At 65.5% G+C, this 53,685-nt stretch carries 57 protein-coding genes, 1 tRNA gene, 3 pseudogenes and 1 riboswitch; of the genes and pseudogenes, 25 read left to right on the top strand and 36 right to left on the bottom strand.

Annotation, left to right across the window (positions count from 1 at the left end):
• Both KDJ86_RS13090 and KDJ86_RS13085 read left to right on the top strand, forming a co-directional pair.
• The coding region (locus tag KDJ86_RS13090; RefSeq protein ID WP_291746471.1) for an SET domain-containing protein-lysine N-methyltransferase at positions 1-245 on the top strand (245 nt) is incomplete at its 5' end.
• A gap of 112 nt (positions 246-357) precedes the next feature.
• Positions 358-1,080 (top strand): ion transporter, encoded by a 723-nt coding sequence (locus KDJ86_RS13085; protein ID WP_291746466.1) that lies wholly within the window; start codon positions 358-360, stop codon positions 1,078-1,080.
• 12 nt (positions 1,081-1,092) lie between these two features.
• Here the strand turns inward: KDJ86_RS13085 and KDJ86_RS13080 are convergent, their stop codons facing one another.
• Positions 1,093-2,193 (bottom strand): 2'-deoxycytidine 5'-triphosphate deaminase, encoded by a 1,101-nt coding sequence (locus KDJ86_RS13080; RefSeq protein ID WP_291746462.1) that lies wholly within the window; start codon positions 2,191-2,193, stop codon positions 1,093-1,095.
• A gap of 76 nt (positions 2,194-2,269) precedes the next feature.
• A riboswitch (SAM riboswitch) is annotated at positions 2,270-2,348 on the top strand.
• Between the two features lie 40 nt (positions 2,349-2,388).
• Between KDJ86_RS13080 and metZ the strand changes: the two genes are divergently transcribed.
• The 3 genes from metZ (at position 2,389) to KDJ86_RS13065 (ending at position 5,029) form a co-directional block, all read left to right on the top strand.
• Complete coding sequence (gene metZ, locus KDJ86_RS13075; RefSeq protein ID WP_291746459.1) at positions 2,389-3,591, top strand: O-succinylhomoserine sulfhydrylase; 1,203 nt, start codon at positions 2,389-2,391, stop codon at positions 3,589-3,591.
• A 71-nt stretch (positions 3,592-3,662) separates the two neighbouring features.
• Complete coding sequence (apaG, locus tag KDJ86_RS13070; RefSeq protein WP_291746456.1) at positions 3,663-4,055, top strand: Co2+/Mg2+ efflux facilitator ApaG/CorD; 393 nt, start codon at positions 3,663-3,665, stop codon at positions 4,053-4,055.
• Positions 4,052-5,029 (top strand): phosphotransferase family protein, encoded by a 978-nt coding sequence (locus KDJ86_RS13065; protein ID WP_367116804.1) that lies wholly within the window; start codon positions 4,052-4,054, stop codon positions 5,027-5,029. The genes apaG and KDJ86_RS13065 overlap by 4 nt, the downstream gene beginning before the upstream one ends.
• Here KDJ86_RS13065 and KDJ86_RS13060 read toward each other — a convergent pair.
• The 3 genes from KDJ86_RS13060 to KDJ86_RS13050 are packed head-to-tail and all read right to left on the bottom strand — an operon-like array spanning position 5,008 to position 8,113.
• Positions 5,008-6,000, bottom strand: a complete 993-nt coding sequence (locus tag KDJ86_RS13060; RefSeq protein ID WP_291746453.1) for an Hsp33 family molecular chaperone — start codon at positions 5,998-6,000, stop codon at positions 5,008-5,010. The genes KDJ86_RS13065 and KDJ86_RS13060 overlap by 22 nt on opposite strands.
• Positions 5,997-6,917 (bottom strand): ornithine carbamoyltransferase, encoded by a 921-nt coding sequence (gene argF, locus KDJ86_RS13055; protein WP_291746449.1) that lies wholly within the window; start codon positions 6,915-6,917, stop codon positions 5,997-5,999. The genes KDJ86_RS13060 and argF overlap by 4 nt, the downstream gene beginning before the upstream one ends.
• Positions 6,918-6,919: 2 nt before the next feature.
• On the bottom strand, positions 6,920-8,113 hold the full coding sequence (locus KDJ86_RS13050; RefSeq protein ID WP_291746445.1) for an aspartate aminotransferase family protein: 1,194 nt from the start codon (positions 8,111-8,113) through the stop codon (positions 6,920-6,922).
• Between the two features lie 358 nt (positions 8,114-8,471).
• On the opposite strand from KDJ86_RS13050, the gene KDJ86_RS13045 reads away from it, so the two are divergent.
• Positions 8,472-8,981 (top strand): GcrA family cell cycle regulator, encoded by a 510-nt coding sequence (locus tag KDJ86_RS13045; protein WP_291746443.1) that lies wholly within the window; start codon positions 8,472-8,474, stop codon positions 8,979-8,981.
• Positions 8,982-9,006: 25 nt separating this feature from the next.
• Here KDJ86_RS13045 and phoB read toward each other — a convergent pair whose 3' ends face one another.
• From phoB to KDJ86_RS13010, 7 genes are all read right to left on the bottom strand, one after another.
• Positions 9,007-9,702, bottom strand: a complete 696-nt coding sequence (gene phoB, locus KDJ86_RS13040; RefSeq protein ID WP_291746439.1) for a phosphate regulon transcriptional regulator PhoB — start codon at positions 9,700-9,702, stop codon at positions 9,007-9,009.
• Positions 9,703-9,772: 70 nt separating this feature from the next.
• Positions 9,773-10,501 carry a phosphate signaling complex protein PhoU gene (gene phoU / locus KDJ86_RS13035; RefSeq protein ID WP_291746436.1) on the bottom strand — a complete coding sequence of 243 codons (729 nt, stop codon included), beginning with the start codon at positions 10,499-10,501 and terminating at the stop codon, positions 9,773-9,775.
• Positions 10,502-10,515: 14 nt separating this feature from the next.
• A complete protein-coding gene (gene pstB, locus KDJ86_RS13030; protein ID WP_291746482.1) occupies positions 10,516-11,304 on the bottom strand; it encodes a phosphate ABC transporter ATP-binding protein PstB in 789 nt (262 codons plus the stop codon).
• Positions 11,305-11,454: 150 nt separating this feature from the next.
• On the bottom strand, positions 11,455-12,795 hold the full coding sequence (gene pstA / locus KDJ86_RS13025) for a phosphate ABC transporter permease PstA (protein ID WP_521085289.1): 1,341 nt from the start codon (positions 12,793-12,795) through the stop codon (positions 11,455-11,457).
• Entirely contained in the window at positions 12,792-14,252 is a 1,461-nt protein-coding gene (pstC, locus tag KDJ86_RS13020) for a phosphate ABC transporter permease subunit PstC (protein ID WP_291746433.1), read from the bottom strand. The genes pstA and pstC overlap by 4 nt, the downstream gene beginning before the upstream one ends.
• 70 nt (positions 14,253-14,322) lie before the next feature.
• Positions 14,323-15,354, bottom strand: a complete 1,032-nt coding sequence (locus tag KDJ86_RS13015) for a substrate-binding domain-containing protein (RefSeq protein ID WP_291746430.1) — start codon at positions 15,352-15,354, stop codon at positions 14,323-14,325.
• Between the two features lie 131 nt (positions 15,355-15,485).
• Positions 15,486-17,018 carry an ATP-binding protein gene (locus KDJ86_RS13010; protein WP_291746427.1) on the bottom strand — a complete coding sequence of 511 codons (1,533 nt, stop codon included), beginning with the start codon at positions 17,016-17,018 and terminating at the stop codon, positions 15,486-15,488.
• Here KDJ86_RS13010 and ppk2 point away from each other — a divergent pair.
• Positions 16,946-17,893 (top strand): polyphosphate kinase 2, encoded by a 948-nt coding sequence (gene ppk2 / locus KDJ86_RS13005; protein WP_291746424.1) that lies wholly within the window; start codon positions 16,946-16,948, stop codon positions 17,891-17,893. The genes KDJ86_RS13010 and ppk2 overlap by 73 nt on opposite strands.
• A gap of 44 nt (positions 17,894-17,937) precedes the next feature.
• On the top strand, positions 17,938-19,392 hold the full coding sequence (locus KDJ86_RS13000) for a hypothetical protein (protein ID WP_291746419.1): 1,455 nt from the start codon (positions 17,938-17,940) through the stop codon (positions 19,390-19,392).
• Positions 19,393-19,408: 16 nt separating this feature from the next.
• Here KDJ86_RS13000 and KDJ86_RS12995 read toward each other — a convergent pair whose 3' ends face one another.
• A complete protein-coding gene (locus KDJ86_RS12995) occupies positions 19,409-20,581 on the bottom strand; it encodes a pyridoxal phosphate-dependent aminotransferase (protein WP_291746417.1) in 1,173 nt (390 codons plus the stop codon).
• Positions 20,582-20,675: 94 nt separating this feature from the next.
• Positions 20,676-21,086 carry a large conductance mechanosensitive channel protein MscL gene (gene mscL, locus KDJ86_RS12990; protein WP_291746414.1) on the bottom strand — a complete coding sequence of 137 codons (411 nt, stop codon included), beginning with the start codon at positions 21,084-21,086 and terminating at the stop codon, positions 20,676-20,678.
• A 182-nt stretch (positions 21,087-21,268) separates the two neighbouring features.
• On the opposite strand from mscL, the gene KDJ86_RS12985 reads away from it, so the two are divergent.
• The 3 genes from KDJ86_RS12985 to pip are packed head-to-tail and all read left to right on the top strand — an operon-like array spanning position 21,269 to position 24,344.
• Entirely contained in the window at positions 21,269-21,514 is a 246-nt protein-coding gene (locus tag KDJ86_RS12985) for a hypothetical protein (RefSeq protein ID WP_291746411.1), read from the top strand.
• 4 nt (positions 21,515-21,518) lie between these two features.
• Entirely contained in the window at positions 21,519-23,342 is a 1,824-nt protein-coding gene (locus tag KDJ86_RS12980; protein ID WP_291746407.1) for a VC_2705 family sodium/solute symporter, read from the top strand.
• A 42-nt stretch (positions 23,343-23,384) separates the two neighbouring features.
• Positions 23,385-24,344, top strand: coding sequence for a prolyl aminopeptidase (pip, locus tag KDJ86_RS12975; RefSeq protein ID WP_291746405.1), 960 nt, complete (start codon positions 23,385-23,387; stop codon positions 24,342-24,344).
• A gap of 7 nt (positions 24,345-24,351) precedes the next feature.
• Here the strand turns inward: pip and KDJ86_RS12970 are convergent, their stop codons facing one another.
• Positions 24,352-24,765, bottom strand: coding sequence for a hypothetical protein (locus KDJ86_RS12970; protein ID WP_291746402.1), 414 nt, complete (start codon positions 24,763-24,765; stop codon positions 24,352-24,354).
• Between the two features lie 122 nt (positions 24,766-24,887).
• On the opposite strand from KDJ86_RS12970, the gene KDJ86_RS12965 reads away from it, so the two are divergent.
• Positions 24,888-25,232: a DUF952 domain-containing protein gene (locus KDJ86_RS12965; protein ID WP_291746397.1), complete on the top strand. Its 345-nt coding sequence runs from the start codon at positions 24,888-24,890 to the stop codon at positions 25,230-25,232.
• A complete protein-coding gene (locus KDJ86_RS12960) occupies positions 25,229-26,305 on the top strand; it encodes a quinone-dependent dihydroorotate dehydrogenase (RefSeq protein WP_291746394.1) in 1,077 nt (358 codons plus the stop codon). The genes KDJ86_RS12965 and KDJ86_RS12960 overlap by 4 nt, the downstream gene beginning before the upstream one ends.
• Before the next feature lie 7 nt (positions 26,306-26,312).
• On the opposite strand, the gene KDJ86_RS12955 is transcribed toward KDJ86_RS12960, so the two are convergent.
• The 4 genes from KDJ86_RS12955 to KDJ86_RS12940 form a co-directional block, all read right to left on the bottom strand.
• Entirely contained in the window at positions 26,313-27,644 is a 1,332-nt protein-coding gene (locus KDJ86_RS12955; protein ID WP_291746391.1) for an MATE family efflux transporter, read from the bottom strand.
• A gap of 94 nt (positions 27,645-27,738) precedes the next feature.
• Positions 27,739-28,014 (bottom strand): DUF6460 domain-containing protein, encoded by a 276-nt coding sequence (locus tag KDJ86_RS12950; protein ID WP_291746388.1) that lies wholly within the window; start codon positions 28,012-28,014, stop codon positions 27,739-27,741.
• A 78-nt stretch (positions 28,015-28,092) separates the two neighbouring features.
• On the bottom strand, positions 28,093-29,697 hold the full coding sequence (locus tag KDJ86_RS12945; RefSeq protein WP_291746386.1) for a cisplatin damage response ATP-dependent DNA ligase: 1,605 nt from the start codon (positions 29,695-29,697) through the stop codon (positions 28,093-28,095).
• Positions 29,698-29,815: 118 nt separating this feature from the next.
• Positions 29,816-30,625, bottom strand: coding sequence for an aspartyl/asparaginyl beta-hydroxylase domain-containing protein (locus KDJ86_RS12940; RefSeq protein ID WP_367116802.1), 810 nt, complete (start codon positions 30,623-30,625; stop codon positions 29,816-29,818).
• Positions 30,626-30,830: 205 nt separating this feature from the next.
• Between KDJ86_RS12940 and KDJ86_RS12935 the strand changes: the two genes are divergently transcribed.
• Positions 30,831-31,454 carry a DUF924 family protein gene (locus tag KDJ86_RS12935; RefSeq protein ID WP_291746384.1) on the top strand — a complete coding sequence of 208 codons (624 nt, stop codon included), beginning with the start codon at positions 30,831-30,833 and terminating at the stop codon, positions 31,452-31,454.
• Positions 31,455-31,457: 3 nt separating this feature from the next.
• Here KDJ86_RS12935 and KDJ86_RS12930 read toward each other — a convergent pair whose 3' ends face one another.
• Both KDJ86_RS12930 and KDJ86_RS12925 read right to left on the bottom strand, forming a co-directional pair.
• Positions 31,458-32,645, bottom strand: coding sequence for a DNA recombination protein RmuC (locus KDJ86_RS12930; RefSeq protein WP_291746382.1), 1,188 nt, complete (start codon positions 32,643-32,645; stop codon positions 31,458-31,460).
• 102 nt (positions 32,646-32,747) lie between these two features.
• The gene (locus KDJ86_RS12925; protein ID WP_291746380.1) at positions 32,748-32,915 is read right to left on the bottom strand and encodes a DUF7230 family protein; all 168 of its coding nucleotides are present in this window, start codon (positions 32,913-32,915) and stop codon (positions 32,748-32,750) included.
• 58 nt (positions 32,916-32,973) lie between these two features.
• Here KDJ86_RS12925 and def point away from each other — a divergent pair, with 58 nt between their 5' ends.
• The 3 genes from def to fmt all read left to right on the top strand — a co-directional run bounded on the left by def (position 32,974) and on the right by fmt (position 34,955).
• A complete protein-coding gene (gene def, locus KDJ86_RS12920) occupies positions 32,974-33,510 on the top strand; it encodes a peptide deformylase (protein WP_291746377.1) in 537 nt (178 codons plus the stop codon).
• A gap of 152 nt (positions 33,511-33,662) precedes the next feature.
• On the top strand, positions 33,663-33,920 hold the full coding sequence (locus tag KDJ86_RS12915; RefSeq protein WP_291746373.1) for a hypothetical protein: 258 nt from the start codon (positions 33,663-33,665) through the stop codon (positions 33,918-33,920).
• Positions 33,921-34,034: 114 nt separating this feature from the next.
• Positions 34,035-34,955: a methionyl-tRNA formyltransferase gene (gene fmt, locus KDJ86_RS12910; protein ID WP_291746473.1), complete on the top strand. Its 921-nt coding sequence runs from the start codon at positions 34,035-34,037 to the stop codon at positions 34,953-34,955.
• Positions 34,956-34,964: 9 nt separating this feature from the next.
• On the opposite strand, the gene KDJ86_RS12905 is transcribed toward fmt, so the two are convergent.
• Positions 34,965-36,311 (bottom strand): hypothetical protein, encoded by a 1,347-nt coding sequence (locus tag KDJ86_RS12905; protein WP_291746370.1) that lies wholly within the window; start codon positions 36,309-36,311, stop codon positions 34,965-34,967.
• Positions 36,312-36,490: 179 nt separating this feature from the next.
• Between KDJ86_RS12905 and truA the strand changes: the two genes are divergently transcribed.
• On the top strand, positions 36,491-37,246 hold the full coding sequence (gene truA / locus KDJ86_RS12900) for a tRNA pseudouridine(38-40) synthase TruA (protein WP_291746367.1): 756 nt from the start codon (positions 36,491-36,493) through the stop codon (positions 37,244-37,246).
• Here the strand turns inward: truA and KDJ86_RS12895 are convergent.
• The 8 genes from KDJ86_RS12895 to argB all read right to left on the bottom strand — a co-directional run bounded on the left by KDJ86_RS12895 (position 37,236) and on the right by argB (position 43,323).
• Positions 37,236-37,826 (bottom strand): hypothetical protein, encoded by a 591-nt coding sequence (locus KDJ86_RS12895; protein ID WP_291746363.1) that lies wholly within the window; start codon positions 37,824-37,826, stop codon positions 37,236-37,238. The two genes, truA and KDJ86_RS12895, sit on opposite strands and share 11 nt — an antisense overlap.
• A 95-nt stretch (positions 37,827-37,921) precedes the next feature.
• Positions 37,922-38,524 (bottom strand): hypothetical protein, encoded by a 603-nt coding sequence (locus tag KDJ86_RS12890; protein WP_291746359.1) that lies wholly within the window; start codon positions 38,522-38,524, stop codon positions 37,922-37,924.
• Positions 38,517-39,689: a succinyl-diaminopimelate desuccinylase gene (gene dapE, locus KDJ86_RS12885; RefSeq protein ID WP_291746357.1), complete on the bottom strand. Its 1,173-nt coding sequence runs from the start codon at positions 39,687-39,689 to the stop codon at positions 38,517-38,519. The genes KDJ86_RS12890 and dapE overlap by 8 nt, the downstream gene beginning before the upstream one ends.
• Positions 39,690-39,723: 34 nt before the next feature.
• Positions 39,724-40,095 (bottom strand): DUF805 domain-containing protein, encoded by a 372-nt coding sequence (locus KDJ86_RS12880; protein WP_291746355.1) that lies wholly within the window; start codon positions 40,093-40,095, stop codon positions 39,724-39,726.
• 78 nt (positions 40,096-40,173) lie between these two features.
• Complete coding sequence (locus tag KDJ86_RS12875; RefSeq protein ID WP_291746352.1) at positions 40,174-40,623, bottom strand: DUF805 domain-containing protein; 450 nt, start codon at positions 40,621-40,623, stop codon at positions 40,174-40,176.
• A 97-nt stretch (positions 40,624-40,720) separates the two neighbouring features.
• Positions 40,721-41,566 carry a 2,3,4,5-tetrahydropyridine-2,6-dicarboxylate N-succinyltransferase gene (gene dapD / locus KDJ86_RS12870; RefSeq protein WP_291746349.1) on the bottom strand — a complete coding sequence of 282 codons (846 nt, stop codon included), beginning with the start codon at positions 41,564-41,566 and terminating at the stop codon, positions 40,721-40,723.
• 102 nt (positions 41,567-41,668) lie between these two features.
• On the bottom strand, positions 41,669-42,421 hold the full coding sequence (locus tag KDJ86_RS12865; RefSeq protein WP_291746346.1) for a pyrimidine 5'-nucleotidase: 753 nt from the start codon (positions 42,419-42,421) through the stop codon (positions 41,669-41,671).
• Positions 42,418-43,323 carry an acetylglutamate kinase gene (gene argB, locus KDJ86_RS12860; RefSeq protein ID WP_291746343.1) on the bottom strand — a complete coding sequence of 302 codons (906 nt, stop codon included), beginning with the start codon at positions 43,321-43,323 and terminating at the stop codon, positions 42,418-42,420. Before argB ends, KDJ86_RS12865 begins: the two co-directional genes overlap by 4 nt.
• A 220-nt stretch (positions 43,324-43,543) precedes the next feature.
• Between argB and KDJ86_RS12855 the strand changes: the two genes are divergently transcribed.
• Entirely contained in the window at positions 43,544-43,831 is a 288-nt protein-coding gene (locus KDJ86_RS12855; RefSeq protein WP_291746342.1) for a hypothetical protein, read from the top strand.
• A gap of 15 nt (positions 43,832-43,846) precedes the next feature.
• Here KDJ86_RS12855 and yihA read toward each other — a convergent pair whose 3' ends face one another.
• From yihA to rpmH, 5 genes and pseudogenes are all read right to left on the bottom strand, one after another.
• Positions 43,847-44,485: a ribosome biogenesis GTP-binding protein YihA/YsxC gene (gene yihA, locus KDJ86_RS12850; protein WP_291746340.1), complete on the bottom strand. Its 639-nt coding sequence runs from the start codon at positions 44,483-44,485 to the stop codon at positions 43,847-43,849.
• 3 nt (positions 44,486-44,488) lie between these two features.
• Positions 44,489-45,127: a CatB-related O-acetyltransferase gene (locus KDJ86_RS12845; protein ID WP_291746337.1), complete on the bottom strand. Its 639-nt coding sequence runs from the start codon at positions 45,125-45,127 to the stop codon at positions 44,489-44,491.
• 263 nt (positions 45,128-45,390) lie between these two features.
• Positions 45,391-47,178, bottom strand: a pseudogene (yidC, locus tag KDJ86_RS12840) (membrane protein insertase YidC); the annotation flags it as partial.
• On the bottom strand, positions 47,178-47,534 hold the full coding sequence (gene rnpA / locus KDJ86_RS12835; protein ID WP_291746330.1) for a ribonuclease P protein component: 357 nt from the start codon (positions 47,532-47,534) through the stop codon (positions 47,178-47,180). The pseudogene yidC and the gene rnpA, both read right to left, overlap by 1 nt.
• Before the next feature lie 23 nt (positions 47,535-47,557).
• Positions 47,558-47,692 carry a 50S ribosomal protein L34 gene (gene rpmH / locus KDJ86_RS12830; protein ID WP_026501365.1) on the bottom strand — a complete coding sequence of 45 codons (135 nt, stop codon included), beginning with the start codon at positions 47,690-47,692 and terminating at the stop codon, positions 47,558-47,560.
• Between the two features lie 105 nt (positions 47,693-47,797).
• Here rpmH and KDJ86_RS12825 point away from each other — a divergent pair, with 105 nt between their 5' ends.
• From KDJ86_RS12825 to KDJ86_RS12805, 5 genes are all read left to right on the top strand, one after another.
• Positions 47,798-48,136 carry a DUF2188 domain-containing protein gene (locus KDJ86_RS12825; protein WP_367116801.1) on the top strand — a complete coding sequence of 113 codons (339 nt, stop codon included), beginning with the start codon at positions 47,798-47,800 and terminating at the stop codon, positions 48,134-48,136.
• Between the two features lie 72 nt (positions 48,137-48,208).
• Positions 48,209-48,784, top strand: a complete 576-nt coding sequence (locus KDJ86_RS12820) for a hypothetical protein (RefSeq protein WP_291746313.1) — start codon at positions 48,209-48,211, stop codon at positions 48,782-48,784.
• A 78-nt stretch (positions 48,785-48,862) separates the two neighbouring features.
• Entirely contained in the window at positions 48,863-50,293 is a 1,431-nt protein-coding gene (locus KDJ86_RS12815; protein WP_291746310.1) for a dihydrolipoyl dehydrogenase family protein, read from the top strand.
• A gap of 3 nt (positions 50,294-50,296) precedes the next feature.
• On the top strand, positions 50,297-51,781 hold the full coding sequence (locus KDJ86_RS12810) for a sensor histidine kinase (RefSeq protein WP_291746308.1): 1,485 nt from the start codon (positions 50,297-50,299) through the stop codon (positions 51,779-51,781).
• A 177-nt stretch (positions 51,782-51,958) separates the two neighbouring features.
• A tRNA-Arg gene (locus KDJ86_RS12805) sits at positions 51,959-52,035 on the top strand.
• Between the two features lie 493 nt (positions 52,036-52,528).
• On the opposite strand, the pseudogene KDJ86_RS12800 reads toward KDJ86_RS12805, so the two are convergent.
• A pseudogene (locus KDJ86_RS12800) lies at positions 52,529-52,684 on the bottom strand (recombinase zinc ribbon domain-containing protein); the annotation flags it as partial.
• Between the two features lie 99 nt (positions 52,685-52,783).
• Here KDJ86_RS12800 and KDJ86_RS12795 point away from each other — a divergent pair.
• Positions 52,784-52,966, top strand: coding sequence for a hypothetical protein (locus KDJ86_RS12795; protein WP_291746306.1), 183 nt, complete (start codon positions 52,784-52,786; stop codon positions 52,964-52,966).
• Positions 52,967-53,098: 132 nt separating this feature from the next.
• Here the strand turns inward: KDJ86_RS12795 and KDJ86_RS12790 are convergent.
• Positions 53,099-53,566, bottom strand: a pseudogene (locus KDJ86_RS12790) (recombinase family protein); the annotation flags it as partial.
• Positions 53,567-53,685 lie beyond the last annotated feature (119 nt).

Raw genomic sequence — 53,685 nt, 5'->3', positions numbered from 1 at the left:
TGCTGCGATGCTACGGCTATCAGCCGGCCGATGCGCCGGTCTTCGTGCTGTGCGGCGACAATGCCCGCTTCATGAACCACTCGTCCAAGCCCAACGCCGACGACATCGGTGACCTGACCATCGCCTGCCGCGACATCGCCAAGGGCGAGGAGATCACCTGCGACTACGCCAAGTTCGACCGCGGATTCGCCGAGCGCGACTTCATACTGGCGACGGCCCAGGGCGGCGCCAGGAGGGCCGCCTGACCACGCGGATGTCCACGAAAAGCCGCGGGCCATGTGCGTTCCGCCAAACGGATAGCGGACGCTTCGCCGCTCCTGTATAGCTCCCCGGCACTCGGGACGGAGGGGCGGGTCTTTGCGGGACTGGAAGGCGACGGTCAGGTCGATCCTGGATGGCGATCACCCGAGGTTCGGCCGTCCTGTCCTCTTTCTGATCTACGCCTTCATCATCGTCTCGGTCCTCTCGATCGGATTCGAGACGCTTCCCGATCTCCCGCCATGGGCGCGAGCCGCGTTCACCATCGAAGAGATCGTCGTCGTGGCGTTCTTCACCATGGAGTACCTGCTGCGGATCGCGTCCGCCGAACGGCCGCTTCGCTATGTCGGCAGCCTGTTCGGAATCGTCGACCTGCTCGCCATCCTGCCTTTCTACCTGAGCCTCGGCCTCGACCTCCGTTCACTGCGCACCCTGCGCCTGCTCAGGGTGTTCCGGCTCCTCAAGCTGACGCGATACAATGACGCCGCCGACCGCTTCGCCGAGGCGTGGCGCGCGACGCGGGAAGAACTGGTGGTATTCTTCGCCGCGGCGATCATCGTCCTCTATCTCTGCTCGATCGGCATCTACTATTTCGAGCACGACGCGCAGCCGGAAGCGTTCTCTTCGGTATTCGATTCGATGTGGTGGGCGGCCGTCACGCTGACGACGGTGGGCTACGGTGATGTCTATCCGATCACGACCGGCGGCAGGATCTTCACGGTTGTCGTACTGTTCGTCGGGCTTGGAGCGATCGCGGTACCGACCGGAATCGTCGGTGCCGCCCTGGCGCGGATGCGCAGGCCTGGCGATCCCGAAGCCTGAACGGCGCGCGCTCTAGCCGGAACGGAAGTGCTTCGAAAGCTTCAGGCCCTGTGCCTGATAGTGCGATCCGATGCCCTGGCCGTAGAGCGCTTTCGGCCGTTCGAGCATCCGCTCATAGACCAGCCGGCCCACCGACTGGCCGTGTTCGAGGATGAAGGGGATCTCGTGGCTGCGGACCTCGAGTACCGCGCGGCTCCCCGCTCCGCCCGACCCGGAATGGCCGAAGCCGGGATCGAAGAAGCCGGCGTAATGCACCCTGAATTCGCCGACCAGGGGATCGAAGGGCACCATCTCCGCGGCGTAGTCCGGCGGCACGTGGACCGCCTCGCGCGAGACGAGGATGTAGAATTCGTCCGGGTCGAGGATCAGTTCCCGGCGCCCGCGGATAGCGATCGGGTCCCAGAATTCGAGGACGTCATAGGCATCGCGCCTGTCGACGTCGACCAGTCCGGTGTGCCGCTTGGCGCGATAGCCGACGACGCGATCCTCATCGCCGAGATCAATCGACAGCATGACGCCGCCGGCGGTGTGAAGAGCGCCATCAACCAGGGGCGTTGCGGCATGCAGCGCCTCCAGTTCGGCGTCGTCGAGACGCGCGTTGCCGCGCCGGAAACGGATCTGGGAAAGCCGCGAGCCGGCGCGGACGATGACCGGGAAGGTACGCGGGCTGATTTCCAGATAGAGCTGCCCGGCGTAACCGGCCGCGACCGTGTCGAATTCGCCCGAATGGTCGGTGATGACCCGGGTGAAGACGTCGAGCCTGCCGGTCGAGGATTTCGGATTGGTGGCGGCCGCGACATCGGCGGGGAGAGCCAGTTCCTCCATCAGCGGAACGATATAGACGCCGCCGCTCCGTCCCGGTTCGAGCAGCGCGCCCGACGTCAGGTCGATCTCATGCAGCTTCAACGTGTCGATCCGTTGCGCCACCGTGGCGGCGGGGCCGGGCAGGAAGCTGGCGCGAACACGATAGGCGACCGGACCAAGCCGCAGGTCGAGACTGGCGGGCTGGATCTGATCGGAATCGAACGGCATCGCCGGCCGGATTCCGCCCGCCTCGGCGAGCGCCGCGATCATATGTGCCGGCAATATTCCGGCGGGTCCGTCCTCGGCCATTGCCCCCTCATGCCGTTAGCGGCGTGAGCCTTACCCCATGGCGCGGTTGACGCCAAGCAACAAGCCTAATAGAACCTCCGTACTTCGTGGTCATTTGAGCCGGCCGGCTTGCAGCCACGTAAAACAAATCGCTAAAAGGTCGGAAGGGTTGCACCCACCCGGCCGCACGGCCGGGTTTTTTGTTGGATGGTGCAAATGGCAAAACACGCAAAAAGAAAAGTTACTGCTCCGGGACCGGCCACGACCCTCGTGCATGGCGGAATCGAGCGCTCGCATTTCGGCGAGACCTCGGAAGCGATCTTCCTGACCCAGGGCTATGTCTACGAGACGGCGGAATCGGCCGAGGCCCGCTTCAAGGGCGACGACCCGGGGCATGTCTATTCCCGCTATTCCAACCCCACTGTCGCGATGTTCGAGGAGCGGATGCGCCTCCTCGAGGGAGCGGGTGGCGCCCGCGCGACGGCGAGCGGCATGGCGGCGGTCAACACCGCCCTGATGGCATCCCTGTCGGCGGGCGACCACGTGGTCGCGGCCAAGGCGCTGTTCGGCTCCTGCCGCTACATCATCGAGGATCTGCTGCCGCGCTTCGGCGTCAGGTCGACGCTGGTCGATGGCGCCGACCTCGCGCAGTGGAAGAGGGCCGTCCGCAAGGGGAAGACCAAGGCGCTTTTCCTCGAAAGCCCGACCAACCCGACACTGGAGCTCGTCGACATCGCGGCGGTCGCCGACATCGCACACAAGGCCGGCGCGAAGCTGATCGTCGACAATGTCTTCGCGACGCCGCTCCTGCAGAAGCCGCTGGCGCTCGGAGCGGACGTCGTCGTCTATTCGGCCACCAAGCATATCGACGGCCAGGGGCGATGCCTTGGCGGAGTCGTCCTCGGCGACGAGGACTTCATCGACAAGGTCCATACGCTGCTGAAGCATACCGGACCGAGCATGAGTCCCTTCAATGCATGGGTATTGCTGAAAGGGCTCGAGACCCTGCCGATCCGGGTCGAACGGCAATGCTCCACCGCGGCGATCCTCGCCGACCGCATCGCCGACCACCCCGCGGTCAAGCGCACTTTATATCCTGGCCGGCCCGACCATCCCCAGGCCGACCTCGCCGCCCGCCAGATGAGCGGCGGTTCGACGCTGATCGCCTTCGAGATGAAGGGCGGAAAGAAAAAGGCCTTCGCGGTCTCCAACGCATTGAAGGTCATTTGCCTTTCCAACAACCTCGGCGACGCCAAGAGCCTGATCACCCATCCGAGCACGACGACCCACCAGCGGCTCACCGAAGAGGCGCGCCGGGAACTCGGCATCACCCAGGGCGTGCTGCGCTTCTCGGTCGGCCTCGAAGACGTGGAGGATCTGTGGGCGGACCTTTCCCGGGCCCTCGACAAGGCGGCCTGAGCGCGGTCCGCGGGTGCCCGGAATTGACGACGCGCCTGCCGCCGAATAATCCTTCGGCGGCAGGAGACGGCATGTATACGGCAACCACGCAGCAGATCCAGGTCACGGTCGAACCGAGCTTCCTCGAAGCGGAATCGGCTCCCGACGATGGCCGCTATTTCTGGGCCTATACGATCGAGATATCCAATCTCGGCGATGCCGTTGTCCAGCTCCGCTCGCGCCATTGGCGGATCACCGACGCCAACGGCCGGGTCGAGGAAGTACGGGGACCGGGCGTCGTCGGCGAACAGCCGGTCCTCAAGCCGGGCGAGAGCTTCACCTATACGAGCGGCTGTCCGCTGACCACCAGTTCGGGGATCATGGTCGGCACCTACCAGATGCAGAACGAGCACGGTGACCTCTTCTCGATCGACATTCCTGCCTTCTCGCTCGATCTTCCCGACCAGCAGAAGACCATCAACTGATCCGCCGGCCGGGAGGCGAAGCGATTTCGGCCGGACCAGACGCACCATGGAAAGAAGCGATCCTGGACCGGTTCCGGCTCGGAGCCGGCGACCTGCTCGGAGCCGGATCGGAATCCTGGGTCTATGCGCTCGACGACGAGCGCATCCTGCGTATCCGCCGGCAACCAGCGGAGCTTGACCGGCTTCGGGCGCTGGCGTCCTTTCTCGAGCGGATCGCGGGGCGACTGCCCTTCGACACACCCGAAATCCTGTCGATCGAGGCCGATGGCGCCACCATCGAGCGGCGACTGGCCGGGCGTCCGATGACGGAGGCGTTGGACCGGCTGGAAGGCGATGGACGCCGGCGCGCCTTGAGCAACTATTTCGGGGCGGCGGTGGCGATCCGTTCGATCACCATGGATGACCAGCCGTTTGGCGCCCTCCTGGATCCCGACAAAGGGACGGCGCCCGGCTGGCGGACCTTCCTGTCGGCAAGCATCGACCGCTCCGCCATGCGCTACCAGGCCCGGTTGGAAGCGGCCTTCGGCAACGTCGCGACGCTGGTCGACAAGGCGCGGGAGCGGCTCGCCGCCGTTCCCGAGAGCCCCGACAAGACGCTGGCGCACGGCGATTTCCTGCCGGGCAACGTGATGATCGGCGATGACCTCGAGGTCTCCGCCGTGCTCGACTTCGGGGCCTGGACGCTGGTCGCCGAGCCGTCCTACGACGCGACCGGCGCCGCGATGTTCTGCGAGGTCACCAACGAGTGCCGGCCAGCCGACTGGACCTTCCTGCGCTCCCTCCTGCTTGACGGCAGCAACCAGGCGGCGATCGACGTGATGACGGCCTACCGGGTGTATTTCGCCTTCACGCTGTTCGACCCGATGGACGCAGCCGGCCTCTACCCGAAGCTCTACCCGTGGAATGTCAGGACGCTCGGCGGGCTCTCCGACGGCACGGTCGGAGACTGGGTTCAGGAATCCGGCGTGAACTGACCGGGATCGAAGCGGTATTTCGTGCCGCAGAATTCGCACGTCACCAGGATCTCGCCATTGTCGATGCTTTCGGCGATCTCCTCGGCCGAAAAGCTGCCGAGAAGGCCGGCAACCTTGTCCCGGGAACAGGAACAGCGATTGATGACCGGCGTCGCCGCGAAAACACGGACGCCGCGCTCGTGGAACAGGCGATAGAGGAGGCGCTCGGAGGGCACCGCCGGATCAGTCAATTCATGATCCTCGATCGTGGCGGCCAGCGACTGTGCCTCGACCCATGCGTCATCCTCGTCGACGGGACCGATCTCGATGCCCTCCGGCACGTCGCCGCCCGGCAGGTCGGCGGGTGTCATCCGGCTCGACGCCTGCGGCAGAAACTGGACGATCAATCCGCCGGCCCGCCAGGTCTTCCGCATCGTTCCGTCTTCGTCACGGTCATGGAGCTCGGCGACAGCGAGGCGAATCCGCGTCGGAATTTGCTCCGACTGACGGAAATAGACATGGCCGGCTTCCTCGAGGGTGCCGCCGTCGAGGGGCACGATGCCCTGGTAGCGGCTCATCTCGGGCCCCTGGTCGATGGTCATCGCCAGAACGCCCTTGCCGAGCAGACCGGAGGGATCCTTCAGCCCCTCCTTTTCGGCACTCGCCACGCGATCGGCATCGAAACGCGCATAGCCGCGAAGAGCGCCATCGGTGTGGTAGTCGGCCACCAGCATGTCGACCGGTCCGTCCGTGTCGGTCTGGAGGATGAACTTGCCGTCGAATTTGAGCGACGCGCCGAGCAGCACCGTCAGGACCAGCGCTTCGGCGAGCAGCTTCGAGACCGGGTCGGGATAACCGTGGCCGGAAAGGATCGCATCGAGCGTCGGGCCCATCTGGATCGCGCGGCCCCGCACGTCAAGCGCCGCCACCTCGAAGGGAAGCGACGCGTCATCGCCGGCCGGCGCGACGGTCTGGACCCCGGTTTCCGTCACAGCCCGCGATCCACCCCGAAGCACCATGCAAGGACGCCCTTCTGGGCGTGGAGGCGGTTCTCGGCCTCGTCGAAGACGACCGACTGCGGGCCGTCGATCACCTCCGCGGTCACCTCCTCTCCCCGATGGGCCGGAAGGCAGTGCATGAAGATCGCATCGGGATTCGCCAGCGACATCAGGTGAGCATTGACCTGATAGGGCTGGAGCAGGTTGTGGCGCCGCTCGGGGTCGCGGTCGCCCATCGACACCCATGTGTCGGTGACCAGGCAATCGGCGTCGCGTGCCGCCTCTTCCGGGTCGCTGGTGAGCACGAGGCTCGCCTTCTTCTCGCGCGCCCAGCCGACGAGCGCCGCGGGCATCGCCAGTTCTTCCGGCGACGCCACCCGCATCGAGAATGAAAATGCCGATGCCGCCTCCACCCAGGACGTGAGCACATTATTGGCGTCGCCGAGCCAGGTCACGGTCTTGCCGCCGATCGGCCCGCGATGCTCCTCGAAGGTCAGGATGTCCGCCATGATCTGGCAGGGATGGGAGTGGCGGGTCAGACCGTTGATCACCGGAACGGTGGCGGCCTCGGCGAGCTCCACCACCGTCTCGTGATCGAGCGTCCTGATCATGATGGCATCGACGTAGCGCGACAGGACCTTCGCCGTGTCCGAGATCGTCTCGCCGCGGCGGAGCTGCATCTCCTCGCCGGTCAGCATGATGGTTTCGCCGCCGAGCTCGCGCATGGCCACGTCGAAGGAAACGCGGGTCCGCGTCGACGGCCGGTCGAAGATCATCGCCAGGACCCGCCCGGCAAGCGGCCTGTCGGCCCGTTCGGTCCTGCGGTCGGCCTTCAGCCTGCGGCTCTCGTCGATAATCGCCCTCAGGACCGGAGGATCGATCTCCGCAATGTCGATGAAATGCCTGGCCATCGTCAGCCGTCCGATGCCTTGGCCGCCTCCAGCGCGGTCAGGGCCGCGTCGAAACGCTTCATGCCTTCGTCGATTTCCGCCTCCGTGACGTTCAGCGGCGGCAGCAGGCGGACGACGTTCTCGCCGGCCGCTACGCACAGCAGGTCCTGGTCGCGCGTCGCGGCGATGACATCGCCGGCAGGAACGATGCAGCGCACGCCGATCAGCATCCCTTCACCACGGACTTCCGCGACGCTGTCGGGATGACTGTCGACGACGGAGGCGAGCCGCTGCTTGAGGTAGAGGCTCTTGCGCTGCGCCTCCTCCATGAAGCCGTCGGCAAGGAGGATGTCGAGCACCGCATTCCCCACCGCCATCGCCAGCGGGTTGCCGCCGAATGTCGAGCCATGGGTGCCGGGTGTCATGCCTTTGGCCGCCTCTTCCGTCGCCAGGCAGGCGCCGAAGGGAAACCCGCCGCCGATGCCTTTTGCCGAGGTCATGATGTCGGGTTCGACGCCCGACCACTGATAGGCGAACAGCCGGCCGGTGCGGCCGATGCCGGTCTGCACCTCGTCAAAGATGAGGAGCAGGCCATTCCTGTCGCACAGGTCCCGAAGATCGCGGAGGAACTGCCTGTCGACCAGCCGGACGCCACCCTCGCCCTGGATCGGCTCGATCATGATGGCGGCCGTCTCGGGTCCGATCGCGGCCTCGACGGCTTTCTTGTCGCCGAGCGGCACCTGATCGAAACCGCCGGCGACGGGCCCGAAGCCCTCCAGGTATTTCGCGTTGCCGGTGGCAGCCAGGGTGGCGAGCGTGCGCCCGTGGAAGGCGCCGGCGAATGTGATGACGCGGACCCGCTCCGGATGACCGCTGACGAACTGGTAGCGGCGCGCGGTCTTGATCGCGCATTCCACCGCTTCCGCGCCCGAATTGCAGAAGAACACCTTGTCGGCGAAGGTCGCGTCGGTCAGCGTCTTCGCCAGCTCCTCCTGCTCGGGGATGCGGAACAGGTTGGAGACATGCCACAGCTTCTCGGCCTGCGCCTTCAGCGCCGCGACAAGCTGTGGATGAGCATGGCCGAGCACGTTCACCGCGACGCCGCCCGAAAAATCGAGCATTCGGCGGCCGTCGGTCGTCACCACCCAGGTGCCCTCGCCGTGGTCGAAAGCGAGCGGCGCCCGCGCGAATGTATCAAAAAGAGGTGAGCGGCTCATGATCGCCCCCGTACCAACCGATTGTCCAGAAATCAAAAAAGTGCCGCCTGCGGGCAGCACTTCAGCAGCCGACCTTATAGCACCGCTCCGAGGTTTCCTGTCAATCGCGCCCCGTCGGCCGCCTCGGTGGAGATCGCTGGGACGAACTGGGGAAAACGACACGAAAAGGCGTCGAGACTCACGCCGACTCTTGTCAGTGAGTCAGTGCATATTGTAGCCTCCCCGCAGTCGAGTACGACATCTGTTTTGCGGCGGATCTCTGTATCTAATTTCGGACGTATGGCGTCGAACCGAGTATCGGGCGGCGCACGCAGAAGGATTCCGATTCCGGCCGCGCCAAGACAAGGGGTGAACCCGCATGAGCTGGACCGACGAACGAGTCGAGTTGCTGAAGAAACTCTGGGCAGACGGTTTGAGCGCGAGCCAGATTGCCGCGCAGCTTGGCGGCGTGACCCGCAACGCGGTCATCGGCAAGGTTCACAGGCTCAACCTGTCAGGCCGGGCGAAGCCGGCGTCGAGTACCCCGCGGCCGCGAAAGATGCGGACGAGTTCACCGCATCGGCCGTCGTCGCGATCTTCCTATGTTTCGGGCAATACCGCCCTGAAGGTTCACGCCAGTCCGAGCCCTCGCCGGGCGCCGGCGCCGGTTCCGATCGAGGATCTGGTGGTCCCGATCAGCCTGAAGATCCCGCTGCTCGCCCTCAACGACCAGATGTGCAAGTGGCCGATCGGCGATCCCGGCAGCGAGGATTTCCATTTCTGCGGCCACCGCAATTTCAACGGCCTGCCCTATTGCGAATATCACTCGCGGCTCGCCTATCAGCCGGCCAACGACCGGCGTCGCGATCGCCGCGACAGGGATACCTGACGCGCCGGACGGCCGGGCGCCGCGGTCAGTTCGCCTCGGCGAAGCTCTCGTCGAAGGAGTAACCCGAGCCGCGGACGGTGCGGATCGGGTCGCGTCCGTGGCCGAGCGCCTTGCGCAGGCGCCCGACATGGACGTCGACCGTGCGTTCGTCGACATAGACGTCCCGGCCCCAGACGCCGTCCAGCATCTGTGCCCGGGTATAGACCCGGCCGGGGCTCTGCATCAGGAATTCCAGCAGCCGGAATTCGGTCGGTCCAAGCTGCAACTCGCGACCGCGCCGCCTGACGCGGTGGGTCTCACGATCGAGCTCCAGCTCGCCCGCGCGCAGCACCGAGGCGATCAGTTCCGGCCGTGAGCGGCGAAGGATCGCCCTCACCCTCGCCATCAGCTCGGGAACCGAGAACGGCTTGACCACGTAATCGTCCGCGCCGGTCGCGAGCCCGCGGACCCGCTCGGACTCCTCGCCGCGCGCGGTCAGCATGATGATTGGCAGCGCCCGGGTCGCCTCGTGGGCGCGCAGGCGACGACACAGCTCGATGCCGGAGACACCGGGCAGCATCCAGTCGAGAAGAAGCAGATCCGGCGTCATTTCCCGAAGCCGGGTTTCGGCGTCGTCACCGCGTTCCACCGTCTCGACCTGGTAGCCTTCGGCCTCCAGGTTGTAGCGAAGCATCAACGAAAGCGGTTCCTCGTCTTCGACGATCATCACGCGCGGTGTCATCGGCACCCTCCTCGAGGCGCGGTCGGCGTCATCATAGCTGATTCATCGGATCCGGACGGCGCGTCATGCGTCAGTCGTCGGACTCCGTGTATTCGACCGTCGTGACACTGCTGGTGTCTTTCTTCGGCCTTTCCTCGGTCAGCGGCACGCCGGTGACGAGATAATGGATCGTCTCCGCGATGTTGGTCGCGTGGTCGCCGATCCGCTCGATATTCTTGGCGCAGAAGAGAAGGTGCGTGCAGAAGGTGATGTTCCGCGGGTCCTCCATCATGTAGGTGAGCAGCTCGCGGAACAGCGAGGTATACATCGCGTCGATCTCGTCGTCCCGCTGCCAGACCGCCAGCGCGCCATCGAGGTCACGCGCGGTATAGGCGTCGAGAACCTGCTTGAGCTGGGCAAGGCTCATCTCGGCGATATGCTCGACACCGCTGACCAGACGCTGCGCGGCGAAATTCCCTTCGATCGCGAAAACCCGCTTGGCCGTGTTCTTGGCCATATCCCCGACCCGCTCGAGATCATTGGCGATGTGGATCGCGGCAACGATTTCGCGCAGATCCTGGGCCATCGGCTGGCGCCGCGCGATCATCCGCGTCGCTTCGTCCTCGATCTGGCGCTGGAGCTCGTCCATGCGCTGGTCGATGCTGATGACCCGCTGGGCGAGCGCCTCGTCGCGGCGGGACAGGGCCGCCACCGAGTCGCCGACCTGCTGCTCCGCCATGCCGCCCATTTCGGCGATCTTCTGCGCGAGAGAATTCAGTTCGTCGTCGAAGGAAGTGACGATGTGCTCTTGGTTGGCCATGATCGTTCCGTTGCTCAGCCGAAGCGGCCGGTGATGTAATCCTGGGTGCGCTTGTCTTTGGGATTCGTGAATATTTCCTGGGTGCTGCCTATCTCGGCCAGCACGCCAAGGTGAAAGAACGCCGTTTGTTGGGAAACGCGGGCCGCCTGCTGCATCGAATGGGTGACGATGATGATGGCGTAGTTCGCCTTCAATTCGTCGATGAGCTCCTCGACCTTCGCCGTGGCGATCGGGTCAAGGGCCGAGCATGGCTCGTCCATCAGGATCACTTCCGGCGAAACGGCGATGGCGCGGGCGATGCACAGGCGCTGCTGCTGGCCGCCGGACAGACCCGTGCCCGGTCCGTCCAGGCGGTCCTTCACCTCCTCGAAGAGGCCGGCCTTCCTGAGGCTGGATTCCACGATCTCGTCGAGCTCGGGCCGGCCGCGCGCCAGCCCGTGGATCCTCGGCCCGTAGGCGACGTTCTCGTAGATCGACTTGGGAAAGGGGTTCGGCTTCTGGAACACCATGCCGACGCGGGCCCGCAGCTCGACCACGTCGAGCGACGGATCGTGGATGTCCAGGCCGTCAAGGGTGATCTCCCCGGTCACCCGACAGCCGTCGATGGTGTCGTTCATGCGGTTGATGCAACGAAGGAACGTCGACTTGCCGCAACCCGACGGGCCGATGAATGCGGTCACCGAGCGTTCGGGGATGTCGACCGACACGTCCTTGATGGCCTGCTTGTCGCCATAGAAGACGTCGACGTTTCTGGCGGCGACCTTGATATCGGGACCGGCGGCTGCCTCACCCTCTCGCACCATTGCACTCGAAGCGACCGCCGCCGAGGTATCCGGCGTTATCGGCAAGGTGACCTGTAACTTCGATGCGTCGTTCATTGTCGTCTCCAGTTGCCCGTCATTTGCCACCCTCCCGCTCCCGCCGATGGCGCAGGGGATGGCTCGGCCACTCGTCTACCAGCGGCGTTCGAACCGACGGCGCAGGATGATGGCGATGATGTTCATGGACAACAGGAACACCAACAGCACGATGATTGCCCCCGAGGCGCGCTCGACAAAGGCCGGGTCGGCGCGCTGCGTCCAGTTGTAGACCTGTACCGGCAGCGCGGCGGCGGGGTCGAAGAAGCCCTCCGGCGGCGGACCGGGGAAGTCGCGCACGAACGCGACCATGCCGATCAGAAGCAACGGAGCGGTCTCGCCAAGGGCCTGGGCGAGACCGATGATGGTGCCCGTGAGAATGCCGGGCATGGCCAGCGGCAGGACGTGATGGAAAACCGTCTGCATCTTTGATGCGCCAACTCCCAGCGCGGCCTCACGGATCGAGGGCGGCACCGCCTTGAGGCTGGCGCGGGTGGCGATGATGATCGTCGGCAGCGTCATCAGGGTCAGCACCAATCCGCCGACGATGGGCGCCGATTGCGGCAGGCCCAGGAAGTTGATGAAGAGCGCCAGACCCAGGATACCGAAGACGATCGAGGGCACCGCCGCAAGATTGGCGATATTGACCTCGATCACGTCGGTGAAGGCGTTCTGCCTGGCGAATTCCTCCAGATAGATGGAGGCGGCGACGCCGATCGGCAGCGCCAGCACCAGGACGATCATCATCATATAGGCCGAACCGATGATGGCGATGCCAAGCCCGGCGGCTTCGGGCCGCAGCTCCGATGCGTCGGGGCCGAACAGAAAGCCCCAGTTGAAGCGGACGCTGACGATACCGGCCGCGCGCATGCGGTCTGCGAGCTCAAGCTGCTCGGGGCTGACATTGCTGTCGAGCCTGGCGCTCTCCATCGTCACCCGGCCCTTGAAATATCCATCGATACGGCCATTCGCGTAGGTCTCGAAACGGATCGTCTGGCCGACGAGGCCGGGGTCGGCAAGGACCTTGTCCCTGAGCTGCGCGGGGGCGTCCTTGGACAGCAGCCCGTCCACCTCCTTTGGCGGAATTCCCTCGGTCGACACGCCCCTGGCCTCGAGGTCGGCGGCAAGCGCCTTCTTCAGCAGGTTGCCGTAGCCGATCGTGGTGACCTTCTTCATCTCTTCCGGATTGCGGTTGCCGTTCTTGTCGATGACGGCGGGGTCGAGATACACGTCGAAGGCGATGAATGTCTGGCTGAACGCGCCAAGTCCGTTCGACAGGATCGAGAGGACTAGGAACACCAGCGCCGCCAACGAGATCACGATGGCGACGACGCCGTAGATGCGGAACCTCGTTTCGGCGGCGTTGCGGCGGCGCGTGCGATCCGCCCGAATCAGCCGCGGGCGTCCGGCCTCTGCAACGGTGTTGTCAACGCTCACTCGTACTGCTCCCTGTATCTGCGCACGACCTGAAGCGCGACGATGTTCAGCAGGAGCGTGACGACGAAGAGCGACAGCCCCAGCGCAAAGGCGACCAGCGTCTCGGGCGAGGCGAATTCGGTGTCGCCCGTCAGCTGGCTGACGATCTTGACCGTTATCGTCGTCATCGCCTCGAGCGGGTTCAGGCTGAGCTTCGCCGCGGCCCCCGCGCCCATGACGACGATCATCGTCTCGCCGATGGCGCGGCTGGCGGCAAGCAGGATGGCGCCAACGATGCCGGGCAGCGCCGCGGGCAGAATCACCTTCTTCACCGTTTCAGACTGCGTCGCGCCCAACCCATAGGAGCCGTCACGCATGGCCTGAGGCACCGCGTTGATGACATCGTCGGACAGCGAGGAGACGAAGGGGATCAGCATGATCCCCATCACCAGGCCGGCGGTCAACACCGAGGAGGAGGACGAGCCGAGGCCGAGCGGCTGGGCGAAGTAGTCGCGCAGCAAGGGACCGACCGTGATCAGCGCGAAGAGACCGTAGACGATGGTCGGGATACCAGCGAGGATTTCGATGGCCGGCTTGGCGATGCCGCGAACGGTCGGCGAGGCGTATTCGGCAAGGTAGATCGCCGCCAGGAGGCCGACCGGAACCGCGACCGCCAAGGCGACGAAGGATACATAGAGCGTGCCCCACAGAAGCGGGATGATGCCCAGATCGGAACCGCCGCGGAACTGCGGATTCCAGGTCAGGTTGAAGAAGAAATCCCGCGCCGGATAGAGATTGAAGAAGTGTGCCGTCTCGAACACCAGCGACAGGATGATGCCAAGCGTGGTCAGAATGGCGACCGTCGAGGACAGGATCAGGAGCGCCTTGATCGCGGCCTCAGCGACGTTTCGCGCCCGGTAGCGGGGCGTGATCCTGGAATAGGAATACGCCGCCCCGGCCACGGCGACCGCGATCACCAGCCCGCTCATCACCATCAGGCCGATCTTGTTCAGCGCGCGGTATTCCTGGGCGGCGACGAAGACACTCTGCTTGACGTCGGCGGCGATCGCCACGCCGACATCGGCAAGCCGTCCGCGCAGGTTGGTGAGGTCCGCGCGCATGGTCGCGATCTGGTCCTCGGTCAGCGCGCCTCGCGCGACCGCAAGGTCCAGCCCATCGGCAATGCGGCGCACATCGGCCATGACCAGGCTGAGGGAGCTGCCCTCGGGGATATCCGAAGGCTGGATCAGCGCCGACACCTGGTTCTCGATCACGAGCGGCTGGACCAGCAGCCAGACGATCATCACCAGGAAGGCCGGAACCGAAGCGAAAAGGAAGACCGACTGTCCATGATAGCCCGGCAGCGAGTGCATGCCGCGGATGTTGCCATCCGCAGTCGCCAGGGAACGCCGGCGACCCAGAACGTAACCGGCCGCCGCGATCACCAGCACGATCAGGATAAGCAGACCTACGTTCATCGAGGTACCCGAGCTGTTTGGGAACGCGCTGGCGGCCCCCGAGGGCGCCGCCAGCCGAGTCGTCTAAAGGCTACATAAGCGGTCCCATCGGGACCTCGTCCTCCACCATTTTCTGGGTGTCGGCAAGCTTCGGATCCGAAACCAGGCCATAGGCGGCCAGCGGGCCGTCGGGACCGGCCATGTCGTCGGAAACGAAGAAGTTGATGTATTCACGCAGGCCGGGGATCACGCCGAGATGCGCCATCTTGACGTAGAAGAACAGCGGCCGCGACACCGGATATTCGCCGGAGGCGATGCTCTCGGTCGAGGGGGTGATTCCCGACATGGTCGCGACCTGCAACTTGTCGGTGTTGTTCTCGTAGAATGACAGGCCGAAGACGCCGATGGCGTCCTTGTTGGCGTCGAGGCGCGACAGCGTCTCGGTGTAGTCGCCATCGATATCGACCGAAACACCATCGGTACGCAGCTTCAGGCAGCCGCCTTCTTCCATGCCGGCCGCCTTGAGGGCCTCCTCGGCGCCCGAGTCCGCACAGCCGGCTTCGATGACCTTGACGTCGAACACTTCGCGGGTGCCGTGCTTGGTTCCCGGAATGAACGCCAGGATCGCCTGGTCGGGCAGGTCGGGATTGACGTCATGCCAGCTCTTGTTCGGGTTATCGACAAGCTTGCCGTCCTTGACCACCTTGGCGGCGATGGCGTTGTACCAGTCGGCCGGGGTGAAGGCGAAGGACGGGCCGTTGATGTCCGAGGCGAAGACGATGCCGTCATAGCCGATGCGGACTTCCATGATCTTGTCGATGCCGTTGGCCATGCAGTTATCGATGTCGGACTGCTTGATCCGGCTGGAGGAGTCGGCGATGTCGATGGTGTTCTCGCCGACGCCTTCGCACAGGGCCTTGCGGCCGGCACCCGAGCCGCCGCCCTCGACCACCGGAGTCGGAAAATCGAAGTTCTCGCCGAATGCCTCGGCGACGATCTGCGCGTAAGGCAGCACCGTGGAGGAGCCTTTGATCTGGATCTGATCGCGCGCGACAGCCGCGCCCGAGAATGCCGTTGTCGCGAACGCAACCGCCGCGAGACCGGTAACAAGCTTGGTTTTCACCTGATGTCTCCCTGATTATGGGACGTTTCGGTTCGGGAGCTCGATTGGGCGCCCGTGATGCGAAACCGGACCCTAGAGACGACGGATAATGTTTCTATGACAGTTATTTAACAGTTTTACGACAAGCCAAATCATTGATATTCAATGACTATTTTCCCCGCGTCAACCTTCGGCAAAGTCTCGGCCTGTGGAAAGACGACGCTGAAGACGGCACCGTCACCGGGACGGCTATCGATCCTCATCCGGGCTTGGTGACGCGCCAGGATGTGCTTGACGATGGCCAGCCCAAGCCCGGTTCCGCGGTGCTTGCGGCTTGCATCGAGGTCGATCCGGTAGAAGCGCTCGGTGAGCCGCGGAATGTGCTCCTCGGGGATGCCGGGACCATAGTCGCGAACGGAGACGACCGGTCCGTCCGGCGGGGTTGCCGGCTTCACCTCGACCTCGACGCGCCCACCCGACTGGCCGTATTTACAGGCGTTTTCGGTCAAGTTCTCAAAGACCTGAATCAGCTCGTCGCGATCGCCGGAAACCGGCACCGGCTCGTCCGGGACCTCGGTCACGATCTCGACGCCGAGCTCCTTCGACAACGGCTCCATCGCATCGCGCACGTGCCGGATGATCGAACAGAGATCGACCTCGTCCGACGGGCGCACATGCTGTTTCATCTCGATCCGCGACAGGGACAGGAGATCGTCGACGAGACGGCTCATCCGCGTCGCCTGTTCCTGCATGACGGCCAGGAAGCGTTCCCGGGCGGCCGGATCGTTGCGCGCGGGCCCCTGCAGGGTGTCGATGAAACCGCTGAGCGATGCCAGCGGAGTCCGGAGCTCATGGCTGGCATTGGCGACGAAGTCGACACGGATGCGTTCACTCCGCCTGCGCTCGGTCAGATCGTCGAGGATCAGCGCGACGAAGCTCCCCTGCCCGTGCCCCGCCTCGAGCGGCGCAAACCACGCCGCGAACCAGCGCTCGGTCGGCACCCGCTCGACGAAGTCCACCCCCTCCGCGGGACCGCCCTTGGCGACCCGGTCAAACGCCGCCAGCAGGTCCGGAACCCTCAGCCGGAATGTCAGCGGATCGCCCGCCCGGATCGAAAAAGCCTCGGTTGCGCGGCGATTGGCGAAACGGACGACGCCACGCCGGTCGAGGACCATGCACGGGTCCGGCAACGCTTCGGCAAACAGCTTGATCCCGGTATCCGGCCAGACCGGCTCGATGGGCCGCGACGAAGCCACCGGCCGCGCGACGGCCTCGTCGTGACGGACCAGCGCGACAAGAACGAACAGGGCGGCGAAGAGAACCAGCGCCGCCGTTGCATTGATCGTTCCGGCCGCGGCCAGGACAACGAGCAGCGCCGCGAATGCGACGATAAGCCAACGAGACTGGTGGATCCGCCGAAAGACGGGCAATTCCGGCGGTCCGATGCGGCTGTCCTTGTCGTCGGTGTCGTTCGTCACCATGGAGACCGCTTGCTTCCGGGAGGATCGCCTTGGGTTTGCCAGAATCACCCTCATGGTGACCGGCTGGCGATGCAGGATATAAGCTCGCTTTCGCGGACGCCAACACGCGTCATCAGGGACCAGTCGCACCAATGGGCGAAAAGAAGAAGAACGAAAAGGCAAGGGGGAGCAAGAAGGCCCGGAAAGCGGCCCCGCTGCCCCCATCGATCGTACCGGCCATCGACGCGGCCCGGATCGACACCGAGTTCGGATCGTTCGACCTCGACGACCCCGTCCTTCCGGAATGGGTCGAGCGCGAAGCGCTCGGGTCCGACGGTTATCCCTATGACAAGCCGATCAAGGACAAGCTCTACGAGGAGGAGCTCGAGCAGCTCCAGGTCGAGCTGGTCAAGCTGCAGCGCCATATCGGCGACGGGAACCTTCGCATGGTGCTTCTCTTCGAGGGCCGCGACGCGGCCGGCAAGGGCGGCTCCATCTTCGCGCTTCGCCAGTATCTCAACCCGCGCTCGGCGCGCGTCGTCGCGCTGCCCAAGCCGAACGAGGTGGAGCGCGGCCAATGGTATTTCCAGCGCTATGTCGCGCACCTGCCGACCCATGGCGAGATGGTCCTCTTTGACCGCTCCTGGTACAATCGGGCGGGCGTCGAGCCGGTCATGGGCTTTTGCACCACCAAAGAGCACCGGTCCTTTCTCGAAGCCGTGCCGAGCTTCGAGAAGCTTCTGGTCGACCAGGGGATCATCCTGCTCAAGTTCTGGCTGAACATCGGCCAGGCTACGCAGTTCAAACGGTTTTTCGAGCGCCGCCACAATCCGTTGAAGGTCTGGAAACTATCGCCGATCGACTATACGGCGATGCATAAGTGGGATGATTACACCCGCGCCCGGGACGAAATGTTCGCGGCGACCCACCGGCCGGCCACGCCCTGGTCGGTGGTCAGGGCCAATGACAAGCGCCGCGCGCGGTTGAACATCATTCGCCATGTTCTTGCGACTCTTGACTATCCCGGCAGGGATGCGAACGTCGTGCGTCAGCCGGATCCGTTGATCCTCAACGGTCCGGAACTGCTCGACGAGGCGTAGGCAGGTCGGCGTTTGCCCGTATCCGAAGGACAGATCTCCCGCGCATGAACGATTTCTATTCGGTTCTGACCCAGTCGATCATCGATCGCGGCCTCCGGTCCGCCCGCGATCGCGAGGCGACCTATTCCCAGGCGCGGACCGCGATGATCCGCCGGCTGTGGTCATATGATCCGCCGCTTGCCGAGGACGAGATCGATGCCCGCATCGGTCAGTTCGACCTGGCCGTCGACCAGATCGAGAGCAATGTCCTCGAGGTGTTCGAACGCATGCCGGAACCGGAGCTCGACGTTGAGCCGCCCCGGGACGAGCCGCCGCCAATCATCGACGGCTATGACCGGGAGGCGGACTATGCGCCGGCCTTCGGGCCCGGCCCGGCGGAAGCCGACGCATATGACGGCACGGACGGATATGGATATCCCGAGGAACCGGTCCGGCCGCCACCGCCGCAAAATTCGAAGGAGCGCGGCTCGCTCGTCGATCTGCTGAGTACGCTCGACATCCGAAGCATGGCGGTGGAAGCCGCCCTCAATTCGGACCCGAACGACTTTCCCGAGCCGCCGGCCGAACAGCCGCCGCCGGGAAGCGTGGTCGAGGAGGACGAGCCAGAGGAGGACGTCCGCTCCCTGCTCCCCGTGCCGGTGACCGAGGCCCGGGATATCGCCAGCTACTCCTATTCCTACGAGGAGGAAGCGGTTCTGGTCGAGCCGCCACCGCGGCCGGCGACGCGCCCGGCGCCGCGGTCCCGTGCACCCGCGCCGGAGAGCCGGCCATCGCCGACCGGGCCCCGGCGACAGTCCCGGCCGCGCCCGCAGGCGAAGCGTCCGCCCCGCGGACGGCCGCGGCGCAAGGCGGTCACGCACAGGCGGAGCCCGTCGGACGGACAATTCTCGCGGCGCCAGCTCGGAATCCTGATCGGCGTGGTGGGCGTTCTTGCCGTCGCGCTGATCGCGGTCACGGCCTATATCCTGATGCCGGCAGGCACCGACCGACCGGCTCTCGCCAACGCACCCGGGACGCCTGCCGCCGCGCCGCCCTCGGCGAATGGCCTGCCGCCGCTGACGAATGGCACCATCCACCGCTTCGTGCTGTTCGACGGCAGCGACCCGACGGTCTTCGATACCGATCCGAGCAATCCCGTACGCTTCGACGGCGAAACCGCGCGGGTTGCAACCTCCTCCGCCTCGGCCGGCGCGCGGGCACTGGTCGGTCCGGGCCTCGCGGCCCGGCTCGGCGGCCACACGGTCAACGTCATCGTCGTAGCGCGCTCGGCCAGGGAAAACGGCGCCGCCAACCTGCGTTTCGCGCTGCAGAGCGGACTGGCCGTCAGCTACTGGAAGACTGCCAGCCTGACACAGGAGCTCGAGCCGATCTCGCTGACATGGCGGGTGCCGACGCTCCGCACCGACCCGAAGGGCGATTCGATCGTCATCGAGCCGGGCATCCCCGGTGACGGGACGGGAACCGAAATCAGCGCGATCGTCGTCGACGTCCTCGACTGACCGCGGCGACAGCCGCTCAGGCTGGCTTCAGCCACTCGGCCAGACGGCCGGCCGCTTCTTCGAGCTGGCTGGCGCTCCGCGCGAAGCAGATGCGCATGAAACCGGTATCGTCGCCGAAGGCGATTCCGGGCGCGACCCCGACATTGGCTTCGTCGACCAGCCGCAAGGCCAGCGACCGCGAGTCCGTCTCGCCGTCGACGGCAAAGAACAGGTAGAAGGCTCCATCGGGCTCGGCGAGTCGGACACGGCCGGTCGCCGCCAGCGTCGAGCAGCAGATCCGCCGGCCTTCCCGGGCGCGCGCGACCTGCATCTCCAGGAAAGCGTCCCCTTCGTTCAGCGCCACCGTCGCCGCGCGCTGCATGAAGGCGGCAACGCCCGAGGTCGAATACTGGATCAGGTTCTCGATGGTCTGGCCGAGCTCGATCGGCGCCGACAGCCAGCCGATGCGCCAGCCGGTCATCGCGTAATTCTTGGAGAAGGTGTTGACGTAGAGGATGCGCTCGTCGCGGTCCGCGATGTCGTAGAAGGAGGCCGCGCGCGGGCCTTCATAGAAGAACCGCCCATAGACCTCGTCGGCGATGATCCACAGGCCGCGCTTCGCCGCGAATTGCCGGATGGCCTCCAGCTCCGCGCGGGTCGCCGTCCAGCCCGTCGGATTGGAGGGCGAGTTGAGGAAGATCGCCCTCGTCCGGTCGGAAACCGCGTCGAAGAGCCGGTCGAGATCGAGCGTCCAGCCGGCATTGCCGAAACCCATCGGCACCGGCACCGGCCTCGCCCCCGAAATCGCCACGGCGGCGGTGATATTCGGCCAGCAGGGGACCGGAATCACCACCTCGTCGCCGGTCCCGGCCACCATGCGGGCGGCGATCTGGATCGCCTGCATTCCGCCGCCGGTCACGAAGAACCGCTCGGCGGGGAATTGCCCGCCGAGGAGACGCCCGTGATAGTCGGCGAGCGCTTGCCGAAGCTCGGGAATGCCCCGCTGGTAGGTGTAGAAGGTTTCGCCCCGGGCGAGCGACTGGTTGGCGGCGGCAACGACGAAGTCGGGAGTCGGCAGGTCGCCCTCGCCGACCCACAGCGGTATCAGCCCGGGCCGGTTCCTGCCGTAGTTGAAGACCTCGACGATCCCGCTTTCCGGCGCGTCGCGCGCTTCCGCGCGCAAGGAAGTGATCAGCGGGGAATCGGACATGGCGATGAGACTTCTTGCCGCCGCCGGGCGGCGACGGATGCTGGCCGCGGCGCCGCCCGATGGACCGGCACCGCGACCAGCGGAATTGCATGATTCAGGGCTTCTTGGCGAGAAGGTCGCGGATTTCCTCAAGCAGGACTTCCTCGCGCGGCGGCGCCGGCGGCGGGGCTTCCTCTTCCTTCTTCTTCAGCCGATTCATGGCCTTGACGACCAGGAACAGCACCCAGGCGACGATCAGGAAGTTGATCACCAGCGTGATGAAGTTGCCGTAGGCGAGGGTCGCGCCGGCTTCGCGCGCCAGCGCCAGCGTCGGCTGCGGATCGCCGGACATCTGGATATACATCTCACTGAAATCGACGCCGCCCGTGACCAGGCCGACGATCGGCATGATGATGTCGTTGACAACCGACTGAACCAGACCGCTGAATGCGGCTCCGATGATGAAGGCGACCGCCAGATCGACGAGGTTGCCTTTGAGCGCAAATTCCTTGAATTCCTTAAGCATGAATCGCCCCTCACTTGGTGCGCACCGATTCCCGCGAGCCGATCGGCGCTGCGACAACCTTTGTGCCTAGCGCCAATCGGACGTTTCCGCAATCATCGAGCGCAGGCTTGTCGAGTGCGTGGCGGGCGCGCCCATGCGATGCTGCCGGTCGCGAATCGAACCCTGCGGGAGCCTGACTGCCAATGGCGGATGCGGATTACACCCAGCGGTGGCGTGAAACCGCCATCCTCGCCGCCTCGACAGTCGCGGTAGCAACTGTCGTCATCCTGCTCTTCCTGGGGTTCGTCGGCTCGGGGGACGCCGAGGGATATCCGACCGGATTCGTGCTCGCCGCGACGATCCTGCCCTTCCTGCTCGTCGCTGTCGTATTCTGGTCGGTTCGTCGTCAGGATGTCATCGACCGGCGGCACGGCCTTTTCGAGGACTGACGCCATGGTCTCCACTCCGCACGGCAGCCGGGGCGTCGGCAAGGTCTTCGGCCTTCTCACCACCGCCTTTGCGCTCTTCGTCGTGGTGGTGGCCATGCTCGGCGAGTTCGGGCTGCCCGAGCGGATCGTCACGATCCTGGTGGTCGCGATCACCGTGCTCGCCTATTCGGTCCTCGGTATCCTCGCGCGAACCCTGTCGCTTGCCGATTTCTACGTCGCCGGCCGCAATGTCTCGGCCGGATTCAACGGCCTGGCGACCGCCGCCGCCTTCCTGTCCGCCGCGGGCTTCGTCGGCATGGCGGGCGCCTTCTTCGCCGACGAGAGCGCGGGACTGGCGCTGACCGTCGGCTGGACGGGGGGCTTCGTGATCCTCGCCGTCGTCGTCGCGCCCTACTACCGCAAATCGGGCGCGGTGACGCTGCCGGACATGCTCTCCGTCCGTTTCGGAACGCCGCTCGTGCGCGTCCTCGGTATCGTCGTGCTCCTCGCCTGCTCGCTGCCGCTGCTCGCCGCGGCGATCGCCACGGCGGCGTGGATCGGCGGGCTGTCATTGGGGATGAGCACGAAGACCACCATCATCGTCGTCTGTGTCGTCCTGCTGCTGTCGACGCTGCTCGGCGGCATGCGTGGGGTGACGGCGGTGGCCGGCGCCCAGGCGATCGTCATCCTGTTCGGCATCCTGACGCCGCCCCTGATCTTCTCGCTGCAACAATACCGGTTACCGATCGCCCAGCTCACCTATGGCAACGCCATGGCGGAGAATGCGCTCGCCGGCGGCTCGGCGATCCAGGTGGCGCCGGCCGGGGTCTTTCCGGTCTCGTCGCTTGACGGGTTCAATCTCTTCGCCCTCGCGCTCTGCATCGCCGCGGGCGTCGTCGCGCTTCCCCATGTGCTGGCGCGAAGCGGAACGACAAGCGATATTGCCGGCGCGCGCCTCTCGGCGGCCTGGGGCCTCCTGGTCGTCGCCGTCGTCGCCGCCACCGCGCCGGCGATCGCCGCCTTCGCGAAGCTTTCCATCGTCACCGAGGTGGTCGGCGCCGAGGTCGCGGATCTTCCGCAATGGCTGTTCGACTATGCCGCGAACGGGCTTGCCGGCGTCTGCGGAGTGGCGACGCTTTCAGTCGCGGAGATCAGCGGGGCCTGTGGTGCATCCTCGGTCGTCAACGGACTCCGGCCGGGGGATGTTTCGGTCGCCGCCGATGCGGTCGCCACCGGCTTCGCCGATATCACCGGCCTCCCTCACGTGCTGACCGCGCTGATCGCGGCGGCGGTTCTCGCCGCGGCGCTCGCAACCGCGGGCGCCGCCGTCATCACCCTCGGCACCTCCGCCGGGCACGACCTTTACGGCACCCTGATCAACCCCCGTGCGCCCGCCGGGCGTCGCCTCATCGTCTCGCGGCTCTTCGTCATTATCTTCCTCGTCCTCGGCGGCTGGCTCGCGTCGACGGATCCGGGCGACATCTTCGCGCTTGCCTTCGCCGCGCCGTCGCTGGCGGCCGCGGGATTCTTCCCGGCGATCATCCTCGGCATCTGGTGGCGGCGTACGACCTTCCGCGGCGTCGCGGCCGGGATGATCGCCGGCTTCGGCGTCACCGCCGCCTATGTGGCGCTGCTCCAGGCCGGCACGATCGAGCCGATCTCGATCATCGGCCTCACCGAGGCCGGCATCTCGCCAGCCGCTTCCGCGATCATCGGCGCGCCGCTCGGCTTCGTCGTCACCGTCGTCGTCAGCCTGCTCAACCCGGCGCCCTCGGCGACGCGCCTGGCGGTGGTCGATGCCATCCGGCGGCCGACCGCCGATCCGGTTCTGGAAGACCATGCCGTCTAGATCGTCCTTCTCCTCCCCCGCCTGTCCGGAGTTTCCGACCTGATGACCGCGCCACTATCGTTGTTTCCGCCGATCCAGCCCAACCGCGTCGAACGCCTGAAGGTGTCGTCCCTGCACGAACTGCATGTCGCCGAATACGGGAATCCCGACGGCAAGCCGGTTATCCTTCTCCACGGCGGCCCGGGGGCCGGCACGAATCCGACAATGCCGCGCTTCCACGACCCGGCCGTCCACCGCATCATCATGTTCGACCAGCGCGGCTCGGGACGTTCCACGCCGCATGCCGAACTGCGGGAAAACACCACCTGGGACCTCGTTGCCGACATCGAGCGCATTCGCGACCACTTCGGCATCGAGCGCTGGCAGGTTTTCGGTGGCTCGTGGGGCGCCTGCCTCGCCCTCGCCTATTCCGAGACCCATCCCGACCGGGTGACGGAGATCATCGTGCGCGGCGTCTTCACCCTGCGACGCAAGGAGCTCCTCTGGTTCTATCAGGACGGCGCCTCCAACATCCTGCCCGAGGCGTGGGAGAGCTTCGTCGAGCCCATCCCGGCCGCGGAGCGCGGCGACATGATTTCCGCCTATCATGCGCGACTGACCGGCGACGACGAGACGGAACAACTCGCCTGCGCCCGCGCCTGGAGCATGTGGGAAGGCGCGGCGCTGTCGCTCCTGCCCAATCCCGCCAGGGTCGCCGCCTTCGGCAACCCGACCTATGCACTCGCCTTCGCACGGATCGAATGCCACTATTTCATCAACGGCGGCTTCTTCGAAAGCGACGGCCAGTTGATCGCCAATGCCGGGATCCTGCGCGATATCCCCGGCGCCATCATCCATGGTCGCTACGATGTCTGTACGCCGGCCTTCATCGCCTGGGATCTGCACCGCGCGTGGCCGCAGGCCGATCTCAACCTCGTCCCGGACAGCGGCCACGCGATGACCGAACCGGGAATTGTCGCCGGGCTCGTCGCGGCGACCGAGCGTTTCAAGAAGCGGCGCTGACCGCCGGTCAGCTGCTCGGCTGCCGCTCGCCCCTGATGTCGCGGACCAGTTGGATCAGCCGCTCGACCAGCAATTCGGCGAAGCCCGGCTCCTCGACTTGCCGGGCGGCCGGTGGCGCCGAGGCCGCCGGCCCGGATCCCTCCAGAACGGTGAGGCGTTCGCTCAGTTCGTCGACGCGCTGGTTGAGCGCACGAACCTCGTCGGTCAGGGCCTCGACGGCCGCCTCGTCACCGGCAAGGGACTCGCATCGCCAGACGCCGTCCCGCCGGGTGCAATGGGACATGGCACCGGTCTCGGTATCGAGCCGGATGAAGCCATCGACGCTTGGTTCGACCGCATAGCGCCCGGTGCCGGCTTCTTGTGCCGAACCGGTCGCCATCGTCAGGCCGAGCAGGCCGGGGACGAGCAGGCTGAAACGCATCACTCCCGGTTCCACCTCCGTCTGGTCGGCCCGTTTCTACCACGAAATGGACCACGTGTGGCCTTGCCCCCGCGTCGGCGGCTGCCTACGGTCCGCCAACGCGATTCCACGGGCGAGGACCGATGACCGCCATCTACAAGATCTGTCCGGCGCCATTGTGGCGCGAGGCCGAGGCCACGGGCGTCTTCCACGGCGCCGGAATCGACAGGCAGGACGGCTATATCCATTTCTCGACCGCTGCCCAGGTGGCGGAGACGGCGGCGCTGCATTTCGCCGGTGTCGAGGGCCTGTTGCTCGTGGCTGTCGATGCCGACCGGCTCGGCGACGCGCTCCGCTACGAGGCGTCGCGCGACAACGATCTGTTTCCGCATCTCTTCGCCCCCCTTGCCCTCGACGCGGTGATCTGGGTGAAGCCGCTGCCCCTCGGACCCGGCGGCCGCCACCAGTTCCCAGACCTCGCCGCATGAGCGGGAGCTACGACCTTCTTCGCTCGATCCTCTTCTCGCTCGACCCGGAGCGCGCCCACAGGCTCGCGCTGAAGGCGCTGGCGGCCGGGCTCCATCCGCGACCGGAGCGGCGGATACCGGGACTAGGCCAGCAACTGCTGGGCCTCGACTTCCCGAACCCGATCGGCATGGCCGCCGGCTTCGACAAGAATGGCGAGGTCCCGGACGCGCTGCTTGCCCTCGGCTTCGGCTTCACCGAGGTCGGCACGGTGACGCCGAAGCCGCAGCCCGGCAATCCGAAACCCCGCGTCTTCCGCCTGCCGAGGCACCACGCCATGATCAACCGCCTCGGCTTCAACGGCGAAGGCCATGCCGCGGTGCATCGCCGGCTCGCCGACCGGAAGCGGGTCGGCGTCGTCGGCGTCAATGTCGGCGCCAACAAGACGAGCCCGGATCGCACGGCCGACTACGCGGTCGGCATCGCCCGCTTCGCCGATGTCGCCGACTATTTCACCGTCAATATCTCGTCGCCGAATACGCCGGGGCTGCGCGACCTGCATCATGAGATCGCTCTTTCCGAGCTGCTGTCACGCATCTTCGAGGCGCGCGACCTTGCGCGGAGCCGGGTACCGATCCTGCTGAAGATAGCCCCGGACCTCGACGAGGCGGCGCTTCAGGCCACCGCCGAGATTGCGCTCAGGTCCGGCGTCGAAGGCATGGTGGTCTCCAACACGACCGTCGCCCGCGATGCGATCGCCGACGATCCGCTCGCCGCCGAGGCCGGCGGATTGTCCGGGCAGCCCCTCTTCCGCCGCTCGACCGTCATGCTTGCCAGGGTGCGGCGGATCGTCGGCCGGGACATGGTCCTTGTCGGCGTCGGCGGCGTCGACTCGGCCGGCACGGTCCTCGACAAGCTCAAGGCCGGCGCCAACCTCGTCCAGTTCTACACCGGCATGGTCTACGAGGGTCCCGGTCTGCCGGCGCGCATTCTCGCCGACCTGCCGAAGCTCCTGGCGCGCGACGGCGCGGCGTCGATATCCGACCTCGTCGGCCGCGACGTCGAAGCATGGGCGGCGGGCGGACCGGCGGCCTAGCCGGCCGTCAGTCGGGAAACGCCAACGCGACCTTCGCCCGCGACCGCCAGAGCAGTGACAGCCCCCGAATGCCGAGGAAGAGAAGCAGGGCGATCCACAGGCCGGAGACACCGAGGGCGGGCGTCAACAGCCACCAGGCGAGGATATAGAATGCCAGCGACAGGAGCATCATGTTGCGCATGTCGGATGACCAGGTCGCGCCGATGAACACCCCGTCCATCTGGAAGGCAAGCGTCCCGACCAGCGGCGTCAGCGCGGCGAAGGGCAGGTAGAGCCGCGCGGTTTCCTGTACCGCGTCGTTGGTGGTCATCGTGTCGATGATGAGCGGCCCGCCGATCCAGAAGACCAGCGTCATGACGAGGCCGACGACCAGCCCCCAGCCGACGGTCAGCTTCAAGGACCGGTCGAAGGCCGGGCGATAGCGCGCGCCGATCGACCGGCCGGCGAGCTGCTCGGCCGCGGTGGCAAGGCCATCGAGGAAGAAGGACCCGACGAAGAACAGCGTCATCAGGATCTGGTTGGCGGCCAGGATCACGTCGCCATGGGAAGCGCTGCGCGACGTGAAGAAGGCGAAGGCGAAGAGCAGCGCGAAGGAGCGGATCATGATGTCGCGATTGACCGCGATCATCCTGAGGATCGCCGCCCGTTCGAGGATGACGCCGCGATGCGGCAGCGCGGCGCGGTTGATCAGCCGGAAGGCGATGAGGAAACCGACCACCGCGGTCAGCACCTCGGCGGCGAAGCTTGCCCAGCCGACGCCGGCGACGCCGTAGTCGAGCCCCAGCACCAGGACCATGCTCAAGGCGATATTGGCGCCGTTGAGGACCGTCTGGAGGAGGAGCGCCAGCCCGGCGCGGTTCAGGCCGATCAGCCATCCGAGGATCACGTAGTTGGCGAGCGCGAAGGGCGTCGCGAGCACGCGCACGCCGTAATAGGTGCGGGTTGCCGCCTGAACCTCGTCGCTGCCGCCCATCAGCGACAGGGCGACATCGAGGATGATGTCCTTGAGGGCGAGGACGGCAAGGCCGATGGCGATCGCAACGATCAGCGCCCGGAGGAAAGCCGCGTCGACCTCGGTCCGATTCTGGGCGCCGTGCGCCTGGGCGGTCAGGCCGGTGGTCCCGCTGCGCAGGAAGTTCATCGTCGTGAAGACGATGTCGAAGATCACCGCGCCGAGGGCGATGCCGCCGATCAGCGCCGCGTCGCCGAGCTGCCCGATCACGCCCGTGTCGACCAGACCGACCAGCGGCGTCGACAGATAGGCGAGCGTCATCGGCAGGGCGATGGCGAGCACGCCACGATGCGTGACCTCGAACGGAAGAATGGCAGGCGCGGACATCGACAAGGGACCCGAATGAAGGCCCGGCTGATATCACGTCCGGCGGATTCGCGCTTGCCCAAATCCCGTCGCCGGCGGTGGCCCCGGCTTCGGGTCAGCCCTCGCGACGGCCCACCTTGAGCAGGCGCATGATCAGCCAGATCGGAACGACGACCACAGCCCCGAGCAGGAAGTAGCGGAATATCCACTCGATCGTGCCGAAGCCCATGTTGTAGATCCGCATGGCCAGCCGCTGAAGCCCGCTGACGATGTCGTAGGGAGAAACGCCAAGCAGGTTCAGGATGATGCCGACGACGATCGACATTACGATGAGCTGGAAAATCACCCGGCCGGGTGATCCGCCGATGAAGCGCGTAACGGCACCGCTCATGGATCCGGTCTCCAAGACATCTTGCCCGCTATATAGGAGACCGGTTCCCGATTTGGAACCGCGTATGCGCGGCGGGAGCTAGTCCCGGATGAGCGCTTGCAGGGTCTCGAGCCGGTCCGCCTCGGCGGGCGGCTTGTCCCAGCGAAGCCGCGATACTCGGGGAAAACGCATCGCAATCCCCGATTTGTGTCGGGTCGAGCGCTGCAGCCCCTCGAAGGCAACCTCCAGAACCAGCCCCTGCCCCGCGGTATGCACGACCTCGCGCACCGGCCCGAAGCGGTTGACCGTATTGTTCCGCACGAAACGGTCGATTTCAGCCAGCTCCTCGTCGGTGAACCCGAAATAGGCCTTTCCGACCGGAACCAGTTCGTCGCCACCCTCACCCGCCCGCCAGACTCCGAATGTGTAGTCCGAATAGAAGGAGGATCGCCTGCCGTGGCCGCGCTGGGCGTACATCAGCACCGCGTCGGCGACATGGGGGTCGCGCTTCCACTTGAACCATGGCCCCTTCGGCCGGCCGGGCTCGTAGACCGAGTCCCAGCGCTTCAGCATGACGCCCTCGATCACCGGCTCCGGCGGCGACGCGCGCAGCGCCTTCAGCGCCTCGCCGTCGCTGAAGGCGAGCAGCGGCGAGATATCGAGATGCTCCGGCGAGGCGTGGCCGACGAGCCTCTCCAGCCGATCCCGCCGATCCCGGAAGGACATGCCCCGGACATCCTCCCCGCCAGCGACCAGGCAATCATAGACGCGCAGAAAGGCAGGGTGGCTCGCCATCAACCGGGCCGAGACGGTCTTGCGGTTGAGGCGTTGCTGCAATTCGGAGAAGGAGCCGGTTGCGAAACCCTCTTCGCCGCGTCGGCCGATCAGCAATTCGCCGTCGAGCGCCCCTTCGAAATCCAGCGCATCGACGACGTCGGGAAAGGTGGTCGAGATATCGTCGCCGGTCCGCGTATAGAGACGGGCGACGTCGCCTTCGCGGACCGCCTGGACGCGGATGCCGTCCCACTTCCATTCGGCCGCATACTGGTCCGGGGTGATCGCGCCGAGGTCTTCGTCGCCGAGCGGATGGCTGAGCATCACCGGGCGGAACGGCGCGGGGATCGTCGAGCGCGGGCGCTCGGTCCGCCCCTCGAGCCAGCCGAATAACGGCTCGAACGGCGGCGTCAGCCCCGGCCAGACCTCCTCGATCTCGTTGATCGGCTTGTCGCCGAAATCCGCCAGCGCCTGCTTGGCGAGCCGTGCCGAGACGCCGATCCGCAACCCGCCGGTGACAAGCTTGATCAGCGCCCAGCGGCCGCTTGCGTCGAGCGAGTCGAGCATCCCCTCGACGAGCCTCGGGCCGTCGCTGCGCGAGGCGCGCATCAGGCGCTCCACCGCTTCCCCGAGGCTCGGCGGCCGGTTGGCGCCCGGCCGTTCGGGCCAGACCAGCGAGATCGTCTCGGCAAGATCGCCGACATAGTCGTAGGAATAGGCGAAGAGCACCTCGTCGACCCGGTCGGTGACGAGGGCGCGCAGCATCGCCGGCTTGACCGCGGGGATCGACAGGTCACCGGTAAGCGCGGCGAGCGCGTAGCCGCGGTCGGGATCGGGAACCGTTCCGAGATAGTCCACCATCAGCCGCAGTTTGACGTTGCGCTGCGGCGTCAGGACCAGCCGTTCGAGAAACGCGGCGAAGGCATGCATGATCCCTATCCAGCCATTCAGCCGCCCTCGACCAATGGGGTCACGCGCGACGCCCGACAAGCGCCGCATGGTCGCGGAAGCCGTCGCCGCACGATCGTGGAATCGGTCGGCGCATCGCTCAATGCGCCGCCTTGTCGGCGTCGTGGCGTCCGAAGAAGATACGCTCCCACCGCTTCTGCGCCGCGTAGCCCTCGCGGATGAAGGGCGTCCAGCGCGCGATCCACAGCATCGCACCATTCAACAGGCTGCCGGGAAACCGCTCGGGCTTGGCGAAGTCGACGAAGAGCACGACGCGAACCTCGTCGGAGTAATTCCATGCCTCGTGCCGGTAGGCATCGTCGAAGATAAGCGCCTTGCCCTCCTCCCATCGGCACACCTGGTCGGCGATCCGGATCGCCACGTCGCCGGTCTTGGGCACCTTCAGCCCGAGATGGAAGCGGAGGACGCCATTATAGGGCCCGCGATGCGGCGGCAGGTGCTTCCCCGGCTCGAAGATCGAAAACATCGCCGCCTTGAGGCCGGGGATATGCCGGAGCGCGTGCCAGGTCTCGGGGCACAGGCGCGTCGCTTCCTCGGAGACATGGCCATAGCCGCACAGCATGAAGGTCCGCCAATTGGTATCGACCGATATCGCCTCGACGTCGCGCGCGATTTCGTGGAACCCCGGCAACTCGTCGCGGCGGACCAGCAGCCGGTCGAGCTCGGCACGGATCGCGGGAGTGGCCGCCTCGACCTCCGACGCCCAGGGAAAGGTCCGGGTGTCATAGACCGGCGGATTGCCGACCGTGGAATATTTCAGGTTCCGGTATTCTATCCAGCGCATCAGGGCCAGCCCCAGGCGGGCAAGTGCGGTCTGATCCCCGATGTTCGCCTGAAGCTCTGGCGTCATCCGCTGGCGCGCGAGAACCTCTTTGACCGATTCACCCATCTCTGGAATCTCCGGTCTGTTGAACGGGCAAATCGTATCAGAAAGCCGCATCGCGCCAAATAGTTGCGAATGCTTCCGGATCGTGACCGCTGGCCTCGGCGCCGGCGGATGATCGGAACGGCAGCGGTTCCCGCTTGCCGCTCGCGCCGGCTGGGCTACAAACGACGTTCATGCCAGGACGCCATACTCCGCGAAGGACGCCTATATGCCATCCGAATCCCAATCCGCGCTCAAGCCCGTGCTCCGCGACATCCACGCGTGGTGGTTCGGTCCGCTCGCCGCGCCGACCGACCGCAATCCGGACAAGGCGGAAATCTGGTTCAAGCGCTCGGACGAAACCGACGCCCATATCCGTGACACCTGGGGGCCGTTCATCGCCGAGGCGATGGCGGTCGCCTGGGACCTCGACGATCTCACGCGCGAGGAGCAGGTCGGCCTGGTCCTCCTCCTCGACCAGTTCCCCCGCAACATCTACCGCGAGACCGGAGACGCTTTCGCCTCGGACCGCAAGGCGCGCGCAATCGCGGAGGCATTGCTGATCGACGGCCCCGACCGCTTCTATCTCGTCGAACAGACCTTTGTCTGCCTGCCCTTCATGCACAGCGAGTTGATCGCGGACCAGGATCGCTGCGTGTTGCTGTTTGCCGGGATGGCGGTGACGGCGCCGGAAGAACTGGCGGAGAGCAAGCGGAACGGTCTCGACTTCGCTACCAAGCACCGCGACATCATCCGCAGGTTCGGGCGCTTCCCCCACCGCAACGGGATGCTCGGCCGCGAGTCGACCGAGGAGGAGGCCATCTTCATCGCCAAGCATGGCAGGGGATTCTGACGCCTACCGTCTCTCGCCGATCGCCTGGAAAGGGAGTTCCGGCGGCCCGTCCGAATTGGCCGCCGGAGGACGCTTCTGCGGCTTGTCCTCGACCTCGATCTCGACCGACTCGATGCCGGCGCCGCGCTTGGTGATCTTGCCGGCCGACACCTCGATCTGCTCGATGTCCTTGTTGGCCTGGGCGAAATGGCCCTTCAGCCGCTGGACCCGGTCGTCGAGGCGGGCGACGTCCTCCATCATGCGGATCACCTCATGCTGGATGACATGCGCCTGCTCGCGCATGTTGGCGTCGCGCAGCAGCGACATCACCACCTGCACCGACAGCATCAGCAGTGACGGCGAGACGATCACCACCCGCGCCCGGTGCGCCCGCTGGACGATGTCCTCGAAGCGTTCGTGAATATCGGCGAAGATCGATTCCGACGGCACGAACATGAAGGCGGTGTCGTGGGTCTCGCCGGGGATATGATAGCGCTCGGCGATATCCTGGATGTGCTTCTGGGTATCGCGACGGAACCGCGTCTCCGCCGCCTTGATCATCTCCGGATCCTCGGCGGTGCGGATCGTGTTCCACGCCTCCAGCGGAAACTTGGCGTCGATCACCAGCGACGGCGCATCGTTGGGAAAGAGCACCAGGCAATCCGGCCGCGTGCCATTCGACAGCGTCGGCTGGAAGGCATAGGCGCTTTTCGGCAGCCCGTCCTGGACGATCGCCTGCATGCGGGCCTCGCCGAAGGCGCCACGGGTCTGCTTGTTGGCCAGGATATGTTGCAGCTCGACCACCTGGCTCGAAAGCGAGGTGATGTTCTGCTGCGCCTTGTCGATCACCGCCAGCCGCTCGGCCAGCCGCGAGAGATTCTCATGCGTGCTGCGCGTCGTCTCGCTCATCGTCTGGCCGAGCCGATGACCGAGCCCGTCCATGCGTTCCGACAGGCCGCGAACCAGTTCCGACTGCCGCGAACCGAAGACTTCCGCCATCGTCTGCATGCGGCCCTGCATCTCCGTCTGGGCGCGAACCAGATCGGCGACCCGAGCCTCGAAGGCCTGGCCGCGTTCGGCCCGGGCCAGCGCTCGCCGCCAGGCAATCAGCAACGCCACGAGAAGCAGCACGGCAACCGCCGCTCCGGCCAGGACCAGCGCCTCACCGAGCGTGACGACACGTCCACCGATCTGGAAAATCTCTTCGCCCATCGGCACAGGTTATCCGATTCGGACGAAGAGTACAAATCATGAACAAATACTCGGGCCCGCGGTCAGCTCCGCATTCGCGGCGACATCGCCGCCAGCGGCCGGCTACTCCCCCTCCTCGACCGCGGGCCTGGGATGCTTCGGCCGGCGGATGTAGGCATCCCTGCCCTTCTCGACCTTCGGCTTATACGGGCCCTTGCCGAGCACCTTCGCATGAGGATTGCGCGGCGGCTTGCCCGGCCGGGGCAATGGCGGTGGCTTGGGTTTCTTCATCCTTCCATCCGACGCGCCTTGGGTTGACCCCGCCGCTCGCCTTCCATATCTGAGACCGGTGGCAAAGCTCGATATCATCACCCTTCCGGACAGGAAACTCCGACTCGTCAGCGAGCCCGTAGAGCGGGTCGACGACGAACTGCGTCGGTTCGCCGACGATATGCTGGAGGCCATGTATGCGGCACCCGGAATCGGGCTGGCGGCGATCCAGGTCGGCGTGCCGCGGCGCATGCTCGTCTGCGATGTCGCCCAGCGCGAGGACGAGGAGGCCGAGCAGGATCCCATGGTCCTGATCAACCCGCAAATCCTCTCGTCCTCGGACGGGCGGACGACGCGGGAGGAAGGGTGCCTGTCGATACCGGACTATTTCGCCGAGGTGGAGCGCCCGGAGTCGATCCGCGTCGCCTATATCGATCGCGACGGCAAGAACCAGGAGATCGAGGCTTCCGGCGTCCTGGCGACCTGTCTGCAGCACGAGATCGACCATCTCAACGGCAAGCTGTTCATCGACTATCTGTCGAAGCTCAGGCGCGACATGGTGATCAAGCGGTTCACCAAGCAGGCAAGGCTGTCGCCCCGACCGGCTGCATTATAGTCCCCGGTCCATTCGCATTTCCTCAACCCTTTCAATGCGTTTGTCTCCTGCTCGGGAACAAATGCGCTGCTTCCGGATTGTCTTTTACGGGAACTCGTGACGGTAATGGTGCCGGCCACGTTGCCAATGAAGCGATTCAGGGAGCGATACCTATGAGGAAGCTAGTCATCACCGTCGCGGCCGTGTCCGGCCTCGCGCTTACCAGCGCTGGCTGCACGACCGGCCAGGGGGCATTGGTCGGCGGCGCGGCCGGCGCTGCGGCCGTCGGACTGGCGGGCGGCTCGCTTGGCGCGGCGATCGTCGGCGCCGGCATCGGTGCCGCCGCTGGCGCCATCCTCGTCCAGCAGACCGGCAACACCTGCTACTACAAGTACAAGGGCAAGTATTACAAGGAGAAGTGCCGCCGCTAGGGCCACCCTCCGCGGGATTCCAGGCCGGCCGGCGGTCTTTGCCCCGGCCGGCTTGAGAGTGTGGATGCGACAGGGTATGCCGCTGCCTTGATCCGAACCGGCACAGGCACGACCTTGCGCATCGTCTTCTTCGGTACCCCCGCTTTCGCCGTCCCGACGCTCACCGAGATCGTCGGCCAGGGCCACGAGGTGGTGGCGGTCTATTCCCGGCCGCCGCGAGCCGCCGGTCGCGGACTCTCCTTGCGCAAATCGCCGGTGCATGAGACGGCGGAACGCTTCGGCATTCCGGTCGAGACGCCACGGAGCCTGAGGGACGACGAGGCCTCGGCGCGCTTTGCGGACATCGCTCCCGATGTCGGCATCGTCGTCGCCTATGGCCTGATCCTCCCCGCGCCGATCCTCGACACGCCGCCGGAAGGCTGCCTCAACCTGCATGCGTCGCTGCTGCCGCGGTGGCGCGGGGCCGCGCCGATCGCCCGCGCCATCATGGCGGGCGACAGCGAAACCGGCGTCATGGTGATGCGCATGGAACAGGGCCTCGACACCGGGCCGGTGGCCATGGCCGAGCGGGTCCCGATCGGGGCGGACGCTACCGCCGGCGAATTGTCGGAACAGCTCTCCCGCCTCGGCGCCGACCTGATGGTGCGGGCGCTTGCCGCCCTTTCGCGCGGCGGGCTCGAAACCGTCCCGCAGGCGGAAGAGGGCGTGACCTACGCGTCCAAGATCGACAAGGCGGAAACCCGCATCGACTGGAGCCGTCCGGCCGAGGAGGTCCACAACCACATCAGGGGGCTGTCGCCGGAGCCCGGCGCATGGTTCGAGGGCAAATTCGGCCGCAACCCGGAGCGGATCAAGGTGCTCCGCTCGGCGCCCGCCGATGGCTCGGGGGCGCCCGGAACCGTGCTCGACGAGCTGACCATCGCCTGCGGGAGGGGCGCGGTCCGCCTCATCGACCTGCAGCGGGCCGGCAGGCAGCCGATCAAGGCCGACGCCTTCCTGCGTGGCGTTCGCGATCTGCCGGCGTCGGTCGCCTGAACCATCGCATCAGTCGCGCCCGAGGAAGAACGCATAGCCCCGGGCGCTGTTCGGCGATTCGAACCAGCCGCGGGGAAAGAGATCCGGGCGCGCGCCGACCAGTTCGCGGATCCGGACGGCGATCTCCGGCTCATAATCACTGAATTCCAGCCAGGTGACGATGCCGCTGAGCCGGCTGAGGTTGTCGTCTTCCTCGTCGATCGGCTCGGATTCGGTTGGCGAGACGTTGCCGATCACCTCGTTGTCGCGAACGATGTATCGGAGGAACGTGTCGGTGATCGCCCTGACCAGCGACTCCGGCACGTCGAATCCGGCGGCATAGGCGCGGTAGATGAGCGGCACGGTCTGCGACGCCTTCCAGATCCGCTCCGAATATTCGAGACCGTTGTTGCCGATGCTCTGGTCGGCGAAATAGGGGAAATACTTCCAATGGACCGTATCGTCGGCCTCGGTCGTGACGCCGGCCTCGAAGATCTTGAGGATGTCGCGGACCCGCTTGGCGGCGTCCTCGTCTCCGTCGAGCAGAAAGAGATTGACCAGCACGCTCCCCAGCGTGTGGATGTGGTTGGTCGCTTCGGGTCCGCCGGTCACCGGCCTCGCATACCAGTCCATGTCGGTCCCCTCGATCGGGAACCGGTCGTCGTCGAATTCGGCGATCGCGGTCCTCGTCGCCGCAATGAAGCGATCCGCGTCGGGCTTGTAGGCGGCGAGCGCCGGGTCGTTCTTGACGATCACGGCGAACTTGCTTGCCGGATAGGTGATCCGCGCGGTGTGGGTGATATGGGCGAGCCAGGCGCCTTGCCTCAGGGGATCGGCCCAGAACCACGGCAGCTCGCGATACTCGCCCCAGGCCGCCATGATCCGGCGGTGGTATTCGTCACCATAGCCGAGCTCGCTGTCGCGCAGGTCGAGGACGCCGTTGAAATAGGTGACGAAGAGATCGAGGAACCGGCGGTCGCCGGTTTGCTGATAGGCCGTCAGCGCCGCCTCGCAGACATAGCCGCCATTCCAGGCGAGCTGGCCGCCCCGCCTCTGGCCGAGGTTGCGGGTCGTCCGGAGAACCTGTTCCGCCTGAGCCTCGAGGTAGTCGTAGAGGACATTGGCGTCGAACGCGGTGGTGATCAGCAGCCGGTAGGCGCCATCCGCGTCGAGGCCGGCCGTGCCATCGGGCAGGAAGCAGCCGAGATGCTCGACCGATCGCGGCTCGGCGCCTTTCTTCAGCTTCCGCCACACCGTCCGGTAGGTCTCGTAGGCGTGGCCGGGGGCGAGCGCATCGTCGCAATCCGAGGCGGCAAGGGCGGAGCCGCTCCCGACAAGGAGGAGGACGAAACCAAGAAGGAGAACGGGAGCACGCATGGGGCGCCGACGCATCGGATGAAAACGGGCCGCGAAGCTAACGGCGGTCCGGTTGAGCTACAATCCGGGCTGGTGCTTTTTTGAGGCAGCCGACGGCTGCCATGGCGTCGCGGCTTCTGGCCGTCGGGCGAGAAATCCGGAATAAGGACGGATGCGAAACCCTCACCGAAAGACCGACCGTGCCGCGCTACAAGCTCACCATCGAATATGACGGCATTCCCTTCGTCGGCTGGCAGCGGCAGGAGAACGGCCCGTCCGTCCAGCAGGCGATCGAGGAGGCGGTCGCGGGCTTCGCCGGCGAGACGGTCGCCGTCAAGGGCGCCGGACGCACCGATGCCGGGGTCCACGCCCTCGGTCAGGTCGCCCATCTCGATCTCTCACGCGAATGGCCCGGCGACACGGTGCGTGACGCCCTCAACGCCCATCTGAGACCGGACCCGGTGAGCATCCTGTCGGCCGAGGCCGTCGACGCGAGCTTCGACGCCCGCTTCTCGGCCATCGCCCGGCACTATCTCTATCGCATCAGCGATCGCCGGGCGCCGCCGGCGCTGGAACGTGATCGCGTCTGGTGGGTGTCGGCCGGACTCGATTCCGAGCGGATGCACGAGGCGGCCCGCGCCTTCGTCGGCCGGCACGATTTCACCACCTTCCGGAACGCCCAGTGCCAGGCGAAGTCGCCGGTCCGGACGCTCGACCGGCTCGATGTCAGCCGCCACGGCGACGAGGTCGTCATCCGCGCCTCGGCGCGGTCCTTCCTGCATTCGCAGGTCCGCTCGATGGTTGGCACCCTGAAGAAGATCGGCGAAGGCCGCTGGCCGGTCGATGCCGCCGGGGAGGCGCTGGCGGCAAGGGATCGCAGCCGCTCCGGGCCGGTTGCTCCGGCCCATGGCCTCTACCTGGTCGCCGTCGACTATGGGCTCGGACCTATTCGGTGATGAAGACCTTGATCTGCCTCGGGTCGTTGTTACCTGGAATTGCAGACCCGCGGCTGTCGATCAGACGCGCAGTGAATTTTCCCGGGCAAATGGCATATCTGTAGTCGAACACCCTGAATTCATTGGATTCCTCCACAAGAACCAAATTCAGTTTTATGTCTTTTATTCCGATCTCAACTCCGGTTACGCCTAATGATTTCCATATTTCGCCAAGAGTCAGGGAGTCCAGGAATGATATCGCACCTTCAAATGCCCCAACTTCTCTAAGGGCTTTCTCTTTCGGCATTATTATTTGTTCGTTGTAACATTCTCCTTCCCTGGCAAAATATATAGCAACAACATTCATCGATGGATTTCGTAAATTTCCCCAGAAATAGATTGCGCTTTTACCATCGACTTTTGGCAGGCTTGAAATCGAAACGCTCGAGCCATCCGGGATTGGTTGCATGCATTGGCGGTCGACAACACGAACACAAAAGGAAGTGTCCCGTACATTCTGCCCGAGTGCCTCGGTCGAGAACGGAATTGCCAAAAGCGCGGCGGCGAGAAACCACGATGTCCATTTCGATCGTGCAACCATCGTTTCATCTCCGGACTTCAGCAAAGCTGCAATTTTAAGATGCTTCGAAAGATTTCACAATATTTACGTGCCCCGCTGGTGTGGTCCGTTGTTGGTCACGGCAAGTCCCGAGCCGCGAAGACCACGTCGAGGGACAGGGCGATCGTCAGGCTGACCGCAAGGTCGAGGACGACGATCCCGACGGCGAAGCCGATACCGGCGTCCATCGCCCGTCGGGCAACCAGGAAATTGTAGCGGAGCACCAGCATCAGCACGACGAGCATCAGGATGTTCGCCATGCCCGTATCGACCACCCCGATGATCACCAGCAATCCGATGATGCCGTAGGGGAGCAGCGCGATCACCGACGCCCAGTTGCGTGCGACGATGAACGCCGCATAGGTCCGCTGGATGCCGAGCGGCCGGGCGGCAAGCGCCAGCAGGATCGGCAGCGCGATCCAGTCGAGACCGAGGCCGACGACGCTGTCGAGGAAGAAGGCGCCGGCGGTCTGCTCGCTGCCGACCGGGGTATTGGCAAGCGTCATGACGCGCTCGGCCAGCGTCGACAGGATGTAGGCCGGCAGCAGAAGAAGGATCGCCCGGAAGGAGCGCCAGAACCCCTCGACGCTGAGGTCGAAATAGCGCATCGCGTCCGGTCGATCGAGGAACAGCTCCCAGGCGCCGGTCAGGGAACGGACGATCTCGTCCCGATCAAGCATCGGCGGCGGTCGCGAAATAGCGGTCGAGGAAGTCCCGGTAGATCGCGGCGAGCCCCGTCAGGTCGTCGATCGGCGCCCGCTCGTCGACCTGGTGCATGGTGTCGCCGACAAGGCCGAACTCGACCACCGGGCAGACACCCTTGAAGAAGCGCGCATCCGACGTGCCGCCGCCGGTCGACAGATCCGGCGTGATGCCCGTGACCGCTTCGATCGCCCTGGCGAGGGGCGCGATCAGCGCGTCGGACCGGGTCAGAAAGGATTCGCTCGCCCGATGGATGACGGTCAGCTCATAGGCGTCGCCGTCGGCCGCGGCATCGAGCTCGGCGCGGATGAAGTCGGTGAGCGACGCCACCGTCCAGCGGTCGTTGAAGCGGACGTTGAAGCGCGCCGTCGCTTCGCCGGGAATCACGTTGAAGGCCGGATTGCCGACGTCGACGCTGGTCAGTTCGAGGTTGGACGGCTGGAAATCGGTCGTGCCGTCGTCGAGGTGAGCGTTGGCAAGCCGATGCACGAGGCGCACCAGGCGCGGCACCGGATTGTCGGCGAGATGCGGATAGGCGGCATGGCCCTGCCGGCCGGGTACCCGGATCGTCGCCGAGAGGCTGCCGCGGCGGCCGATCTTCACCATATCGCCGAGGCGCGACACGCAGGTCGGCTCGCCGACCAGCGCGGCGCTGAATTCGTGGCCCTGCTTCAGGGCCCAGTCGAGCAGCTTGACCGTGCCGTTGATCGACGGCCCCTCCTCGTCGCCGGTGATCAGCAGCGACAGGGTGCCGGCCGGCCCGCCATGATCCGCCAGGAATGTCGAAGCCGCGGCGATGAAGGCGGCGATCCCGCCCTTCATGTCGACGGCGCCACGACCGAAGATCGCGCCTTCCGCGATCTCGGCGGCAAAGGGCGGATGGGTCCAGCGGTCGACATCACCCGGCGGCACGACGTCGGTGTGGCCGGCAAAGACCAGATGCGGCGGACGGTCGCCGATCGTCGCGAAGAGGTTCTCGACGTCCGGCGTGCCGGGCTCCGAGAAGACGAGGCGCTCGGTCCTGAAGCCCGCCTCGGTCAGAAGGTCGGCGAGATATTGCAGGGCGCCGCCCTCGGCCGGGGTGACGGAAGGGCAGGCAATCAGCGCCTTCAGGCAGGCGACGGGATCGATGATGTCGGTCATGGGGGCCGATCTATCGCCCCCGGCGGTCCCGGCGTCAATCCGGACGGAACCGGGGCGCGGGCCCGTAGGCATTCGACCCGGCATTGCCCTCGACAACGGCGAGCGCGATCAGCCAGAAGATGCCGACGACCGGAACCAGGAGCAGAAGGCAGAAGACGCCCGAGATACCAATGTCGTGGCACCGCTTCACGGCCATGACCAGTTGCGCGGCCAGCATCGGAAGCCAGAGGCTGATCAATGCCAGCGAGGCAAGGGTCGCCCAGTCCTTCCGGCTGAGCAGGAGCGCGATGAGGGTCGCGTTGACCGCGAGAAGCAGCCCGGCGCCCAGAATGTATTCGCGCCGGGCGATTCGCCCCTGCGGCCGGAAGAAGAAGGCGAGAAAATCCTCGAGGCCAACAGAACGCATGGGACCGGGACGGGCTGACGGGCGCGGCCAAGCCTCGCGGGCCGCGCCGCCGAAGTTAACCGGCCGGCCGGTCCGCGGTCAGCGCCCCTCGAGGGGGTCCGGCCCGTATTCGTTGGACCCGACGGTGCCGCGCAGGAAGCCGAGCTCGATCAGGTACCAGATGCCGACGATCAGCAGCAGGACACCGAAGATCCAGTCGAGCGCATTCTGATTGAATGGATTGCCCATGACGCCGATCGTGGTCAGCAGCGACTGCAGGAATGCCAGACCGACACCGATCAGCGCCAGCTTGCCGGGCTTGCCGCGATCCTGGAAGCGCTTGGCGGAAATCGCATAGGACGGATAGAGAAGGACGATATTCAGGATCAGCAGGGCGATACGGCCGCCGACCGTAAAGACGCCGCCGAGGAGCCAGCTGATGATGACGCCGAGAACGACGGCTATGACGACAAGGACGACAAGCCCGGCCCACCATTGACTGCGTGGAATCCGGCCGCTCGTCGATGTGAGGATATATGCGAAATCCATGGGGGCCCTCCGCTCTCCAACAGGAATTTCCCCCCGATCATAGCTGAGTCGGCACGGTTTCGACACCGCTGCCGGTGCTCGACGAATCCTGCCGCAATCAGTCCCTGAGCAACTCGTTGACGCTGGTCTTGGCGCGGGTCTGCTCGTCGACCCGCTTGACGATCACCGCGCAATAGAGCGACGGGCCCGGCTCGCCATTGGCCATCGGCTTGCCCGGCAGCGAACCGGGAACCACCACCGAATAGGGCGGCACACGGCCGCGATGGACCTCGCCGGTCGCTCGGTCGACGATCTTGGTCGAAGCGCCGATGTAAACACCCATCGACAGCACCGCGCCCTCGCCGACGACGACGCCCTCGGCAACCTCGGAGCGGGCTCCGATGAAGCAATTATCCTCGATGATCACCGGACCGGCCTGGAGCGGCTCGAGAACGCCGCCGATCCCGGCGCCACCGGAGATGTGGCAATTCCTGCCGATCTGGGCGCAGGAACCGACCGTCGCCCAGGTATCGACCATCGTGCCCTCGTCGACATAGGCGCCAAGATTGACGAAGGACGGCATCAGCACGACGCCGGGCGCGATGAAGGCCGAATGACGGACGATGCAACTCGGCACGGCCCGAAAGCCCGCCTTCTCGAACTCGGGCGCGCCCCAGCCGCTGAACTTCGACGGCACCTTGTCCCACCACGACGCGCCGCCCGGCCCGCCCTTGATCGGCGCCATCGGATTGAGCCGGAAGGACAGCAACACGGCCTTCTTCAGCCACTGATTGACGACCCAGTCGCCCGCCTGCTTCTCGGCGACCCGCACCTCGCCCCGGTCGAGAAGGCCGAGCGCGGTTTCGACCGCGTCGCGCACGGCGCCGGTTGTCGCGGCGCTGATCGTCTCGCGCTCGTCAAAGGCATTGTCGATACTGGTTTGCAGGGCGGCGATATCGGCCATCAGGTTCCTCGGTACAGGGCTTGGTTTTTTCGCGCCGGAACCTAGGCGATGGCAGCCCGTGGCGCAATCGTCCGCGCTGACGTCGCTCCGTGCCGCGGGCACTCACCCACCCGGCACGGCAATCGCGTCGAGTACCGCGTCCAGGAACCCGCTGAGATCGTCGGTGACGAACTGGACATGCGGTTCGTCGCGCCCTTCCGCCTCCCAGTCCTCGTGGAACACCTCGCGGGTGCCGCCGGGAACGACGAGGATGGTGCGCATGCCGAGCGCTGCCGGAACCGCAAGGTTCCGCGACAGGTCCTCGAACATGGCCGCCCGTGTCGGGTCGATGCCGGTCTCGGCGACGAAGCCGTCATAGGTCTCGCGATTGGGCTTCGGCAGGAGCTTCGAGCGGACGATGTCGAAGATGTCCTCGAAATGGTCGGTGATGCCGAGGCGGGCGGCGACCTTCTCGGCATGGGCGCGGCTGCCATTGGTGAAGATGAACTTCCGCCCGGGCAGGCGCTGCAGCGCCGATGCCAGCCTTGGATCCGGCTTCACCGGCGAGTGGTCGATGTCGTGGACGAATTCGAGGAACTCGTCGGGTGCGATCCCGTGTTCCTCCATCAGGCCGCGGAGCGTCGTCCCGTAGCGCCGGTAATAGTCCTTCTGGACGTCGCGGGCCTCGGCCGGCTCCAGTTCCAGCAGCCGCCCGACATAGTCGTGGATACGCTGGTCGACCTGGAGAAACAGGTTGGCGTGGCGCGGGTAGAGCGTGTTGTCGAGGTCGAAAATCCAGCCGTCGACCGACGAGAAGCGTTCGAGGTCGCCGGGTGTATGCCCGTTCGCCGGACGCGTTGGACGTGCATGGCTCATGGCAGGATCAGCGTTCCGGCGCCGTGGTCGGTGAAGAGTTCGAGCAGCACCGAATGCGGGGTCTTGCCGTTGAGGATGACGACGCCCTCGACCCCCTGATCGAGCGCCTCCATGCAGGTCTCGACCTTGGGGATCATGCCGCCCGAGATCGTGCCGTCGGCGATCAGCGCCCTGACCTCGGCGACGGTCAGCTGCTTGAGCAGCCTGCCGTCGCGGTCGAGCACGCCGGGCACGTCGGTGAGGAAGAGCAGCCGCGCCGCGTTCAGCGACCCGGCGATGGCGCCGGCGAAGGTATCCGCGTTGACGTTGTAGGTCTCGCCGTCGGCCCCGGGGGCCACGGGCGCGATCACGGGGATCAGCTCGGCGCCGAGCAGCATGTCGATCACCGCCCGGTTGATCGTCTTCGGTTCGCCGACAAAGCCGAGGTCGATCGCCCGTTCGATGTTCGAATCCGGATCGATCTCGGTGCGCTTGATCTTCTCGGCAACGACCATGTTGCCGTCCTTGCCCGAGAGACCGACCGCCTTGCCGCCCTCGGCATTGATCGCCATGACGATCTCCTTGTTGATCGAGCCGGCAAGCACCATCTCGACGACGTGGACGGTCCGCTTGTCGGTCACCCGAAGCCCGGCGCGGAATTCCGACTGGATGTCCAGCTTCTTGAGCATCTCGCCGATCTGCGGACCACCACCATGGACGACGACGGGGCGGACGCCGGATGTCTCGATCATGGTGATGTCGCGGGCGAAAGCCTTGGAAAGCTCGGCATCGCCCATCGCATGGCCGCCGTATTTGACGACGACGATCCTGCCCTCGTAGCGCAGCATATAGGGCAGCGCCGCCGAAATGAGGCGCGCCCGCGTAATGGCGAGTTCGGTGTCCTGATCGTAGGTGTCGGCCATGCAAGCGCTCTCGGTGAAGACGGGTGGCCTCTATAACCGCTCGGCCGCGAAGCGACAATCGCAACGCCATGCCCGGGCCCGGGCAAGCCGGTCCCCGCGGCGACCGCTTGAAACTCGTCCGGAGCCTGCGTAGAAGCCGAATGCGTCTCCGGGCCGGCCGCCGATTCCTTCGGTGCCCCGCTTCGGGCCTGTCCAGCTTGCCAGCGGGGTTCAGCCAGGCATGTTCCGTCTTCTCCTCGTCGTGATCGTCGTCGCCCTGGCGCTGCCGCTCCTCCTCGAAGGCACGATGTCGCCCTGCGAGGCGCTCGAGCGGCGGCTGGCGCAGGCCCAGGCCCGCAATGCCGGCGCGCCGGGCCTCTCCGACCTCCTCTCCCCATCCACCCCCGAGGTCTCAGGCACGGGCATGGCTTCGGCAACGGTCGCCCGGCACTATCCCGACCTGCCCGAGCCGGCGGCCTGCTACCTCGTCTATTACGAGACCTATTACCATTCGATCGTCGGCGGCTGACCCCGGCGCGCCGGCTCAGAGAAGGTCGGCGATCGCCGCGCGCAACTCGGGGATGCCGAGCCCGGTACGCGACGCGGTCACCATCACCTCGGGATAGGCGGCCGGGCGCCTGGCGATCGCGCGCCCGGTTTCCGCCTTGACCGCTTCGAGCGCGCCTTGCTTGGGCTGATCGCACTTGGTCAGCACGATCTGGTAGGAGACCGCGGCCTGGTCGAGCAGGTCGAGGGCCTCCCTGTCGTTGTCCTTGACGCCGTGCCGGGCGTCGATCAGCACGTAGACCCGGCGCAGGTTCGAACGCCCACGAAGATAATCGAAGACAAGCCTGGTCCAGTTATCGATCGCCCTCTTCGAAGCGCGCGCGTAGCCATATCCCGGCATGTCGACGATCGTCAGCGCTTCGTGCGCCGCGAAGAAGTTCAGCTCGCGGGTCCGGCCGGGCGTATTCGAGGTGCGCGCCAGCGCCTTCTGGCCGGTCAGCGCATTGATCAGCGAGGATTTTCCGACATTCGACCGCCCGGCGAAGGCGACCTCGATCCCGCCCTGGGGCGGCAGGCCGGACACCGTCCCGACGCTCATGACATAGGCCCAAGGGCCGGCGAACAGGAGCCGTCCCCGTTCCAGCCTTGCCGCGTCTTCTTCCGTCCCTACCGTCATCGCTCAGGCGGCGTTCCGCAATGCTTCGATATCGCCGCCGCGGATCGCCGCAAGGTTGCGGGTGATCTTCTCCACCGGCCATGACCACCAGGCGATATCGAGGAGCGCGGCGACCGTATCGTCGTCGAACCGCCGGCGGATCGCGCGGGCCGGGTTGCCGCCGGCCACCGCATAGGGCGCGACATCGCTTGTCACGACCGAGCGCGATGCCACGATTGCCCCGTCGCCGATCGTCACGCCGGGCATCACCATCGCCTCCATGCCTATCCACACGTCGTTGCCGACGATCGTATCGCCGCGACAGGTGCTCCGATAGGCCGCCGGGTCGAAGCCCGCCTCCCAGCCTTTGGCGAAGATATTGAAGGGGTAGGTCGAGAAGCCGTCCATCACGTGGTTGGCCCCGTTCATGACGAAACGCACATCGCGGGCCAGCGCCGTGAAGCGGCCGATGATCAGCCGGTCGCCGATGAAGTCATAGTGGTAGAGGACGCACTTGTCGGCGAAGGAATCCGGCCCGGCCGGGTCGTCGTAATAGGTGTAGTCGCCGATCTCGATGTTGGGCCGGTCGACCAGCGGCTTGAGGAAGCCGACGCGCGGGAAATCCGGCATCGGATACCGCTCGCGGGGATCGGGGCCGTTCATCTCCTTCGCGCGGCGATGCGGCGGCCTCAGGCCTCCGCCGGCCGGGTCGGCTTGCCGGTCGATTTCCCGCGCTTGGAGGCCGACTTGGCCTTCGGCGCGGCCTTCTTCTTCGGGCCCGCGGCCTTGGCCGGCGCGGCTTTCGCCGGCGCTTCGGAATCGTTGGCCGGCTTCGGTGCCGCGATCGACTTCGCGGCGCTCGTCTTGGGAGGAGCACCACCGGTTCCGTCGCCGGACGATCCCTTCTTCAGGCCGATCGACTCGAGGATGTTGCCGAGCAGGTTCACGTCGACGCCCTGGCGCCGCATGATGAAATATTGCTGGGCGACCGAAAGCGTGTTGTTCCAGGCCCAGTAGATCACCAGCCCGGCCGGGAAGCCGGCCAGCATGAACATGAAGATCAGCGGCATCCAGGTGAAGATCATCCGCTGGGCCGGGTCCGGCGGCGTCGGGTTGAGCCGCATCTGGACGAACATCGAAATGCCCATCAGCAACGGCCAGACGCCCAGCATCAGGAAATGCGGCGGCGTCCACGGAATCAGCCCGAAAAGGTTGAAGATCGTCGTCGGGTCTGGCGCCGAAAGGTCCTGGATCCAGCCGAAGAACGGCGCGTGGCGCATCTCGATGGTGACGAACAGCACCTTGTAGAGCGAGAAGAAGACCGGGATCTGGATCGCGATCGGCCAGCAGCCTGCCAGCGGATTGATCTTCTCCTTCTTGTAGAGCTCCATCAAGGCCTGTTGCTGCTTGACCTTGTCGTCCTTGTACTGCTCGCGCAGCGCGGCCATCTGCGGCTGCACCTTCTTCATCGCGCTCATCGACTTGTAGGACTTGTTGGCGAGCGGGAAGAAGAGCGCCTTGACGATGACGGTCACCGCGAGGATGGCGACGCCGAAGTTGCCGAGCATGCGGTACAGGAAGTCGATGAGGAAAAACATCGGCTTGGTGATGAAGTAGAACCAGCCCCAGTCGATCAGCAGCTCGAAGCTCTCGATGTCGTAGGTCGTCTGGTAGCCGTCGACGACCGACACCTGTTTCGCGCCGGCAAACAGACGGCTGGTGCTCTCGGCCGTGCTGCCCGGCTGGACGGTCAGCGGCGCGCTGCTGAAATCGGCCTGGTATCGCGGCGAGGGATCGACGGACCTGAGGAACCGCCCGGTGAAGTCCTGGTCGGCCGGCGGGACCAGCGTCGCCGCCCAGTATTTGTCGGTGATGCCAAGCCAGCCGCGCTTCGTCGGCTCCATGGTCATCGGCGGCGCGTCCTTGAGGTCCTTGTAGTCGACCTCCTCCAGTCCCTGGTCGCCGAAGACCCCGATCAGGCCCTCGTGGAGAATGAAATAGCCGGAGATATTCGGCTCGCCGAGCCGGGTTACGCGGCCATAAGGCGACATCGTCACCGGCGCGGCGCCGTTGTTGGTCACCGTCTCGGTGACCGTGAACATGTAATATTCGTCGATGGAGATGGTGCGCTTGAAGACCAGCCCCTGCCCGTTGTCATAGGTGAGCGTCACCGGGGTCGCTTCGGACAGCGTCGCTCCCGCCGGAACCTCCCAGATCGTGTCGGGACCGGGCAACGCGCCCGGGGCGTTGTCGCCGATCCAGCCGAACTCGGCGAAATAGCCGTCGGGGCCGTCGGCCGGCGACAGCAGGATGATCGTCGGGCTCGACTTGTCGACCGTCTCGTGGAAATCGTTGAGGCGGACGTCGTCGATCCGTCCGCCGCGAAGATTGATCGAACCGCTGACGCGCTCGGTGGCGATCGGCACGCGCGACGATTCAGCAAGCGCCTGGTCGCGGGTCAGCGCGCCGCCGGAGGCCTTGTCTTGCGGCACCGCGCCTGACGCCGCGCCCGGCGTCTCGGGAACGCCCGGCGCCGCGCCCTCGCCCGTCGCGGCGGGCGGCGTGCCGGCGGCCTTCTGATCCGCGGCAACCTGCTGCTCGAGCTGCTGCTGCTGCCGCGCCTTTTCGATCTGCGGCCCGGCAATGAAATATTGCCAGCCGATGAGCACCGCGATCGACAGCGCGATGGCGATCAGAAAGTTCTTGTTGTCCATCATGACCCGGACCTGTCTCCGGCGACCTCGTTTTGCGACAATGCAGCCATCCCGCTCCTTAGATCGTCAACGAGTCGGTCAAAAGGAAGGCGTAGGGCCGCCCTGCGCCCAATCAGCACATAATCCGTACTCGCGGCCACGGCATCGGGGGCCGAAAGCCTGACCACCTCCCGAAGCCGGCGACGGATGCGATTGCGTACGACGGCGTTGCCGATCTTCTTCGTCACCGTGAAGCCGAAACGTGGTGGGCGACCCGCTTCGGCCACCTGCAACGCCTGAAGGACGAAGCCGGGCCGCGATATCCTGCGACCCCGCCCCACTGCCAGAAATTCACGCCGACGCCGCAGCCGCTCCATCGTCCCGGCGTCCGGGCCGGAATTCAGGCAGACAGCCGCTTGCGGCCACGGGCACGACGGGCTGCGATGACCTTCCGGCCGCCGGTAGTCGCCATCCGGGCGCGGAAGCCGTGCCGGCGCTTGCGCACCAGTTTGCTTGGTTGATACGTCCGTTTCATCTTTACATCTCCGCGCGGGAACGCGTCGGGCTTATAAGGTTCGGGCCGAATCGAGTCAACGGAGGTAGGCCGGTGTAGGTTCTGGCTTGGACGCAACGAACATCCATGCTGATGACGGCGGGACCAGATCCCGCACGAAAGCAGAAGAGGTCATGCATCACTTTGACGCCGACAGGTAGTAGCTATATTTCCTGTATTGGTTGTGCTTGGAGAATCGAGATGTCGAAGGGTCAGCATGTGGTACCGAGTGGCGGAAGATGGAGCGTCCGCAGCGCTGGGGCCAAGCGAGCGAGCGGGACGTTTGCCACTCAGGAAGAGGCAATAGCGGACGCTCGCCAGAGGGCACGACGGCAAGGTACCGAGCTCTATATTCATGGTCGCGACGGCAGGATTCGCGAACGAAACACATACACCGGTCGTGATCCCTATCCGCCAAAGGGATAGGCAGTGCCGAGAACGCCGTTTGAGGGAAGTGTATTCGTTAATTCTCCTTTCGACGACGAATACGCTCCTCTGTTGGAAGCGGCCCTGTTTTGCGTGGTCTATTTCGGCTTTACCCCGCGTCTAGCCAACGAGCGCCTCGAAACCGGCGAGAACCGCCTCGACAAGATTGTCGAGATGATCAAGTGCTCGAAATATTCAATTCATGACCTTTCACGTTGTCATGCCACCGAGCCCGGCGAGTCCTTTCGGATGAATATGCCCTTTGAGTACGGTATTGATGTGGGCTTCCGCCGTAGTGGGGGGCGGCCGTTCGGCCAAAAGAAATTTCTGATCTTTGAAGGAAAACAATACGATCTAAAAGCGGCCTTGTCGGATATTGCTGGTCAGGACGTCGAGTTTCACGACTATGAATACGAGACCGTTATCAGAAAGGTGCGTGACTTCTTTCGTGTAGAGGCCGGCGTTACTCCGCCGGGACCCTCCATGCTCGTTTCCGACTACGCCACCTTCCAAGGGTGGATGATTGAAAAGAAAATCTATGAAGGCCATTCGGAGGGCGAGGCTCTGAACGTGCCGACTCGTGAGCGCCTGGATGAGATGAAGCGATGGAACGCTCTTGGCAGGCCTGATGTCTTCGATCCGGAGTGAGTGGAGAGGCGACGCCCCGGCCGTCGCATCGCAACCCATCTATCTAGCTCTAACTTTCCCGCCCGGCTAAACAGACCCATGGCTGAAGAGTTGAACCCCGATATCTGCGTCATCGGTGGCGGGCCCGGCGGTATTGCCGTCGCGGTCGCCGCGGCAAACGCCAATATTCCGGTCGTTCTGGCCGAAAAGGGGAATCTCGGCGGGACAAACGTCTCCGGGACGATCCCTTCCAAGGCCCTGATCGCCGCGGCCAACCGCTACGAGGCCTTGCGAAGCGGCCCGCTTCTCGGCGTCACCGGCGCTCCCCTCCAGGTCAATCTGGCCAAGGTCCACGAGCATATCCGCTCGGCGATGGACGCGGTCGCCGCCAATAATTCGGCCGAAAGGCTCTCCGCACTCGGCGTGACGGTGATCCGGGCGCCGGTCCGCTTCGTCGATCAACGAACCGCCGTCGCGGGCGATGCGACCATTCGCGCCAGGCGTTTCGTGATCGCGACCGGCGCGAGACCGGCGGCTCCCCGGATTCCCGGCATCGAGGACGTCGACTGCCTGACCTTCGACACCCTTTTCGACGCGACGCGGAAGATGGGCCACCTGATCGTGCTGGGCGCCACCCGCTACGGGCTCGAGCTCGCCCAGGCCTATACCCGGCTCGGCATCGACGCCACCGTCATCGACGACCGCCCCGCCCTTGCCGACCAGGATCCCGAGCTCGTCGCCCTGGTCCTCGAGCGCCTCCACGCGGAAGGCATCCGGATTCGCGACAGGACACCGATCGTCGCTGTCGCCCGGCGGCGGGGCGGCGTGCGCGTCACGGTCGCCGGGCGCTCGGAAGGCGAGGAAATCCCCGTCGACGGCAGCCATCTCCTGCTCGCCACCGGAAGCAGGCCTAATGTCGACGGCCTGTCGCTCGACCGGGCCGGCATCGAACTGGACGAATCCGGCATCAAGGTCGATCGCCAGCTCCGAACCACCAACAGCCGCGTCTATGCGATCGGCGACGTGGTCGCGGGTGCACCGAGCGTCAGCCGTGCGGAACACCACGCGGATATCGTGGTGAAGTCGGCGCTGCAGCACGCCCTGGTGCGCGGCGATCCCGACGCGGCGCCGGCCCAGGTCCTGACTGACCCGCCGCTTGCCTCGGTCGGGCTTCGCGAGTCCGAGGCCGAGCACAGGCACAGGAGCATAAGGGTCCTGCGGCTCCCGTTCAGCGAGAGCGACCTCGCCCAGACCGAGCGCGCCACCGCCGGGCTGATCAAGGTGATCGCGACCGATCGCGGACAGATCGTCGGCGCGGCCGCGGTCGGCCGCGAGGCCGGCGAGATCATCGCCCTGTGGTCGCTGGCGATCGCCAACCGTCTGGATATCTCGGCAATCCAGTCCTTCGTCGCCCCCTATCCAACCCGCTCGGACATATCGCGCCGCGCCGCCGCGACTTTCACGGGCCTTGGTTTGACGCCCCAGCCGAAGTGGCGCATCATTGATTTGCTTAGAAAATTCGGCGGATAGGCGATGGACGACCGTCCACGAAACCCGCAGACCGAGACAATCGCACCTCAGACAGCGTCGAAGATGCCCCGCGCCCGCCGCGGCAGGGGCCTGTCATGGAAGCTGCTGATCCTGACCCTGCTCTTCATTTCGGTGAGCGCGGTCCTGATCTACGTCCCCTCGATCGCCAACTTCCGCCTGACCTGGCTCTCCGACCGGCTGGCGATGGCCGATACCGCCAGCGTCGTGCTGGCCGCCGCCGATACGGTCGATATCCCCCGCGATATCCAGGACCAGCTGCTCGCGGCGGTCGGCGCCACGGCGATCGCCATCCGCAACGGTTCGGTCAGCCGGCTGATCACGACCGACGACATGCCGCACGAGGTCGACCGGACCGTCGATCTCAGGATGATGGAGCCGGTTGCCGACATCTTCGATGCCTTCGAGACGCTGCTCGCGCCGGATGAGCGGATGCTGCGGGTCATCGGCAATTCGCGCAACAGCGGCTCCGTCGAGCTGGTCATCACCGATACGCCGCTCCGCGACGCGATGCTGAGCTACTCCGCCCGGATCCTGTGGCTCGCCGTGCTGATCTCGGTGATCCTGTCGGGCCTCCTCTTCCTCAGCGTCGGCCGCATGTTCGTGCAGCCGATGCGGCGGCTGTCGCAGAACATGGTGGCCTTCTCGGAGGCGCCGGACGACACCTCGCGGGTGATCACGCCGAGCGGCCGCGGCGACGAGATCGGCGTCGCCGAGGAGCATCTCGCCTCGATGCAGCACGACCTCCAGACAACGCTTCGCGAGCAGCGCCACCTGGCCGATCTCGGCCTCGCCGTGTCGAAGATCAACCATGATCTCCGCAACATGCTGGCCTCGGCCCAGCTTTTCTCGGACCGTCTGGGCAGCCTCCCCGACCCCACCGTCCAGCGTTTCGCACCGAAGCTGATCGGGGCCCTCGACCGGGCCATCTCCTATTGCCAGAACACGCTCGCCTATGGCCGGGCCCGCGAGGCACCGCCGGAGCGCCGCCTGCTGGCGCTCGACCGTCTGGTCGACGATGTCGCGGACGTGCTCGGCCTCGTCGGACATCCGACGATCGCTTTCGAAAACGCCGTGCCGGAAGGGCTCGAGGTCGACGCCGATCCCGACCAGCTGTTCCGCATCCTGGTCAACCTCGGGCGCAACGCCGTCCAGGCGCTCGAGAGCGATCCCTCCCCGGCCATCATCCGACGCCTGACGATCTCGGCCGAACGCCACAACGGCGACGCGGTGATCCGGGTCGACGATACCGGTCCGGGCGTCCCGGAGGCGGCGCGCGCCAATCTCTTCCGCGCTTTCCAGGGCACGGTCCGGCCAGGCGGCACCGGGCTCGGACTGGCGATCGCGGCGGAGCTTGCCCGCGCCCATGGCGGCTCGGTGACGCTGATCGACAAGGCAGGACCCGGCGCCGGTTTCCGGATCGTCATCCCCTATCGCCGCGACACGAACGGCCGGCAGCGGGCGGGCTGAGGCCGGCCTGCGTCAGCCCTACCAGGCGCGAAAGCCCGAAACGGGGCGCGTCGCCGGGCCCCGAGCGGCCGGACGGTCATCGCTCACGAGTGGACGAAGGCCATCGCCGCGCTTGCATTCCCGGCGGACCTTCATTAGCTATTGCCGCCGTCCGGACCGTTACGCGGTTCCCGGCGCGCGCCCGTAGCTCAGCTGGATAGAGCACCAGACTACGAATCTGGGGGTCAGGAGTTCGAATCTTCTCGGGCGCGCCATCTCGCTTTTTCCACTGTAAATCTCACCTAACGCCTTGAATGGAAAGGCGAAATTAGGTGTTCGAAGTCCCTCATTTCGGCTATAGGCCAACGGCTCCAGAAATGCCAGTCTGAGGACCGTTTTCTTGCCGATCAGATCGGTATTACTCCATATTTTCCAAGGGCTTGAGAGAAACTGGAGCGCGTGTTCGAACGACTCTTCCAGGGTAAGCCGGGGTTTGCCGCTGGCAGCCAGTTTTTCTTCAGCAAGAACCTTTTCCCGTTCCAGCTTCGATATTCTCTTCTCGTAGGCTGAGATCACGGACGCATTGCCCGAATCGACGATACGGTCGAGCAGTACTTCGATCTGCTTCTCCACTTGGACGATGTTCGACTTGAGCGCCTTAGCCGCGTGAGCAGCTTGGGCGAGGCGCATGTCCCAAGCATCCTTGAACATCGCCTTGACCAATTTGAACAGGTTCTCGGACGGCTCAAGACGCTGCAATACATCCTCGAACTCAGCTTCAAGCTTTTCGCGCTTAATCGACTTGCGATAGCTTGCGCAGCCCTTTGTGGCGCAGAGGTAGTAGGGATATTTCTGGTGCTTGCCCTGCGACCAGCAGGCCGTCAGCGGCTTGCCGCAGTCATCGCACAGGATGAACCCACGCAAGGGAAAGTCCGCGCTAATGTCTTTGCGAGCCGGAGCCTTTGCCGTGCTGTTTAGGCGCGCCTGTATCTTCTCGAAGGTCTCGAAGCTGATAAGGCCCTCGTGCTGACCCTTGCGCAAGCTGACGCCCCAATCTGGGGCTTCGACGTATCCGGCATAGGTAACCCGCGTCAGCAGGTCTTTGACCCGCTGATTACGGATTTCGCCGTTCGGCAAATCCTTCGGGAAGGAGGGCTGCCGTTCAAGGAAGCGTTTGACCTCAACCTGCGTTGCAAAGCGCCCTGAGGCGTAACCTTCAAGAGCTTCTTGCAACACCGAAGCATTGGGCTCGTCGCGGACGAGCACCTTGCCGTGCCCGGCTTGACGCTCGTAACGATACCCGACGGGAGGATGAAAAACGCAGTATCCGTTCTGCACCCTTGCGCGCATACGGTTCTTGGTTTGCTCTGCGTTCTTTTGGCGCTGGTGTTCGGACACCGAAGCCAACAGATGCTCGACAAGCTGGGAGTCCGAATCCCCGCCAAACTCGACCGAAGGGCTGACCAGAACGCCACCGGCATCCTCAATATCAAGTCGCAAATCGATATGGGTTCTTAGACCGCGCGCTAGGCGGCTAATGTCATCGATGATGACCGCATGGGTTTCTCTCGGCTGCTTCTTGAGAAAAGCGAGCATAGCCAGCATCCCAGGTCGCGACGTGAGACTGCCGGAGGCGTCGTCGCGGAAGACCTCGACGACCTCATATCCTCTGTGCTTGGCAAACTCGCGGCACCGCGTCTCCTGAGAGGCAAGACCGTCGCCATGTACCGTTTGCTTGGTGCTCGATACGCGGCAATAAATGACGGCTTTCCCGATCTCCTGGTGATGTTTTTCGTGTATGTTCATTCTACCTCCAGACCGCCCATCGGGCTGGAATCTCTAGCGTTTTCGGTTTTGTCCAAGTCCTTCGATCTTACCTTATCGAAGTCCTCCTTTGGCCGCTGAGAGGATTTCTCCGAATCTTG

It is taken from the genome of Bauldia sp., assembly GCF_020442045.1.
GTDB lineage: Bacteria > Pseudomonadota > Alphaproteobacteria > Rhizobiales > Kaistiaceae > Bauldia.
Note: the sequence above shows the minus strand (reverse complement) of the source record. Positions and strands in the feature narration are given on the sequence as shown.

Coding starts and splice junctions, on each gene's coding strand:
- argF (WP_291746449.1), bottom strand. CDS start 6,917: ATGGCCAGGCATTTCATCGACATTGCGGAGATCGATCCTCCGGTCCTG.
- KDJ86_RS13050 (WP_291746445.1), bottom strand. CDS start 8,113: ATGAGCCGCTCACCTCTTTTTGATACATTCGCGCGGGCGCCGCTCGCT.
- KDJ86_RS12970 (WP_291746402.1), bottom strand. CDS start 24,765: ATGCGTTTCAGCCTGCTCGTCCCCGGCCTGCTCGGCCTGACGATGGCG.
- KDJ86_RS12950 (WP_291746388.1), bottom strand. CDS start 28,014: ATGAGCGGTGCCGTTACGCGCTTCATCGGCGGATCACCCGGCCGGGTG.
- KDJ86_RS12965 (WP_291746397.1), top strand. CDS start 24,888: ATGACCGCCATCTACAAGATCTGTCCGGCGCCATTGTGGCGCGAGGCC.
- KDJ86_RS13080 (WP_291746462.1), bottom strand. CDS start 2,193: ATGGCCGAGGACGGACCCGCCGGAATATTGCCGGCACATATGATCGCG.
- pip (WP_291746405.1), top strand. CDS start 23,385: ATGACCGCGCCACTATCGTTGTTTCCGCCGATCCAGCCCAACCGCGTC.
- dapE (WP_291746357.1), bottom strand. CDS start 39,689: ATGACCGACATCATCGATCCCGTCGCCTGCCTGAAGGCGCTGATTGCC.
- KDJ86_RS12865 (WP_291746346.1), bottom strand. CDS start 42,421: ATGAGCCATGCACGTCCAACGCGTCCGGCGAACGGGCATACACCCGGC.
- phoB (WP_291746439.1), bottom strand. CDS start 9,702: ATGACACCGCGCGTGATGATCGTCGAAGACGAGGAACCGCTTTCGTTG.
- KDJ86_RS12815 (WP_291746310.1), top strand. CDS start 48,863: ATGGCTGAAGAGTTGAACCCCGATATCTGCGTCATCGGTGGCGGGCCC.
- KDJ86_RS12890 (WP_291746359.1), bottom strand. CDS start 38,524: ATGCTTGATCGGGACGAGATCGTCCGTTCCCTGACCGGCGCCTGGGAG.
- KDJ86_RS12855 (WP_291746342.1), top strand. CDS start 43,544: ATGTTCCGTCTTCTCCTCGTCGTGATCGTCGTCGCCCTGGCGCTGCCG.
- KDJ86_RS12930 (WP_291746382.1), bottom strand. CDS start 32,645: ATGGGCGAAGAGATTTTCCAGATCGGTGGACGTGTCGTCACGCTCGGT.
- KDJ86_RS12940 (WP_367116802.1), bottom strand. CDS start 30,625: ATGGGTGAATCGGTCAAAGAGGTTCTCGCGCGCCAGCGGATGACGCCA.
- KDJ86_RS12960 (WP_291746394.1), top strand. CDS start 25,229: ATGAGCGGGAGCTACGACCTTCTTCGCTCGATCCTCTTCTCGCTCGAC.
- rpmH (WP_026501365.1), bottom strand. CDS start 47,692: ATGAAACGGACGTATCAACCAAGCAAACTGGTGCGCAAGCGCCGGCAC.
- KDJ86_RS12985 (WP_291746411.1), top strand. CDS start 21,269: ATGGCGGATGCGGATTACACCCAGCGGTGGCGTGAAACCGCCATCCTC.
- mscL (WP_291746414.1), bottom strand. CDS start 21,086: ATGCTTAAGGAATTCAAGGAATTTGCGCTCAAAGGCAACCTCGTCGAT.
- KDJ86_RS12935 (WP_291746384.1), top strand. CDS start 30,831: ATGCCATCCGAATCCCAATCCGCGCTCAAGCCCGTGCTCCGCGACATC.
- apaG (WP_291746456.1), top strand. CDS start 3,663: ATGTATACGGCAACCACGCAGCAGATCCAGGTCACGGTCGAACCGAGC.
- ppk2 (WP_291746424.1), top strand. CDS start 16,946: ATGGGCGAAAAGAAGAAGAACGAAAAGGCAAGGGGGAGCAAGAAGGCC.
- argB (WP_291746343.1), bottom strand. CDS start 43,323: ATGGCCGACACCTACGATCAGGACACCGAACTCGCCATTACGCGGGCG.
- KDJ86_RS13045 (WP_291746443.1), top strand. CDS start 8,472: ATGAGCTGGACCGACGAACGAGTCGAGTTGCTGAAGAAACTCTGGGCA.
- KDJ86_RS12825 (WP_367116801.1), top strand. CDS start 47,798: ATGCTGATGACGGCGGGACCAGATCCCGCACGAAAGCAGAAGAGGTCA.
- KDJ86_RS12845 (WP_291746337.1), bottom strand. CDS start 45,127: ATGAACGGCCCCGATCCCCGCGAGCGGTATCCGATGCCGGATTTCCCG.
- KDJ86_RS12995 (WP_291746417.1), bottom strand. CDS start 20,581: ATGTCCGATTCCCCGCTGATCACTTCCTTGCGCGCGGAAGCGCGCGAC.
- KDJ86_RS12945 (WP_291746386.1), bottom strand. CDS start 29,697: ATGCATGCCTTCGCCGCGTTTCTCGAACGGCTGGTCCTGACGCCGCAG.
- rnpA (WP_291746330.1), bottom strand. CDS start 47,534: ATGGAGCGGCTGCGGCGTCGGCGTGAATTTCTGGCAGTGGGGCGGGGT.
- KDJ86_RS12980 (WP_291746407.1), top strand. CDS start 21,519: ATGGTCTCCACTCCGCACGGCAGCCGGGGCGTCGGCAAGGTCTTCGGC.
- dapD (WP_291746349.1), bottom strand. CDS start 41,566: ATGGCCGATATCGCCGCCCTGCAAACCAGTATCGACAATGCCTTTGAC.
- KDJ86_RS12895 (WP_291746363.1), bottom strand. CDS start 37,826: ATGGTTGCACGATCGAAATGGACATCGTGGTTTCTCGCCGCCGCGCTT.
- KDJ86_RS12905 (WP_291746370.1), bottom strand. CDS start 36,311: ATGCGTGCTCCCGTTCTCCTTCTTGGTTTCGTCCTCCTCCTTGTCGGG.
- KDJ86_RS12955 (WP_291746391.1), bottom strand. CDS start 27,644: ATGTCCGCGCCTGCCATTCTTCCGTTCGAGGTCACGCATCGTGGCGTG.
- KDJ86_RS12875 (WP_291746352.1), bottom strand. CDS start 40,623: ATGGATTTCGCATATATCCTCACATCGACGAGCGGCCGGATTCCACGC.
- KDJ86_RS13000 (WP_291746419.1), top strand. CDS start 17,938: ATGAACGATTTCTATTCGGTTCTGACCCAGTCGATCATCGATCGCGGC.
- phoU (WP_291746436.1), bottom strand. CDS start 10,501: ATGGCCAACCAAGAGCACATCGTCACTTCCTTCGACGACGAACTGAAT.
- KDJ86_RS13010 (WP_291746427.1), bottom strand. CDS start 17,018: ATGGGGGCAGCGGGGCCGCTTTCCGGGCCTTCTTGCTCCCCCTTGCCT.
- metZ (WP_291746459.1), top strand. CDS start 2,389: ATGGCAAAACACGCAAAAAGAAAAGTTACTGCTCCGGGACCGGCCACG.
- pstC (WP_291746433.1), bottom strand. CDS start 14,252: ATGAACGTAGGTCTGCTTATCCTGATCGTGCTGGTGATCGCGGCGGCC.
- KDJ86_RS12880 (WP_291746355.1), bottom strand. CDS start 40,095: ATGCGTTCTGTTGGCCTCGAGGATTTTCTCGCCTTCTTCTTCCGGCCG.
- yihA (WP_291746340.1), bottom strand. CDS start 44,485: ATGACGGTAGGGACGGAAGAAGACGCGGCAAGGCTGGAACGGGGACGG.
- KDJ86_RS12925 (WP_291746380.1), bottom strand. CDS start 32,915: ATGAAGAAACCCAAGCCACCGCCATTGCCCCGGCCGGGCAAGCCGCCG.
- KDJ86_RS12810 (WP_291746308.1), top strand. CDS start 50,297: ATGGACGACCGTCCACGAAACCCGCAGACCGAGACAATCGCACCTCAG.
- pstB (WP_291746482.1), bottom strand. CDS start 11,304: ATGGTGCGAGAGGGTGAGGCAGCCGCCGGTCCCGATATCAAGGTCGCC.
- KDJ86_RS12915 (WP_291746373.1), top strand. CDS start 33,663: ATGAGGAAGCTAGTCATCACCGTCGCGGCCGTGTCCGGCCTCGCGCTT.